This window comes from Nocardia asiatica NBRC 100129, from assembly GCF_000308415.1.
Taxonomy (GTDB): Bacteria; Actinomycetota; Actinomycetes; order Mycobacteriales; family Mycobacteriaceae; genus Nocardia; species Nocardia asiatica.
Genome location: NZ_BAFS01000235.1, coordinates 1 through 42118 on the forward strand (window position 1 = coordinate 1; position 42118 = coordinate 42118).

Consider the following 42118-nt stretch of genomic DNA (forward strand, 5'->3'; position numbering starts at 1 on the left):
AGCTCACCGGGCGTGGCACGACCTCGCTGAAGGACATCCTGCTGAACCTGGCGATTCCATTGGTGAACCGGTTCCCCACCATGATGCTCGCCACGGTCGCCGTGCTGCTGATCGGCGGCGTCCGGATCTACCTGCACCGTCGTGAAGAGGAGGCCGCCCGGCCGCCTTCGTCTCGCCGCGGCGCGAGCTGGGGCAAGAAGTCGCCTGCGAAGAAGAGCAGGCCCGCCCGCTCGTCCGGTGGCCTCGCGGACTCCGCGCGCCGGAAAGCTCGCAAGCCGAAGAAGGAGCCCGACGAGCCCGAGCTGGACGACTTGGACGAGCCCGCCCCGCGACCGGCCCGCCGGCCGGCGGCGCAGGTCGCCGACGCCGCGCCCCGCGTGGCGCCGTCTCGCCCGCGAGAAGGCCGGGCACCCGCCCGGGGCTCAGGCCGTCCGACCGGCGCCATGCCCCGTCCCGAAGGCGAGCCACCGCGCGGCGCGGGACGCCGCCGCGACATGCCGCCGCATCCCCAGCCGAACGTGCGCTATCGCGAACGCGATTCGAGCCGCACAGAGCGACGCAGGCCGGAGAACCTGTAGCCGGGTTCGCCTGACCACGTTACCGCGAATGCCGCGTGCCGGGGGGCGGCCGAGCGCGGGCACCCCGCCGCGCAGACACGCCGGGCTATCTCACCGCGACGCGCGTATCGAACACGGTGACAACCGCTGGCCCCGGCGGGGCGAAACCGTGAGCGCCGAGGAGCAGAGACCGCCGCGAGGCGCACCGCCCATAGACGCAAACTCGACTGCGCCCATCCTCGGGGCGGAATTGGCTACAGCACCCACCCGGCGCAAGCTCAGCGGCGCGCGTCGCGCAGTTCCCGGGGTAGGGCGAACACGAGGGTCTCGTTGGCCGTGGTGACCGGCTGCACGTCGCCGTAACCGTGCTCGGCCAGCATGTCCAGCACGCCGCGGACCAGGATGTCGGGGACCGACGCGCCGGAGGTGATGCCGATCGTGCGGACACCCTCGAGCCAGGCCGGGTCGACTTCGCGGGCGAAGTCCACCAGGTACGCGGCCTTGGCGCCCGCGCCGAGCGCGACCTCCACCAGACGCACCGAGTTCGACGAGTTGCGGGAGCCGACCACGATCACCAGGTCGCACTCCGGCGCCATCGCCTTCACCGCGACCTGGCGGTTCTGCGTGGCATAGCAGATGTCGTCGCTCGGCGGGTCCTGCAGGCCGGGGAAGCGCTGGCGCAGCCGCTGCACCGTCTCCATCGTCTCGTCCACGCTCAACGTGGTCTGCGAGAGCCAGATCACCTTCGACTCGTCGCGCACGCTGACCTTGTCCACCGCGTCCGGCCCGTCGACCAGCTGGACGTGCTCGGGCGCCTCGCCGGCGGTGCCCTCGACCTCCTCGTGGCCTTCGTGCCCGATCAGCAGGATGTCGTAGTCGTCGCGGGCGAACCGCTTGGCCTCCTGGTGCACCTTGGTCACCAGCGGACAGGTGGCGTCGATGGTGTGCAGACTGCGCGCGGCGGCCGACGCGTGCACCGCGGGCGACACGCCGTGCGCGGAGAACACGACGACCGCGCCCTCGGGCACCTCATCGGTCTCGTCGACGAAGACCACGCCGCGGTCGCGCAGCGTCTCCACGACATGCCGGTTGTGCACGATCTCCTTGCGCACGTAGATCGGCGCGCCGTGCTTCTCGAGCGCCTTCTCCACGGTTTCGACCGCGCGGTCCACGCCGGCGCAGTACCCGCGCGGCTCCGCGAGCAGCACGCGTTTTCCGCCGTCGGCGACGGCGTTTCCGGCGCCTGCCGAGCGGGCGATTCCGACGTTCAAGGGAATGGCCGAAGACATGCCCACAGGATACGTGCGGCCCGCGACCGTGCCACGTCCGGGAGTTGTCCGTCACATCCCCTGCCGGATCCGTGCGGCACGGGTCGCGAGCTGGGACGAAAGGCCGTCCCGGCGCGGTCGCGGGCCCGCCGCGGCGAATGTCGCGGACACTCCGCCGGGACCTGCGTTTATTCTCCGCTTTATGAGTACTACGCCGCACAATTCCGGCCGGTCGGCACCGCGCCGGAACGGGCGAATATCCGAACCGCGCCTGCCGCTCCTTTGCATAACACACCATTTCGGGCAGGCTAGGACCATGTTTCGACCACCCTTTCTGGCCCGGGTCGCAGCCGGCGCCGCCGTATACGCGCTCGAGGAATCCCGTCGGCTACCCACGGCGGCAATGAATTTCCCGATCACGGCCATCAGTCAGATGCTGCAGACGACCATGCACGTCCAGCAGTTCGTGACCAGCCTGGCGCTGAAGGGCGACGCGGTTTTCGATCGACTGTCCAACCGGCCGGTCGAGCAGCCGGAGTGGGCCACTTTCGACGAGGACCTCACCGACGACCCGAACCCCGCCCCGCTGCGCACCAGTCGATTCGATCTCTACACCACAGACGATCCCGATCCGTTCCGCGCGGGCGAGACCAACGGCCATGCCACCCCGGTGACGCCGATCGCCGACCAACCGGCCGAGCCGGATCGGGCTGACCCGGAATCGGATCCCGCCCCGGTTACGCAAGCGCCCGCGATCGCCGAACCGGAAGTCGCCATCCGCTACGACTACGCCACCATGACCCTGGCCCAGCTGCGCGCACGACTGCGCATGCTGAGCCTCGAAGATCTCACCGCGCTGCTGGAGTACGAGCAGCACACCCGCGCCAGGGCGCCGTTCGTGACCATGCTGACGAACCGGATCGCCACCGTGCAGGCCCAGTGACCGAACCCAGGACACCCTCGTCGGCGGCGACCGGCCGGGAGAACCCCGGCCAACCCGCCGCGCCGGCCAATTCCGCCGAGCACCCGTGGCCCGTGCGCTCGGTGTCCATCAAGGTCGCCCAGTGGATCGATCGGCTCGGCAGCATCTGGGTGGAGGGCCAGATCACCCAGATCAACCTTCGTCCCGGCACCCGCACCGCCTTCCTGGTGCTGCGCGACCCGTCGGCCGACATGTCGCTGTCGGTGACCTGTGATCCCGACCTCATTCGCGATTCCCCCGTCCCCCTGCAAGAGGGCAGCCGGGTGGTCGTCTACGGCAAGCTCTCGTTCTTCACCGGTCGCGGCACGATCTCCCTGCGCGTCCTGGAGATTCGGCCGGTCGGCATCGGTGAACTGCTCGCCCGCATCGAACGGCTGAAGGCGCTGCTGGCCGCCGAGGGCCTGTTCGATCCCCGGCTCAAGCGCCCGATCCCGTTTCTGCCCGGAACGATCGGCCTGATCACCGGCCGTGCCAGCGCCGCGGAGCGCGACGTGCTGAGCGTCGCCAGGAATCGTTGGCCCGCGGTCCGTTTCGAGATCCGCAACACCGCCGTGCAGGGGCCGACCGCGGTGTCGCAGATGCTCACGGCACTGGCCGAACTCGATCGCCACCCGGCCGTCGAGGTGATCGTGCTCGCCCGCGGCGGCGGCAGCGTGGAAGACCTGCTGCCGTTCTCCGACGAGGCGCTGTGCCGCGCCATCGTGGCCGCGACGACGCCGATCGTGAGCGCGATCGGCCACGAACCGGACAACCCGCTCAGCGACCTGGTCGCCGACCTGCGTGCCGCCACCCCGACCGATGCCGCCAAGCGGATCGTCCCGGACGCCGCCGCCGAACTGGCCTGCATCCGCGAGCTGCGCGAACGCACCGCCGCAGCGCTGCGCGGCTGGGTCGACCGGGAGACCAGGGCGCTCGCCCAGCTGCGGTCGCGGCCGGTGCTGGCCGACCCGCTGCGCGAGATCGATCGCCGCGCGGAAGAGGTCGAACGCCTGCGTACCGCCGCGCACCGCTGTGCCGAGCAACTCGTTCGCACCGAGTCCACGGCCACCCGTCATCTGCGCGAGAAACTCACCGCCGTCGGCCCGGCCGCCACGCTGGCCCGTGGCTACGCTGTCGTACAGCGCGTCACCGGCCGGGAACGGGAGGTAGTGCGCTCGATCGAGGACGCGCCCGCTGGCAGTCAACTGCGCATCCGGCTCGCCGACGGCGCCGTCACGGCCGCCGCGCTGGGCACCCAGGCGCTGGGCGCCAAGCACACCGACACAGGGAGGAACTGACCTTGGCCGAGTCCGGCAAGTCCGCGGGAGAGAACGGGGCGGGAGCCGACGAATCGGCCGAGATCGCCGGTTTCGGTTACGAACGCGCGCGCGACGAACTCGTCAACGTCGTCAAGATCCTCGAGCAAGGCGGCCTCGACCTGGACGAGTCCCTCGCGTTGTGGGAGCGCGGCGAGGCGCTGGCCAACCGCTGCGAAGAACACCTGGCCGGCGCGCGCAAACGCGTCGAGGACGCGCTGCACCGCACCGACCTGGAACAGTCGCGATGACCATCCGCCGCGCCACGCCCGATATCCGCACCGCCGACCTGGCCGCGAGTCGCGATTTCTATCGGCTGCTCGGCTTCCGGGAGGCGATGGACCTGGGCTGGGTGGTGACGATGGCCTCGCCGTCCAACCCGACCGCCCAGGTCCTGCTCGTCGGCCCGGAGGCCGACCGGCTCCAGCCGGACATGAGCGTGGAGGCCGACGACGTCGACGCGGTACACGCGGCGGTCGAAGCCGCGGGCGCCGACATCGTCTACCCCTTGCGCGACGAGCCGTGGGGCGTGCGCCGCTTCTTCGTCCGCGATCCGAGCGGGACCGTCGTCAACGTGGTGAGCCACCGCTGAGGACAGCGCCCGGAATCGCGCTCAGCGCGGGGCTGCCGCGGCGCGGAACCGCGCGACGCCGTCCACGCTGCTCACCCGCTCGAACCCGGCTTTCTCCAGCACGCGCACCGACGACGGGTTGGCCGGGTCCACGTCGGCGTGCACCACGCGCACGCCCGGCGCGGTGAACGCGTGCGCCGTCATGGCGACGGTGGCCTCGGTGGCGTAACCACGGCCGCGCCGCGAGGCGACGACGCCGTAGCCGATCTCCAGCGCGCCGTCGGCCGGCGGCCAGAACAGGCCGATCGATCCGACGACGAGCCCACTCGATCGCTCGACGATCAGCCGGTGCCCGAACGGCCCGAGCCAGTCCGGCCGCGCGGCGAGCAGCCCCGCGATCACACGATCACCCTCGGCCGGGAAATCCGGCGCCCACGTGGCGTGACGCCGGTCGTCGAGCACGGCGGCCAGGGCGGCCGCGGTCCACGACCGCAAGCGCAAGCGTTCGGTGAGCAGATCGGAAGGAATGGAAACAGACACGTGACACTCCTGGGTCATCTCTCGAGAGACCGGTCCGCGAAACGCGTCTGCCGAAGAATCAGGAGCGCGCGAACCGGCGAAGGACATGCGAAATACGGCTGACGGCAGCCATATTCATCAACCTCCGAGATCCGGTTCGGCACGTGTCTCGTACCGCGGCAAACCTAACGGTCGCGCGCGGACGAAAGCAAGCTCGGGTCAGGGCTTCAGCGGTTGCGCCGCGGTGATCGCCTGGGCGAGCGTGGCGAACGCCGCCTGATTGCCCGCGCCGGTGATCAGCACCCGGGACTGGCCGAGGTCGGTGATCCACGCCGTCTCCGAGCCCTGCTCGGCGTAGACGATCCACTTCTGCGCGCCGACCTGCTCGGTGCCGCTGGCGTACCGGGACCCGAGCACGAACCGGGCCAGCGCCTCCTCGGTGGCGTTGCTCTGGGTGAACCGCATGTAGGTGCCCTGCGGCGTGATGTAGCCGACTGTGCTGACCGGGCCGCCGCCGGTCCCGCCGATGGACTCGCGGCTGCCGGAATTCGGCGTCCAGTCCGCGGGCAACTCCGGGTTGCGGATCGGGAACGGCAGCGAGCGCGCGTCGGCGGTGAGCGCCGCCCGCGCGTCGAAGTGCGGGATCTGCCCCTGCGTCGGACCGTTGGCGGCGAAACTGCACTGGCTGGCCAGACCCGCGAAAACCAGCGCGATCAACACCAACGGGATCAGCGACCAGAACAGATCCCGGTAGTCGTTCAGGATGCGTGGCTTTTGGTACGACACCCTCCCAGTATCCACTCGAACGGCGAGGCTTCCCCGCGCACCCCGACACCGCCGAACAGGGGTGTACGCCCGTGCCACATCGAATGAGACAATTGACCGGTACGTACCGACGCACAGGAGGCACCCCGCAATGACGGCAACTTCCCCCACACCTAGCCGCCGCGAGGCGCCCGACCGCAACCTCGCACTCGAGCTGGTCCGCGTGACCGAGGCCGGGGCGATGGCCGCGGGCCGGTGGGTCGGGCGCGGCGACAAGGAGGGGGGCGACGGCGCCGCCGTCGACGCCATGCGGCAGCTGGTCAGCTCGGTGTCCATGCGCGGCATCGTCGTCATCGGCGAGGGCGAGAAGGACGAGGCGCCCATGCTGTACAACGGCGAGGCGGTCGGCGACGGCACCGGCCCCGAAGTGGACTTCGCGGTGGACCCGATCGACGGCACCACGCTGATGTCCAAGGGCGTGCCCGGCGCGATCTCGGTACTCGCGGTCGCCGAGCGCGGCGCGATGTTCGACCCGTCCGCTGTCTTCTACATGCACAAGATCGCCGTCGGCCCCGACGCCGCCGACGTGATCGATATCTCGGCCCCGATCGGCGAGAACATCAGCCGGGTCGCCAAAGCCAAGAACTCCGCGAAGTCCGACCTGACCGTCTGCATCCTGGACCGTCCCCGCCACGCCGAGCTGATCCAGCAGGTGCGCGACGCCGGGGCCCGCATCCGCCTGATCTCCGACGGCGACGTCGCCGGCGCGATCGCCGCGGCCCGCCCCGACTCCGGCACCGACATCCTCGTCGGCATCGGCGGCACCCCCGAGGGCATCATCGCCGCGGCCGCGATGCGCTGCATGGGCGGCGAGCTGCAGGGCATGCTCGCGCCGAAGGACGACGAGGAACGGCAGAAGGCCATCGACGCAGGTCACGACCTCGACCGCGTCCTGACCACCGAAGACCTCGTCTCCGGTGAGAACGTCTTCTTCTGCGCCACCGGCGTCACCGACGGCGACCTGCTGCGCGGCGTGCGCTACTACGGCGGCGGCGCCTCCACCCAGTCGATCGTCATGCGCTCGAAGTCCGGCACCGTCCGCATGATCGACGCCTACCACCGCCTCACCAAGCTGCGCGAATACTCCTCGGTCGACTTCATCGGCGACGAACACGCGGTCCCGCCGCTGCCGTGATTTTTGGCCGCGACCTTCGTCGCGGCGTGTTCGCGGCCCCTTTGTGGCTCGCGTTCGAGCGACCACCCCTGGCGACTTCGTCGCGGACGCGGCGGCCGCTCGAGCGCGAGCCGGGCCGCGGACGGCGCATGCTCGGTTTCACCGCCGGGCGCCGACGGATCGTTTCAGTGCTCGCGGCGATGACTGCTGCCGAGTAGTGCACAGTCCTGCACAGGGGGTTGCGCTTCCGCGCGACACGAACTCGAGTTGCGCCGGGTATGCGTTTTGTGTGGCCTCGGTGTTTGCCCCTCTTCGCCTGTATGGAGGGGGAAGGCGTCGGTTCCAGGGGGCGCGGAGGTCTTCGAGAGGGCGGTTTCGTATTCCCGGCGCGGGGCCGGTGGGGTGTGCGAATGACCTCAGGCGTGGCTGCCCCATGGGGGCGGTGACCGGAATAGGGTCGGAATCATGACCGAGGAGCAGCAGTACCGCATCGAACACGACACCATGGGTGAGGTTCGGGTTCCGGTGGACGCTTTGTGGCGAGCGCAGACCCAGCGGGCCGTGGAGAACTTCCCGATCAGCGGACGCGGCTTGGAGCGCGCGCAGATCCGCGCGCTCGGCTTGCTGAAGGCCGCGTGCGCCACGGTGAACCGCGACCTGGGTCTGCTCGATCCCGGTAAGGCCGACGCCATCATCGCGGCGGCGAACGAGATCGCCGAAGGCAAGCACGACGACCAGTTCCCCATCGACGTCTTCCAAACCGGTTCCGGCACCAGCTCGAACATGAACGCCAACGAGGTGATCGCCTCGCTGGCCAAGACGAAGGGGGTCACCGTCCACCCGAACGACGACGTGAACATGTCCCAGTCGTCCAACGACACCTTTCCGACGGCGACGCATCTGGCCGCCACCGAGGCGGTCATCACGGATCTGGTTCCCGCGCTGGAACATCTGCGGCTGGCGCTGCTGGACAAGGCGGCGGAATGGCGGACCGTGGTGAAGTCCGGGCGCACCCACCTGATGGACGCGGTGCCGGTCACCCTGGGGCAGGAGTTCGGCGGCTACACCCGCCAGGTCGCGGCGAGCATCGACCGCGTGATGGCGACGCTGCCTCGGCTGGGCGAGCTGCCGATCGGCGGAACAGCGGTCGGCACGGGGCTGAACGCGCCGGACGGCTTCGGCGCGAAGGTCGTCGCGGAACTGGTGCGCGCCACCGGCATCGACGCGTTGCGCGAGGCCGAGGACCACTTCGAGGCGCAGGCCGCGCGCGACGGTCTGGTCGAGGCGTCCGGCGCGCTCCGCACGATCGCGGTGAGCCTGACCAAGATCGCCAACGACATCCGCTGGATGGGCTCGGGCCCACTGACCGGTCTGGCCGAGATCCAGCTGCCGGATCTGCAGCCGGGCAGCTCGATCATGCCGGGCAAGGTGAATCCGGTGCTGCCCGAGGCGGTCACCCAGGTCGGCGCCCAAGTGATCGGTAACGACGCCGCGGTCGCCTTCGCGGGCGCCAACGGCGCTTTCGAACTGAACGTGTACATCCCGGTGATGGCCCGCAACCTGCTGGAGTCGATCCGCCTGCTGGCCAACGTGTCGCGCCTGTTCGCGGACAAGTGCGTGCGCGGCCTGGTCGCCAACGTCGAGCACCTGCGCAGGCTCGCCGAGTCCTCCCCCTCGATCGTCACCCCGCTGAACTCCGCGATCGGCTACGAGGAAGCGGCCGCGGTCGCGAAGGAAGCGCTGAAGGAGAAGAAGACGATTCGCCAGACCGTCATCGATCGCGGCCTGCTGGACGACAAACTGACCGAGGAGGAACTCGACCGCCGCCTCGACGTGCTGGCCATGGCGAAGGTCGACGACCAGGACTGACCAGACCGCGAACGAACGCCACCCCGGTAGCCGTGTGGCTGCCGGGGTGGCGTTCGACTGGAACGTCTCGATCTCGGATCGGGCGACCTACCCGCGACTCGCGGCTCCGATGACCGCAGGTCAGTCGCGCAGGCGCGAGAGTTCGTCGCGCGCCAGCGCACCGTCCGGGCCGAAATCGCTGCGGGTGAAGATGTTCCAGCGCCGCAGCAACGGCGCGAAGACCAGCTCGTCCTCCTTGGCCCGGTCGTAGATGCCCGCCTCGGCGAGCACCGCGTCGCTGCCGCGGCCGTCGGGCAGCGCCACCGTCGGGACCTCGAAACCGGCGACCCGGTCGGCGATGGCGCGCATGGTCTGGTCCGGCACCAGGTCGAGCGCGGCGGAGACCAGGTCGGCGAAGAAGACCGACTGCAGTTCGTCGTCCAGCGCGATGCGCTCGGCGATGGCGGTGACCTGAGGGTTTTCGCCCAGCGCCGCGATGTTGCGGTGCCGGACCGCGCTGGCGGCCTCCTCGAAGGCGCAGTTGGCCAGCACGTCGAGCAGGTGCATGGCCGGGCGGCGGAAGCCTTTGGTCATGTGCTCCATCCGCAACCGCTCCAGTTCCACCGGGTCGACGGACCTGGTGACCATGAGGTAGTTGCGGATCATGATCTCGTGACGGTTCTCCTCGGCCGTCCAGCGGCCGACCCAGCGCCACCACGCGCCGGTGCGCAGGTACTTGCCGATCTCGCGGTGATACGAGGGCAAGTTGTCGGCGATCAGCACGGAGACGGTCAACGCCAGTTTGGCGGTGTCGCTGAGCTGGGACTGCTCCGGCGCCCAGTCGGTACCGCCGAGGAAGGCGAAGTTGCGCCCGTCGTCCCACGGCACGAAGTCGTGCGGCTGCCACCCGTCGGCGACATCCACGTGCTTGCGCAGCAGCAGTTCGACGTCCACCGCGAGCGATTCGAGCAATTCGCGATCGGTCAGGAGAGTTTGCACCGAGATAACCTAGCGGCTTGGCCCGCGAAGCGGGGGCGGATGGATGGAAAGGGCGGGCAACCGAGACCGCGCGGCGGTCCCGGACGCCGAAATACCAGGGTTACTACTTCGGCGTGACGGTGATAGTACCGTCCACCCAGGTGATGGTCCCGCCGCTGAAATCGCTCTGCTTACCGCCGGGGATGTCCTTCTCGTCGCTGATCGGGTAGCCGAGTTGGCCCTGCGCGCCGCCGTTGTCTTCCCACGCCTTGCGGATCTCGCCCCAGACGACGTGCGGTTCGCCGTCCTTGGCCTCGTAGATCGTGCCGCCCGCGAAGTCCTGGTATTCGCCGTCGTCGGGACCCTTCTCCTCCGCTTCCAGCGGCAGGCCGAGGGTGCCGGTGGGGCCGCCGAGCTGCACGTACTTCTCGTAGATGTCGCCGTCCACGGAGATCTCACCGGCCGGGGTGGCGATCCTGGTCCCCTCCGCGGCCGGGGCCGTGGTGCCCGTGGCTCGGTTCTCGGTGGTGGTCGCGTCGTCGTCGGGCGCGGTGGTGGTGCCGGGCGCGAGCGTGGTCATCATGGTCGTCATCATGCCCGTCATCGTGGCGCCGACATCGGAGTCGTCGTCGTCACCACAGCCGGCCAAGGCCAGCCCTGCCGCGGCGAGCACTGCGGTGATTCCAGCCGTTCGTCGAGCGAAGTGGTGCATGTCCATCCTCTCGCTGTGGGCTACCGGCACACACCACGGGCTCCGTGACGCCGCGCGTAGCCTCGGCCGATTGTCAGGCGATGACCCGGTGACCGAGGAGGTCACCGGGTCATACCGAACAGCTATCGCGGCGGGGATTACCCGTCGGATGTGCCGTGAAACACACCTCCGACGGCGCCCCGGGATCAGGCGTTGGGGCCGTACTCCTCCAGCATCTCGGTGACCAGCGCCGCGATCGGCGAGCGCTCGCTACGGGTCAGCGTGATGTGCGCGAAAAGCGGATGGCCTTTGAGCTTCTCGACCACCGCCGCGACGCCGTCGTGCCTGCCGACGCGCAAGTTGTCGCGCTGGGCCACATCGTGGGTGAGCACCACCCGCGAGCCGGTCCCCAGCCGGCTGAGCACCGTGAGCAGCACATTCCGCTCCAGCGACTGGGCTTCGTCCACGATCACGAAGGAGTCGTGCAGCGACCGCCCGCGGATGTGGGTCAGCGGCAGCACCTCCAGCATGTCGCGGCTGAGCACCTCCTCCATCACCTCGCGGCTGGCCAGCCCGTCGAGCGTGTCGAAGACCGCCTGCGCCCAGGGGCCCATCTTCTCGCTCTCGGTGCCGGGCAGATAGCCCAGTTCCTGGCCGCCGACCGCGTACAGCGGGCGGAAGACCACCACTTTGCGCTGGGTACGCCGCTCCAGCACCGCCTCCAGACCCGCGGTCAACGCCAGCGCCGACTTGCCCGTGCCCGCGCGGCCGCCGAGGGAGACGATGCCGACGCTCTCGTCCAGCAGCAGGTCGAGCGCGATGCGCTGTTCGGCGGACCGGCCGTGCAGCCCGAACGCCTCGCGCTCGCGCACCAGCTGCACCCGCTTGTCCGGCGTGACCCGGCCGAGCGCACTGGAGCCGGGGCCGAGCAACCGGATGCCGGTGTGGCAGGGCAGCTCTCGCGCCTCGTCCAGATCGATCACCGACTCGGCGTAGAGCTGATCGATGCTCGCCGTGCTGACGTCGAGCTCCACCATGCCCGACCATCCGGAGGTGACCACGTCCTGGGCGTGGTACCCGTCGGCGTGCAAACCCACCGCGCCGGCCTTCACCCGCAACGGTATGTCCTTGGACACCAACACCACTTCGCGGCCCTCGGCCGCGAGGTTGAGCGCACAGGCCAGGATGCGGGCGTCGTTGGTGTCGGTGCGGAAGCCGACCGGGAGGACCGCGGGATCGGTGTGGTTCAGTTCCACCTGCAACGTTCCGCCCTCGTTGCCGATCGGCACCTGCTGATCCAGCCTGCCGTGCAGCAGGCGCAGATCGTCCAGGTTGCGCAGGGCTTCTCGCGCGAACCAGCCCAGCTCGTGATGGTGCCGTTTGGCTTCGAGTTCACTGATGACCACCAGTGGTAACACCACGTCGTGTTCGCCGAACCGCGTGAAGGACCAGGGATCCGACAGCAGGACGGAGGTGTCTACGACGAAGGTTTTGCCGAGTAATTGCGAGGGGCGGGCCCCCTTCGCGGCGGCTCCGCCTTTCGCGGAGCTGGAGTTCGCCGAGGGAGCGGAAACGGAGCGTGCAGCAGTCACGGTGGGCTCCTCTGTGTTCGCGCGGCAGTCGCACGAACGATCTCGCTGGACCGGTCCGTCCTGCTGGACCCGACGTTGCCGTCAGGCGCCACGAGGGCCGGGGACCGGCCCCCTCGTACTGAGTAGCTCAGTCACGGTCAGGACCTCCCGTACGAGCCACACCGCCGCGGCCCGCACACCCGACGCTACCGTCGATCCGGGCATCCGCGCTCGGAGACCGGGAGGCGTGTCCGTGAATTTGTCGTAAACCCGCACGTCGCGCTGGTTCAGCGCAGCACGTCGAGCAACACCGGAACATGGCTGTTCGCCGGATCCTGTACGGCGGTTAGCAATGTCACCGGACCTTCGGCGGCCAAAGCGCGCAATTCCCGCAAATCTTGCCGAACATCCGGCTCCGCCAGTTCGGCGCGGTAGCGGCGGGCGAATTCCGGGCCGCGCGCGTCCCGGTCGGCATGGAACCAGCGACGCAACTCGGTGGACGGAGTGAGCGTTCTGGGCCAGCGATCGACCCGCGCTTGCGCTTTGGTGATCCCCCTCGGCCAGAGCCGGTCGATCAGCACGCGCACGCCGTCGTCCGGGTCGGGAGCGTCGTAGACGCGCTTCACGCGGAAGCCACGCGAGGTTTGCGGTGTCATAGCAGTCATCGCAGCACGGCCTCCCCCGACAGTCGGGATTCACCACGCGGTCGCTGTCGCCCGTTTCGACGGTTAGAGTCGCTGGTATGGCCGGTAACGAGGATTTGGAGAAGCTGTCGTCGAAGGAACTGCACGACCGGGCGATGCGGCTGGCCGTGCGGCGTGGCGACGTGAAGTTCCTGTGGCGGCTGCTCACCTCGATCCCGGCCGCGGAAGCCGCGGCGGGCAACGTCGGCGAGAGCGAGGCGGACATCAAGTACGTGCTGCCCATGCTCGACGACTACATCCACGCGGGCGACGGAGCGGTCGCCGAGGTGCTGCGGCCGGTCTACCTGGAATACCTGGCCCAGCACTCCTGAGCCGGGTCAGCCCCGCCTCAGCGCCGCCCGCCAGAGGCCCGCTCCGGTGCCGCGCAGAACGTTCTCCCAGCTGAAGTGGTCGTGCCACAGGACGATTCGACCGTCGCGCAGTTCGAACGTGCCCGTCACCCAGAATCCGACGCGCACCGGCCCGAAGCGCAGGTAGTCGGTGCGGTCGGTGAGCACGATGTCGCCGTCGGCGGCGATGTGGTGCAGGTCGACGCCGAAGCCGAGCCAGTCGCGACGCAGGCCGCGCAGCACGCCCGCGACCCGATGCACGCCCCGCACGTCGGGCAGCGAGGTGTTCTTCCAGACGATGTCCGGGTGCAGCAAGTCGATCGCCTCTTCGGCGGCGCCCAGCTCCAGCGCGGCGAAGAACTCCCGCACGGTGGTGATCGAGTCCTGTCGCAGATCGGGTTCGTCGGTCATGGTCCGAGCGTAGGCCGCGCCGGTCATCCGCGGCGCGCGATGAGCACGGCCAATCCGTCGAGAATGCGCCCGATGCCGAAGCGCAGCGCGCCCTGCCCGCCCGCGACCGCGCCCTCCTCGGCGAACGCGGCGACCGTGGCCGGGTAGCGATCGGCCGCGGCGGCCACCATCTCGGCCAATTGCCCGGCGATCTGTCTCTCGAACTCGTCGGCCTCCCCCGCCCGCACCTGCTGCACCAGGCTGCGAGCGTGCCCGATCAGCAGGACGATGGTGTCCAGGCGCTCGGCGGTGGTGAGCCCGGTGCCGGCGAGCGCCGTCAGCGCGGACTCCATCCAGGCCATCTCGTTCGGCCCGACCGGCCGGGCCCCCACCGACACCTCCAGCGCCCAGGGATGGGCGCGCAGCCGCTCGTAGATCGTCTCGCACCACAGGCTCAGGCGCCCGCGCCAAGCCTCCTGCGCCTCGCCGTCGCCGCCGTCGCCCATCTCCGGGGGCGCGCCGAGCGCGGTGTCCAGCATCAGCGCTACCAGCTCGGCCTTGCCCGGCACGTAGCGGTACAGCGACATCTTGGTGAAACCGAGGCGCTCGGCCAGCCGCTGCATGGACAGGTTGGGCAGTCCTTCGGCGTCGGCCAGCGCGATCGCCTCCGCGACGATCCGCTCCACCGTCAACGCGGGTTTCGGACCACGCTTCGGGCGATGACCGGTGCCCCAGAGCAGTTCGAGCGTGGTGGGTGGAGGCATGCCCGGGATCCTTCCGGAGAACGTCTTGACGTGAAACTGTGTCTACCATACGCTAATTCGCGTCCACCATATACAGTTTCCGGCGGACGCAAATATTGAGGAGATCCCATGCGGAACACCACCGTCCTCGTCTCCGGCGCCGGTATCGCCGGACCCGCGCTGGCCTACTGGCTGCATCGGTACGGGTTCGCGGTCACCGTCGTCGAACGCGCTCCCGCGCCGCGTCCCGGCGGTCAGGCGATCGATTTCAAGGGCCGCACCCACCGCACCGTGCTGGAGCGGATGGGCATCCTGCGCGACGTCGAGCAGCGCAGGACGGGCACCACCGACACGGTCTTCGTGGACGAGCGCGGCTCGCGGCGGGCGCTGCTGTCGGGCGAGTTCACCGGCGGCGACGTCGAGATCCTGCGCGGCGACCTCACCGAAATCCTCTACCTGCGCACCGCCGACCGCTGCGAATACCTGTTCGGCGATTCGGTCACCGCGCTCACCGAGACGGCGGACGGCGTGCACGTCGAGTTCGAGCACGCGCCCGCACGCACCTTCGACCTCGTCTTCGGCGCGGACGGCATCCACTCGCGGATTCGCCGCCTGGCCTTCGGCCCCGAGCGCAACTTCGTGAAGCACCTCGGCTACTACTACGCCGTCGCGGGCGCGTCGAGCGGCAGCCCGGCCGAACCGCGCGAGCGGGCGACCGCGTACGCACACAACGCACCCGGACGACTGGCGATCAGCGGCGGGCCGAAGGGGCAGCAGATGTACATGTTCGCCTCCACCGAACTCGACTACGCCCGCGACGACAGCGCGGCCCAGCGGCGCATCCTCACCGCGACCTACGCCGAGGTCGGCTGGGAGGTGCCGCGCATGCTCGCCGAGCTGGCCGGATTCGACGACTTCTACATGGACTCGATCAGCCAGGTCCGTATGCCGGGCGGCTACACCAAGGGGCGGGTCGCCCTGGTCGGCGACTCCGCGTACGGCAACACGCTGGGCGGTTTCGGCACCGGACTCGCCGTGGTCGGCGCTTACGTCATCGCGGGCGAGCTGGCCTCGGCCGACGGCGACCACACGACGGCCTTCGCCCGCTACGACGAGCTCATGAAGCGCTACGCGAGGATCGCGGGCAACAGCAACGCCGGTCGCTTCCTCGCGCCGAAGACCGCGCGCGGCATCAGGATCCGCGACTGGTTCCTCGAATCCCGGCTGTTCACCCTGATGGTGAAATACGGCGACAACGCAGCCAACGACATCGATCTGAAGGACTACCCGGCCCTGGTCGGCACCACCGATGCGCGCTGATCATCCGCCACCCGCCTTGACAGCGATCGGACCCGTCGCCCCCGCCGCCGAACCGCGCGACATCCCAGTTCGCCAGGGCCGCAGCGCCGATCCCATGGGTGTGATCGGGCGCCCACGTGGGGTCGACTGTGTTTCGATGGAACCGGAGCGAGATGGGACGCGTCTATAAAGTCAGACGGCACTGACGGAAGGGGCCGCTATGGCGGACAGCCCGTTTCCCGGGTACATCGAGGCTGCGAAAACCGGGGCATTGCAGGTACGGATGGAGCCGCAAGGTTTCGTCGAGATCGACCAGGCGTGCCAGGAGTTGATCGATGCGCTCGTGGCGGCACAGACCGACGCGCGCGAACTCGGTGAACGTCAGCACTGGGGTCTGGGCGAGAACAATCCGAAGCTGACCTCCGCGGTGGAGTTGGTGCGGCTGTTCCGGGAGAAGGCTTTCGGCGGGCCGAACAACGCATTCGACACCCTGAACGACTACATCTCCGTGGCGCAGGAGATCCAGTCCATGTTCCAAGCCATCTGCGACACCTACATCCGCACCGACGCGGAATTCGCGGCGGCGATGCGGGAGCTCCGCGTATGAATGTCGGCACGACCGTCCGGCGGACGCGGCTGGTCGCCGGGGCGATCGGAATCATGCTGCTCACCGGGTGTGGTGATCAAACGCCGAGCGAGCCGAGCAGATCGACGGCGTCGCAGCCGACCGCTTCCGCTTCGAGCCCATCGCCCGGGGCTAGCCCACAGTCCGTGTTCGACCCATGTATCGCCCTCACGCCGCAGTTTCTCGCAGCGCACCGATGGGACTCGAAACTCCCGGAACCCAAGCAGGACAGCCAAGGCGGCGTCACCTGGAAGGGCTGCCGCTACGTCGCGCGGGCGGGCTATGGATTCGTGGTCGAGACGACCAACGGCACGCTCGATCAGGTTCGCGACAAATATCCTGCCGCCGTGAACATTGCGGCGGGTGACCGGAAAGCCCTGCGCTACGAGGCGCGTCCGGACATTCCCGGTGGCTGCACGGTCAACATCGAGATGGCGGCCGGATCCCTGTACATCCTCACCAACGTGCCGCAGACATCGGCGAACAAGCACCTCGTCGCATGCGACATCGCCGTAGATATCGCCCGCACAGTCGCACCACTGCTGCCCGCGGGCAGCTGAACACCGGGGGAAGCGATCATGAGACAGACCGACGGCCGCGCGATCACCAATCCGGAGAACGCGCACAGTTTCTCGCACGCGGAGATCAAACAGGCGGCCGACGCGATGAACCCGGCCGGGCTCGACAGTGCGCTCGCCGCGTGGTCGGCCATCGCCGCCGCGGTCACGAACGCGGGGCAGCAGTTCGAGTCCGCGATCAAGAAAGCCGTGGAACAGCGGTGGGAGGGCGCGGCGGCCGACAGCGCGGTCCGCGGCGTGCGGGACTACGCGGCGCGAATGGGCGAATTCGGCGAGGCGCTCGGCGCGCAGGCCGTGCCGCTGTCGGCGGCGGCGGACGCGGCCGCCAAGTTCAAGATGTCGGTGCCCGACCTGGTGGACACCTCGGGTGGCCCGGCTGAGCCCGAACAGCGCAACTCGCGGGAGGAGCAAGCCCGCGACGAGATGAACACTCAGTACATTCAGCCGTACGGAGCCACCGCGCCTGCCATTCCCACGCTGCCGCCCCCGATCGCCCCTGCCGCCGCGGCATCCACAGTTCTCGAGACCGGCACCGGTACGGCACCGGGCACGAATGCCGGTGCACAGCCGGTGAACGGCACTCCCCCAGACGACACGTCCGCTTCCACCGACGCGTCTTCTTCCGGCGCGGAGCCCGCTCCCCAGGACACCGCCTCCCCCAGCGGCACAGCGGAAGAAGACAACCCGGCCGACCAGCCACAGTCGACAAGCGAGAACACGTCGGCAGCGACGACGCCGCAAGCCGTCGCGCAGAGCCAGGACGCGACGCCCACCACGCCCGCGCCCACCACGAGAACGCAGACATCCACGGCGGTCGCACCGTTCCTGTCCGGCACCCCGATGCCGACCACACCCGCCACTGTCACCCCGATGTCGTTCGACGGCAGGCCGACGAGTACGCCGACCGGGCCGGGTACACCCGCCGCGGCGGGAACCCCGAACGCGGCGGGGAACGACGCGCGCTCGGGCACTTCGCGTCCGGCCCAGCCCACCGCCCCGGCCGCGTCCCATACGCCGTCCGCCCCGGCGGGACGCCCGGGAGCGCCGGGGGTTCCCGGCTACTCGGGCATGGTCCCGCCCGGGATGCGGGGCAGGCGCACGGACGACGACGAGCACCGGTCGCCGAAGTACCTGCGCACCGAGGAACACGCGAAGGAGCTGCTCGGCGAGGTGCAACCGACCGTGCCGCCCGCCCTCGGAGAGAAGTGATGGCGCAGTGGTCGCTGTCGGCCGAGCAGTTCGCGGCGGCATGGTTCGGGACCGGCCTGGACCGGATGCCCTTCCCGTTCCGGTTCACCAGCCGATTCCCCGGCCTGCACGAGTACCAGGAGTATCAGCGGCAGTTCCGCGCCGAGCTGGACCAGGCCGAGCGGCTGCCACTGCGCAATGCGATCACCACACTGGCCGGTCCCGACTGGCGCATCGAGTTGTTCGGCTACGACAACACGCGCGAGGGCGTCGAACTGCGCGCCGTCGCCTGCGCGACGCGCACCGGGTCGGGCGTGCTGGCCGTGCAATCGCCCGCACCGGACGGTGGCCGGGTCCGGTTACGCCGCTGCCGGGTCGACCAGCTCGCCACCGAAGTGGTGCGACTCCTGCCGGAAGCACCGGCCGGGACCGTCGGTGAGAAAAGCTTTTTGCTCGACGATCTCAACGACGATCGCCCCGATCCGTTCGGCAACGCGCCCGCCAGTCAGGCGAAGGAACGCTACCGGCGTTTCTGGCGGCAATCGTGCACCACGCGCGGCACCGCCGTCGTGCTGCTGGGCCCGCGCAACGACGCACCGCTGCGGACCGGCCGCCTGCGCTGGATCGACACGACCGACGGCCGTTACTGCGAGGTGCCCGCCAATCGCGCCCTGATGATCCGTCCCGGTACCAGCGCCGATATCGCCCGTTACCTCGACGAGTCGATTGTGCGGGCGAAAGCGCGCATGGATCGGTAGTTCCGGATCGCCGCGACGGCTCGTAAGTTGATGCCATGGCAACTCGGGACGAGATCGAGGCATTCCTGGTCGAGTATCAGCAGGCGTTGAGCTCATTCGACGCCGAGCGCTCGACCGCGTTGTGGGGCGCGCCGGGCACGATCGTCAGCGACGGATTCGTCGGCTCGCTGTCTTCCCGCGCGGACATGGCGGAGGGACTGCGCCAGTCCTATCCGTTGTATCGAGCGCTGGGACTCGCACGGGTCGACCACACCCTGCTGGGGCAGGTGGAACTCACCGAGCGCATCACCCGCCTGCATGTGCGATGGCACTTCTTCGACGCGGCGGGCGCGATACTCACCGACAGCGACTACGAATACCTGCTGCGGCGCGATGACGATGACGTGCTGCGCGTCTATGTCGCCGTCGCCATCGACGAAATGCGGAAGCTCACCGAACTGGCCGCCGCCAAAGGCATCGAGATACCGGGTACCTGAGCCCCGAGGGCGATCGTCGCTCCCGGCTTCGCACATCCGACGAGCGGCGGATGCGCGAAGCGGGTGCCAGGGTCAGCCCAGCAGGCGCCAGTCCTCCAGGCCGTCGTACAGCGGAACGTCCTGCGCCAACTTGCTCACCCGGGCGCGCAGCGAGTCCAGGTCGGCGGTGCCGGCCAGCGCGCCCGCGATGATGTCGGCGACCTCGGCGAACTCGGTGTCGCCGAAGCCACGGGTGGCCAGCGCGGCGGTGCCGATCCGCAGCCCGGAGGTGACCATCGGGGGACGCGGGTCGAACGGAACGGCGTTGCGATTCACCGTGATACCGATTTCGTGCAGCAGGTCCTCGCCCTGCTGACCGTCGAGTTCGGAGTTGCGCAGGTCGACCAGCACCAGGTGCACGTCGGTGCCGCCGGTGAGCACGCTGATGCCCTTGTCCTTGACGTCGGCCGCGGTGAGCCGCTCGGCCAGGATCTTCGCGCCCGACAGGGTGCGCTCCTGCCGGTTCTTGAACTCCGCGCCCGCGGCGATCTTGAACGCGACGGCCTTGGCCGCGATGGCGTGCATGAGCGGGCCGCCCTGCTGGCCCGGGAACACCGCGCTGTTGAGCTTCTTGGCGTACTCCTGCTTGGCCAGGATCAGGCCGGAGCGGGGGCCGCCGAGGGTCTTGTGCACGGTCGAGGACACCACATCGGCGTAGGGCACGGGCGAGGGGTGCAGGCCGGCGGCGACCAGACCGGCGAAGTGGGCCATGTCCACCCACAGGTACGCGCCGACCTCGTCGGCGATCGAGCGGAACGCCGCGAAGTCCTGGTGGCGCGGGTAGGCCGACCAACCCGCCACGATCACCTTCGGACGCGCCCGCAAGGCGATCTCGCGCACCTCGTCCATGTCGACGCGGTGGTCTTCCTTGCTCACCCCGTAGGAGTGCACCTCGTACAGCTTGCCGGAGAAGTTCAACCGCATGCCGTGGGTCAGGTGACCGCCGTGCGCGAGGTCCAGGCCGAGCAGCTTGTCGCCCGGATCCAGCAGGGACATCAGCACCGCGGCGTTCGCCTGCGCGCCGGAATGCGGCTGCACGTTGGCGAATTCCGCGCCGAACAGCTCCTTGGCGCGATCGCGCGCGAGGGTCTCCACCACGTCGACGTGTTCGCAGCCGCCGTAGTAGCGCCGGCCCGGGTAGCCCTCGGCGTACTTGTTGGTGAGCACGCTGCCCTGCGCCTGCAGCACCGCGCGCGGCACGAAGTTCTCCGAGGCGATCATCTCGAGCGTGTCGCGTTCGCGGGCGAGTTCGCCTGCCATCGCGGCAGCGAGCTCCGGATCGAGCTCACCGAGAGACTGGGAATTGACAGAGGCGGTCGTCTGCGTCACGGCCTCAGTCTATGGGCCGGGGGACGATCCTCCGAGCAGGGGGTTCATCCCTCGGGGCCATGCCGTCCCAGGCCGTGACTTGCGCCACCCTCGCACGCCCGCCGGACGTCAGCGGGACTCACCGTCCTCCGGCAGGTAGTTCGCCAATAGCACCGCCAGCTGCCGCTGCGCGTCCTCCAGCGGCCGGGTCGACTTCATCGCCCGCGCCTGGACGATGGCGCCCTCCATCGCGCTGAACGCGAAACTGCTGAAGGAGCGCGCCTCCTCGGCCGGCACGCCCGCGGCGACGAGCGCCGCGCCGAGGCGTTCGTGCCACGCGGCGAAGACCTCGCCCGCCGCGGCCTGCACCGCGGGTTCGGATTCGGCCAGTGCGGCCGCGACGACCGGGCACCCGGCGCGATAGCCGGTCTTCTCCAGTGCGGCGACCCACCAGCCGAGCAGCGAATCGAACCAGCGGCCCGGCGGCCCGGCGGTCACCTTGTCGATCACCGCGTCGACGCGCCCGCCCGCCACCCGGGTGGCGGTCTCGACCAGTTCGCTCTTGCCCGCGGGAAAGTGCTGGTAGAGCGAGTTGCGCGAGGCGTTGCCGCGTTCCAGCAGGGCGGCCAGCCCGGCGGCGTGCACACCCTGCTCGCGAACCAGTTCGATGGCGCTCTCGATCAGCCTGGTGCGCGGCCCTGCGGTCATCCGAGCTCCTTGGTCGAGGTTGCGTGAACCGATCGGTCCATGCTGCAATCATGGCACTTGTGGACCGATCGGTTCATCGAAAGGATGGGATTGATGTCCGAAGCCACGGTCGACCCGGCTCAACTGTCCGGTCTCGAACTCCTGCGCACCGCGATGACCAGGACGGATCGTCCGCCGTTCATCGGCGACCTGCTCGGCATGGAGGTCGATGAACTCGAACACGGCAAGGTCGTCTTCGCGCTGCGCACGCGGCCCGACTTCGCCAATCCGCTCGGCACCACGCACGGGGGAATCTGCGCCACCCTCCTCGACTCGGTGATGGGCTGCGCGGTGCACACCACGCTCGAAGCCGGCGTCGGGTACACGACGCTGGAGTTGAAGATCAATTACATCCGCGCCGTGCCCACCGACGGACAGCGCCTGACCGCCACCGGCACCACCATCCACGTCGGGCGCACCACCGCCACCGCCGAGGGACGGGTGGTCGACGAGCGGGGACGACTGGTCGCGCACGCCACCACCACCTGCGTCATCTTCCGCGCACCTTGAACCGAGGAGCACGCAGCGCGGCTACCGCTCCGCGTGGGCCCGCAACAGCGCCGCCGACCCGCACGTGCGGTTACGGCAGGGCAGCTACCCCAGCGCACCGGCACGGCCGCTTTCGTGCCGGAGGACGACGTAGCGGCCCGCTCTCGCACGTTCGTCCGAGGGCGCGTCGAGACCGCGGTCGCCGGACGCACCGTGAAGCGCTGGAAAGCGACCCCCGTCTCGGCGCGCACAATCTTCGCGGACGCCTGAACCGGCAACCGGAACCCCCAGCCGCCCGACCACGGACAGGCGGGGGGCGGATCGACGACACTCGACCACCTGACCGGGGCCTGAACCGGACGCGCCCCTATTTCATGGGGCGAGACGAGCCGTAACGAGTGAGGGTGCGCGGACCGGTTTCCCTGGTGACAGTTCACGATCACCTGACGAAGGAACGAACATGGTCGGCTTGGTCTCGGTACCCAACTCCCCCGTCGAGGCGCTGCTGCGCACCCTCTCGCTGCTGCTGTGCAGCATCTCCGCGGGCGGGCAGGGCTGCGCGGTGATCCAGTAGCGCTCAGGCCGCGGCGCGCACCGCACCGGGAGTGAGCGGCTCGTCGAGCAGTCTGCGGAAGCGATCGGCCCGGTCGTCGGCGTCGGCCGCGCGATCGAGCCATCCGCCCAGGAGCCGGTAACCCTCCACATAGGTGGAGATGTAGGCCCGCCACAGCGGCGAGGACAGGAACCGCAGGGACTGGCGCGCCCGCTCGGGCGTCGTCAGGTTCCAGGTCTGCAAGAACTCCGCGACCTCGTCGTGGGTGCGCCCCCGGTCGTGCAGCAGCAGCGCGGCGTCCTGGCGCACGCCCAGCAGCTCGGCCGAGGCGTTCGAAAGCCGTTCGGCTCGTTCGCCGTCGAAACGCAGCCCGAGATCCGCGTAGATCTCCTGCGCCCACTTGCCCCATCCCGGCCCGACGATCGAGCGCAGCGCCAGATCGGCGAGGCCCTCCGCCATCAGGCACTGCGGGGTGTTCACCAGGAACAGCGTCTGCTCGGCCTGGCCCGCGGCGACCAGCCCCGCCTCCTTGCGGCAGTGCTCGGTGTGATGCCCGGGATAGGACTCGTGCGCGATCAGCTGCGGCAGGTGTGCCATGTGCTGCTTGAGATCGGAGTTGATCGCGACCCGGGAGTGGTAGTTGCCCAGGTAGTAGTTGAACCCGGACCAGGGCTTGTCGCCGACCACCTCGTAGGTGACGTGCTCGTGGTCGGGCAGCGGGTAGCGGGCGCGGACCAGCTCGCGCAGCGCGCTGGAGAACGCCTCGACGCAGACCGGCAGGCGCTCCGGCGGGATTTCGTCGGCCTTGCGATGCGCGGCCACCCGTTCGGCCAGCGGCCCGTCCCCGGCGAGCACCTCGTCCATCTGCCGGTGCGCGTCGCGGTAGTCGTCCACGTCGCCTGGTTCGATGTCGACGTCGAAGTACGCGCGCACCTCGGCGACGAACCCGATGTCGTCTCCGGCGAATTTCCGTCCGGAACATTCCAGTGCGCGCAGGTGCACGTCGAGGAATTCGGCGCGCTCCGGCGCCAATCCGGCCTCCGGCACAGCGGCGCGCAACTCGGCGGCCCGCCGGGCCAGCTCCCGCGGCTGCGGCGCCGGCGCGTTCTGCACCTCGCGGCGCAGCGCGGGGTCGCCGGTGTAGGCGTCCACGAACCCTTCCTCCAACCGGTCGAAGGCGAGGCCGAGCCGCAGGTATTCGGTCACGAGCGGATGCGCTTCCATGCCAGCCGACATTAGCGGCTCGCACCTGGCTCATCGAGTCGGTTACCAACCGGTAGTGGCACCCCGCTCATCCCGCGATGTCGACGCGGAGCAGAATTCGGCTATGCGGCGACAGCTAGACCGAATCTCACCGGATCCGCACGGTAACTGTGCGTGTTTGCCGAAACGGAGTGTCGGGTAAGTGGCACGAATGAGCGAGCCGAGTCCCTACGTGGAATTCGACCGGAAACAGTGGCGAACCCTCCGTAAGTCGACTCCTCTGGTGCTCACCGAAGAAGAACTGATCGGCCTGCGCGGCCTCGGAGAACAGATCGATCTCGAGGAAGTCGCCGAGGTCTACCTCCCGCTCGCTCGTCTCATCCACCTGCAAGTGGCCGCACGTCAGCGGCTGTTCGCCGCGACCGCGACCTTCCTCGGCGAAACCCATCCCGACCAGCAGGTACCGTTCGTGATCGGCGTCGCGGGCAGCGTCGCGGTGGGCAAGTCGACCACCGCGCGCGTTCTCCAAGCGCTGCTGGCGCGCTGGGACCACCACCCGCGCGTCGACCTGGTCACCACCGACGGATTTCTCTATCCCACGGCGGAACTCACCCGGCGCGGCATCATGCATCGCAAGGGTTTCCCGGAGAGCTACGACCGCCGCAAGCTGCTGCGATTCGTCACCGAGGTGAAATCCGGCGCGGCCGAAGTATGCGCCCCGGTGTATTCGCACATCTCCTACGACATCGTGTCGGGCAAGCAGCACTGCGTGCGTCAGCCCGACATTCTGATCGTGGAGGGCTTGAACGTGCTGCAGACCGGTCCGCGCCTGATGGTCTCGGACCTGTTCGACTTCTCGATCTACGTGGACGCGCGTATCGAGGACATCGAGAAGTGGTACGTGCAACGTTTTCTCACCTTGCGCAACACTGCCTTCGCCGATCCGAACGCGCATTTCCACCACTACTCCGGATTCACCGACGACCAGGCGACCGCCGCCGCCCAGGAGATCTGGAACAACACCAACCGGCCGAATCTGGTGGAGAACATTCTGCCCACCCGCCCGCGCGCGACCCTGGTGCTGCGCAAGGACGCCGACCACAGCATCAATCGGCTGCGGCTGCGGAAATTGTGAATTCGCTTACAATTTCCACGCCTCGTCCAGGCGCCGGGCCACATCGATATCGCGGACCGCGGCGATGTGCGGCTTACGGATCTCGGCGGAGACGTAGCGGGCGACGAACCGCCTGATCTCGTGGTCGACGCTGGCGAGGATGCGCACCAGCTGGCCGCGCTTGGTGGCGGCGGCGACGTCGACGCGCACGTCGCCCGGGCGCGGCTCGGCGATATCGATCACCACCCGCAGCGGCGCGGCCGTGCGCACCGTCAGGTGCAGGTGCACCGTGCCCTCGGCGTGGAACCGATGGCGGTCGACCGCCAGGTCCAGCAGCAGGTCGAGGTCGAGGGGGATGATCAACTCGAAGGCGATCGTCTCGTCGCCGTGGCGGCGCAGCCGCGCCGCGCCCAGTTGGACCTCGGCGGTCACCTTGGCCAGCCGCGCCGGGCCGACTCCGATCGGCCCGAAATCGAATGCGGTGCCGGTCAACTGATCGAACGCGCCGGAGATACGCTCCTCGGAGGCGGCGTACTCCAGGAAACGCCGACCGAACTCCGCATAGCTGATCGAGGCGCCCGATCCGTGCCGCACGGCTCCGGCGGCGTCGGCGGACCGGTGGTCGAACGAGCTCATGAGACCGCACGGTACGCGAGAAGGACAACGGTCGAGCCGGATTCACCCCGCCAAGATCGAATCAGGCGCCGAAACGGCGATGGCGCGCGGCGAAGTCGCGCAGCGCCCGCAGGAAATCCACCCGGCGGAACTCCGGCCAGTACGCCTCGGTGAACCATATCTCCGAGTATGCGCTCTGCCACAGCAGGAAGCCGGATAACCGCTGCTCACCGGAGGTGCGAATGACCAGGTCGGGGTCGGGCTGACCGGAGGTGTAGAGGTGCTGGCCGATGGCGTTGACGGTGATCGACTGCACCAGGTCCTCGCCGGTCTCGCCCGCGGCGATCTCCTGGCGGACCAGCGAGCGCACCGCGTCGGTGATCTCCTGCCTGCCGCCGTAGCCGACCGCGACGTTGACGTGCACGCCATTGCGCCCCTCGGTGCGCTCGGCCGCGGTGCGCAGCCGCTTGGCGATCAGTTCGGGAAAGCCGTCGAGCGAGCCGACGATGCGCACGCTCCAGTTCTGCTCCGGGGCCGACAGCTCCTCCACCACGTCGGTGATCACCTCGAACAGCGTCTCCAGTTCGTCCGGATCGCGCTGGAGGTTCTCGGTGGACAGCAGGTAGACGGTCACCATCTCGATGCCCTCGGCCTCGCACCAGCCGACCAGCTCGGCGATCTTGAGCGCTCCGACCCGATGCCCGTGACTGACGTCGGTGAAACCGTTCTCCCGCGCCCACCGGCGATTCCCGTCACACATCACCGCGACGTGCCGGGGATGTTGTTTGCCGGCCAGCTGCCTGGACAGCCGGGCCTCGTAGATGCGATACGGCAGACCCCGCACCTGACTCGGAAGTTCCACGCGGGCAACCCTACGCCTCGACGACACGAATCCGGCATCGACCGCGATACGCCGGTACAGTGGCCAGGAGCCCACAAGTTACGGTTGCGTAGGTTACTGACGGGTCGGCCAGCGGCTCGTCCCGTCCCGACTCGGCCCCGCGCGGCTCCCCCGGCCGCGCCCACTAGGAGGTACTCGTGTCCGACGCGGCACCGGTCACGGCGGTCCCGGATTCGGCGTCAGAAGCGCTCGCCGAGGCGCTCGTCAAGCCGCGATTGCGGGGCTGGATCCACACCTGGGCGGTCGGCGTCGCCGCGATCGCGGCCGTGGTGCTGATCGCCGTCGCCACCACCGTCTCGGCGACCGCGGGATGGTCGACGCTGATCTACGGCCTCACCGTGTGCGGACTGTTCGGCGTCAGCGCGGTCTACCACCGGGTGACCTGGCCCACCCCGCGCGCCCGCATCCGGATGAAGCGAGCGGACCACTCGATGATCTTCCTGTTCATCGCGGGCAGCTACACGCCCTTCGCCCTGCTCGGGCTGCCCGGACGCACGGGGCAGACGCTGCTGGCGGTGGTCTGGGCGGGTGCGCTGGCCGGCGTGGCGCTCAAACTGCTGTGGCCGACCGCTCCCCGCTGGGTCGGTGTTCCGCTCTATCTGCTGCTCGGCTGGGCCATCGTGCCGGTGGCGGGGCAGTTGAACGGCCAGATCGGTATCGCGCCGCTGATCCTGCTGCTGATCGGCGGCCTGTTCTACAGCGGCGGCGCGATCCTCTACGCCACCAAGTGGCCGAACCCGTGGCCGACCGTCTTCGGCCATCACGAGTTCTTCCACGCGGCCACGGTGCTCGCGGCACTGACCCACTACGCGGCGGTCTGGCTGGTGGTCCTGCGGTGAACGCCTAGAGTCGACGGGGAGCAGCGCGAGAGGGGGCCAGATGACCGGGAAACCGCCTGTGCCGGTCGTCCTGGCTCTATGCTGCTCGTTCGTGTTCCTCGTCGCCGCCTCGCGCGGCATCGCCCCGCCGCTCGGCGCGCGCAGCGGCGGGCCTCGTCGCTCGGGGTCGCGCGTCCGATGATCGCGAAGCTCGTCGTCTGGGCGCTCAAAGCGCGGGGTGGCCTGGCCGCACTGGTCACCACGGCGAATCTCAGCGGTCTCGCGGTGATCGTCACCCAGCTGTGGCTGAACGGATTCCTCGGCCGGCTGGGCCCGGACTGGCTGCGGGCGCTCGTCTTCGTCGGCATCTACCCGGCGGTCGGGTTCCTGATCGGCATCGCGCTCGCGGTGCGCGACCGGAGGGTGTACTTCGGCTGGCTCGACGCCGGGCGCAAACCCACCGAGGTGGAAGCGCGCCGCCTACTGCTGCTGCCCATCGCGATCAGCATGCGCGCCCTGGCCCTGTGGATTCCAGGCGTGATCGTGGCGACCGCGACCTTCGCGCATCTGAGCCCGGACAACGACCCCGGCGTGACGGCGGCGCTGTTCACGATCGGCGCCTTCGAATCGGCGGCGGTCACCTTCCTGATCGTGGACCGGCTGATCCGGCCGACCATCCCGGTGGTGGCCGGGGTACTCGGCTGGACCATGCACTGGAGCGCCTCGGTCCTGGTGCGGGTCGTGCTGACCTGGGCGGTGGCGGCGGCGCTTCCGCTGCTCATGCTGATCGTCGTGCTGGCCGACCCGGCCGCGGCCGCACCCGACCGGGTCCGCACCGCCATCTACCTGTCCGCGGTCGGCATCGGCGTCGGCGCGCTGGCCACCGCGTTCCTCGCCCGCTCCGTGGCCGCGCCGATGCGCACGCTGCGCCGCGCGCTGGACCGGATCGCCCAGGGCGATCTCGGCGCCCGGGTGCCGATCGGCAGCACCAGCGAGATCGGCAGGTTGGAGCACTCGGTCAACGAACTGGCCGCGAACCTGCGCGAGCGGGAGCGGATGCGGGAGGTGTTCAGCAGACACGTCGGGACGGAGGTGGCCGAGCGCGCGCTCGCCCGCGGGGCCGACCTCACCGGTGACGTGCGCGAGGTGTCGGCGCTGTTCGTCGACGTGACCGGCTCGGTGGAACTGTCCACCGGGCTGCCGCCGCAGGAGTTCGTGGCCAAGCTCAACCGGCTGCTCGCGACCGTCGTCGCGGCGACCGAGGAGAACAACGGCCTGGTCAACAAGTTCGAGGGGGACGCGGCCCTGTGCGTCTTCGGGGCGCCGATCGCGCTGCGCGACAACGCGACCCCGGCCCTGCGGGCGGCGCGCCGCATCCGCGACGAGGTGATCGCCGCCGGGGAGCTCGACATCGGGATCGGCGTGGCGCACGGCCCGGTCTTCGCCGGTGACGTCGGGTCCGATACCCGGCTCGAGTTCACCGTGATCGGCGACGCCGTCAACGAGGCCGCTCGCCTCACCACGGCGGCAAAGGAGGTGCCGCGGCGAATCCTGGTGAGTCAGGCGGTGATCAATGCCGCCGCCGACCACGAAAGCGACAAGTGGACGCTCTACGACACCATCGTGCTGCGCGGTATGAAAGAGCCGACGGTCTGCTGGACCGATAGCGACACCTCAGGTTCCCACCCCGAGTCCACCGACACCCGCACCGATCTACCCGAGCTGCCGCCGGACACCAACCCGGTTCTCGAGATCCACACCGCCGCCCCCGCGCCCGACACCGCCGGGACGCCGGACACCGAACTCGACGCCCCGCCTCGGCGTTAGCCTCGGCCGTTCGGGTGCGCGCGCCCTCGCGTGGCCGACGCGGTGACTCCGGTGGCGGTCAGCGTCTCGCGGGTCCGCGTGGCGGTGGAAAAGCGCACGGCGTCGATGGCGGGCTGAGTGTCGCGCAACCAACCACCCGCGAGGCCGGTCTCGCGCCGCCCGCGCGGAGCCAGCGGTGTTCGTGATCGTCGACGCCCTCCGGGTACGCCAACCTGCCGTGCGGACCGCCGATCGCCGCTAGTTCCGTTGCAACGCCGTACGGAGCTGGTCCGGAGTGGAGACCGGGAGGTCGCAGACGGAGCCACGGCAGACGTAGGCCGCGGCGGCGTCGCGCACCAAAGGCCGGTCGGCCAGCAGTGGGACGGCGTCCGGGGCGGCGGCGAGGACGACCGAGCCGCCCGGGGCAGCCAGTCGGGCCGTGGCGAGCAATTCGGTGGAACGCTCGGCCGATTCGGTGGCGATGGCGACCTGCAGTGGACCGCGCAGGGCCGCCTCGGCAACTGTGAGCCACTGGCCCGCCGAACGGGGTGCGCGCGCCAGCACGATCGCGCCGCGCTCGAGGGTGCGATCGGCGAATTCGCGGTAGCGGGCGGCCCGTTCCGGGTCGCTGGTGGCCGCGGCGGTGAGCAGCGCTTCGGCCAGGGCCGACGCGCCCGCGGGCGTAGCGCCGTCGATCGGGTCGCGCGGCCGGGTGACGAGCGTCTCGGCGTCGTCGGCGGTGTCGAACCAGCTGCCCGGCTGATCGGGGTCGGCGAAATGCTCGATCGCGGAGTCCAGCAAGCGCTGGGCGTGTTCGAGCCAGTCCAGTTCGCCGGTGGCCTGGTGCAGCGCGAGCAGTCCGGTGACCAGCCAGGCGTAATCCTCCAGGATGCCGGGGCGCGGCACCGGCGACGCCGCCGAGCGAGGCGCGCCGCAACCGTCCGTCCACCACATGCTCGGCCAGCAGGAAGCGCGCGCATCGAACGGCGGCGTCGGCCCATTCCGGCTCGTCCAGCGCGGCCGCCGCCTCGGCGAGCGCGGTGATCGCCATGCCGTTCCACGCGGTCACCACCTTGTCGTCGCGGTCCGGCTGTGGACGGCGGTCGCGGGCGGCGATCAGCGCGGCTCGCACGCGTGCCAGCCGCGCGGCGTCTTCCGCCGTGGTCGGCTCGGTGTACCTGGTCAGCACCGAGGTGCCCTGTTCGAAGTTTCCGGCGGTGGTGACGCCGAAGAAACCGGCCGCCCAGGTCCCGTCGATCGAACCGAGAACACCGGCCAGCTCGGCGGGCGTCCACACATATGTCGCGCCTTCGACGCCGGGTTTGCCGGGCTCCAGGTGGGTGTCGGCGTCCAGCGCCGAGGCGAAGCCGCCCTGCGCGGTGCCCAGGTCGTCGAGTAGGAAACGTACGGTCTCCCGCGTGACTCGATGCGAGAGCGATTCCGGCAGCACCGAGGTGGTGCGCCGGGCCAGGTGCGCGTAGGCGCGCAACAGCTGCGCGTTGTCGTAGAGCATCTTCTCGAAATGCGGCACCACCCAGGCGGCGTCGACCGAGTACCGCGCGAATCCGCCGCGCAGCTGGTCGTAGATGCCGCCGCGCGCCATCGCCTCGGCGGTGCGGGCCACCACGTCGAACACCGCGCGGTCACCGGTGCGCTCCCAGTGCCGCAACAGCCCTTCCATCAGCGCCGACGGCGGGAATTTCGGCGCGCCGCCGAACCCGCCGTGCTCGGCGTCCTCGTCGCGCAGCACGGCGGCGACGGCGTGGGCGAGCAGTTCCGGCGTGATCGCCAGCTCCGCGTCGGGCAGGCCCGCCGCCTGGTCCCGCAGCGCCGCGGCCACCTGCGCGGACGCCTGGTTCACCTCGTCACGCCGGGTACGCCAGGTCTCCGTGATCGCGGTGAGCAACTGGGTGAACGACGGCATGCCGCCGCGTGGCAGCTTCGGGTAGTAGGTGCCGCAGTAGAACGGCTCGCCGTCCGGGGTCAGGAAGCAGGTCATCGGCCAGCCGCCCTGCCCTGTCATCGCGACGGTGGCGTTCATGTAGACCGCGTCCAGGTCGGGCCGCTCCTCCCGGTCGACCTTCACACAGACGAAGTGGGCGTTCATCTGGTCGGCGGTGGCCGCGTCCTCGAACGACTCGTGGGCCATCACATGGCACCAGTGACAGGACGCGTACCCCACCGAGAGCAGCACCGGCACGTCCCGCTCGCGCGCTTCGGCCAGTGCCTCGGCATCCCATTCCCGCCAGTGCACGGGGTTGTCCGCGTGCTGGCGCAGATACGGAGACGTCGCCATTCCGAGCCGGTTCATGGCTCCACCGTACGGCCCATCCCGCCCCCGCGTGGGCAGCACGGGCCGGTGGTCTTGACTCTCCGGTGGCCGGAGACCACAGGGTCGCGGCATGAAGATCGATCTGTCTCGCGCGGACGAGCACTACTACGGAGCGAGCGCACAGCCGGTGATCAAGGCATTCCCGCCATACGACTACATCACGGTCGAGGGGGCCGGAGACCCCGACGGCCCGGTCTTCGCCACCGCCGTGCAAACGCTCTACCGCGCCGCGTACGGGGCGAAGAAAGCGGCGAAGGCGGCCGGGCAGGACTTCGTCGTGCCGAAACTGGAGGGTCTGTGGTGGGTCGACTCCGACGCGCCGCCGCTGACGGTGCCACGCGAACAGTGGCGATGGAAGCTGCTGATCCGCATGCCGGAGGTGGTGACCGCCGACATGGTCACCGGGGCGACCTTCGAGCGGCTCACCGAGGGCGACGCGATCCAGGCGCTGCACCGGGGGCCGTACGCGACCGAACCGGAGACCTTGGCACGCATGGACGCCCTCATGGCGGCCGAGGGATGGCGGCACAGCGGGCGCCACCACGAGATCTATCTCTCCGATCCGCGCCGAACGCCGGACGAGAAGAAGAAGACCATCCTGCGTCAGCCGGTGCGCCGGATCGAGCGAAAATAATTCGCGCCTTTTCCATCCGGGCGGATACAGTCCTGTCCGCGCCCGGTGCGCAGGCAACGGCTACTTCCGTATTCAATGGATGGGTTGCGGGTTCGAGTCCCGTCCGGATCGCTGTGATCCGGTAGCTCAATCGGCAGAGCTATCCAAGGCAGGGTCTCCGTACCCGTCGGGCTCGATTCGCTCGAGCCGGTATTCCGTCGCCGCCCGGATCTCGGGCGCCGCACGCGCCTCGAGGGCGGCCGATCCATTCGGCCGCCCTCGAGGTCATTCCACACCGGCGATGTTCATTCTGACGAGGCGCGGTGCGGCATGAGGGAAATCCCGCAGTCGGCTGGATTTCGCAAACCGTCTTTCGCATCGTCGGTCATGGCGTGCGGGCCAGCACCTCGCGCCCCACATAAGCCAACAGCCGACGATGCGCGGGTTCGTCCTCGGCCACCGCTACCTCGGGCCCGAAAATGCCCGGCGCCCGGAAAGACTCGATACCGCCCATTGCCCGCATGGTGGCGAGCAGTTCGCCACAGAGTTCGTCGTCGGCCAGATCCGGCCGGTCGATGGCCACCGCGATATCGACGCCGTGCACGAGAACCTCGGTCAGATGCACCAGCGCCGCCGCTGGGCCGGGCAGATCCCCGAGCGAGATACCCACCGTGCCCTCCAGCGCGCCGGGCCGATGCCAGGCGGCGCGGTCCACCTCCGCCGCCGCGGCGTAGGCGCCCTGCGGATCGCCGCCGAGCCAATCCGATTCGTACTCGGCACCCGCATCGGTGCCGCTCAGCGCCGCCGCGAAGACGTGCATGCCGCCCACGGTGTGATTGAGGACCTCGCGCACGTCCCAGTCCCGGCACGGCGTCGGCGCGGCCAGACCCGCTCCCCCCACGGCGGCGACGATCGCTCCGGTCGCGTCCAGTGCGCGGTCGATCTGTCCGATCATGTTGTCCATGAGCTTCCTTCGGTCGAGCGGTTTGGCTGAATTGGTAACACAGGACACCGACGGACGCGCGGCAATGCGAACACCATCGTGCTTGGAAATAGTTGCCAGTGGTGTGCTTCCGATCGACCGCGAGAAATAAATGAGTCGCGCCGCACCGGCGCGCTCGCTACAGTCGACGGTGCGCCCGGTGCGCAGGCAACGGATACTTCCACTTCTAATGGACAGGTTGCGGGTTCGAGTCCCGCCCGGACCACGAGGTCCGGTAGCTCAATGGCAGAGCGGTACGTCCCGTCGCCGACTTCGATCTCGGGCGCGCTACAACGTTATTCGTGCACGCGGCCGATGGTCCGAGAGTCGTGTTCCGGTGGCCACCCCGGAATGCGATGCACGATACGCGTCCGGTGCGCAGGCAACGGTTACTTCGGGTTCGACTCCCGCCGATATGATTCGGCCGCTCGATATGGCGAGCAAGCCGTCGCCACATTTTCCTCGGACGCTCACATGACCAGGCCGCCGCGAAAAATGAGGTGCGGCAGATGATTGCTTCGGTTACCGTTTTCGTGCACCCGGAGGAAGTCCGGGTGCGCCACAATTCCATCGCACCTCCCGGTGCGAAGCAGGCGGCTACTTCTCGACCATGACCCTTTGGGAAATGCCGCACGCGAATATCGATCTCGGGGGGCATCGCGACGCACCGGCCCGGTGCGACCGACACGGCTACTTCCGCGAGCAGGCAGCACCACCCCTGCGTCGACCGGCCATTCGCCGCAACGGATTCCGATCTCGGGCCGGATCGACGCGGCTGTCCCCGGACGCACGACTGGGGGAAATCCTTGAGCAAGTTCAACCTCGCGCGCCCCGGCGCGATCGCGCCGATCATCAGCGAGACCCGCCCGACCGGCCGCACCTACGAGGGCGGCCCGGGATACGCCCGCACGCCACAGAGCGAGCTGTTCCTGCTGGCCGTCACGAACATGGTCGGCGAGCACACCTTCTACGAGTCCGCCGACCAGCGCGACGATCGCTATGCCGCGCTGGTGCGCGCGGCGACGATCGCCACTCCAGAGTGGACCGCCCGCTTCCTGCGCTGGCTGCGCACCGAGGCGAACCTGCGCAGCGCCGCGATCGTGGGCGCCGCCGAGTTCGCCGCGGCGCGGTCGGACGCGGGCGCGGCGGGCATGTCGCGGCAGGTGGTCGACTCGGTGCTGCAGCGCGCCGACGAGCCGGGGGAACTGCTCGCCTACTGGACCGCGGTGCACGGCCGCGCCCTTCCCCAGCCGGTCAAGCGCGGCGTCGCCGACGCGGTGCGCCGGTTGTACGACGAGCGCGCCCTGCTCAAGTGGGACAGCGCGGCGCGGGCCTTCCGGTTCGCCGACGTGCTGCAGCTGACCCACCCCACACCCGCGCCCGACCGGCCCTGGCAGGGCGCGTTGTTCGCCCACGCCCTGGACCGGCGGTACGGACGCGCGACCGAGCCGGACGCGGCGCTGACCGTGCTGACCGCCCGCGCCGAGCTGATGGCCCGCCCGGTCCAGCAGCGCCGCGCGCTGTTCGACGCCCCGGAGCGGGCCCGCGCCACCCTGCGCTCGGCGGGCATGACCTGGGAGGCGGTGGCGGGCTGGCTGCAGGGTCCGATGGACGCGGCGGTGTGGGAGGCGCTGATCCCGTCCATGGGCTACATGGCCAAGCTGCGCAACCTGCGCAACTTCGACCAGGCCGGGGTGAGCGACGCCGTGGCCGCGCAGGTGGCCGCCGAACTCGCCGATCCGGCCCAGGTGGCCCGCTCCCGTCAGCTGCCGATGCGGTTCCTGTCGGCATACCGGGCCGCGCCCTCGCTGCGCTGGGGCCATGCGCTCGAGCAGTCGCTCGGTCATTCGCTGGCCGCCGTGCCCGCGCTGCCCGGGCGGACGCTGGTGCTGGTGGACACCTCGGGCTCGATGCAGGCCGGGTTCGCCAAGGACGGCTCGCTGGCGCGCTGGGACGCCGCCGCGCTGTTCGGCCTCGCGCTCGCCCGGCGCTGCGCGCGGGCGGACGTGGTGTCGTACTCCAGCCCCGGCGGCACCTGGAAGGGCCGTGCTCGGCCCGCCAGCGTGGTGTTCCCGCAGCGGCGCGCCGAGCCGGTGCTCGGCGCGGTGCGGCGGTGGCGCGAGGAGGGCTACTTCCTCGGCTGGGGAACCGACACGGTGGGCGCGGTGCGCGAGCACTACGCCGGTCACGACCGGGTCGTCATCCTGACCGACGAGCAGGCGCACGACGGCGACGTCGGCCGGGCCGTGCCCGGCCGGGTGCCGCTCTACACCTGGAACCTCGCGGGATACCGCTATGGGCACGCCGTCGGCGGCACCCCGTACCGGCACACCTTCGGCGGACTGACCGACGCGGCGTTCCGGATGATCCCGCTGCTGGAGGCGGGCCGCGACGCCGACTGGCCCTTCTGACGGCCGCGGGGCCGAGACCATCGCCGGTCTCGGCCCCGCGGCCATCGGTCGTGCCCGGCGCCGGCTACCCGGATATCGGGTAGTTGGCCCGGATGACGCCGTGCGGATCCCGCGCTCGCTTGATCTCGCGCAGGCGGGTCAGCGTCGCGGAATCGAACGCGGCGGCGGCGGTCTCCTCCGGTGTGAGGAAGGTGTACGGCTTGCGACCGGTGATCTGCCCGCTCACCGCCCCGACGATCGCGGTGCGCCGGGCCCGGACCGCGTCGGCGAGATGCGGCAGCCCGAGCCCGAGGCAGTACAGCAGGTAGGGCTCGACGATCGGGCCGCGCGCGCCCGCGTCCGGCCGGGCTTCGGCCAGCGCGCCGCCCAGATGCCGGATCTGGACGTTGGCCAGCGGGGCGACCGGTTCCTCGACCAGCGTCTTGACCACGGCATCACCGAGTTCGGTCAGCTGCTCGGCACGCGACAGCGACGGACTCGGGTCGGTGGGTTCGCCGGTGACGCCGCCGATGTCGGCGGGACCGAAGACGCCTCGCTTGTCCAGGATCGGATTGCCGATGGCGTCCAGCGCCGCGAGCAGCGACCGGCCGCGATCCGGATCGCCCAGATACACCGCGTCCAACCCCACCATCGGCGGCGCGTCCGGGATCTGCAGACGCTGGAACCAGACCGTCAGCTCCTCCGGCGCCGCGGCGGTGATCTCCTGGAAGACGTCGAACACCTCGCGAACGCGGGCTTGCGGCCACAGCACGCGGCCGCCGAACAGTTCCCTGGCCGGGAACAGCGTGAACTCGAGCCCGGTGACCACGGCGAAATCGCCACCGCCGCCGCGCAGCGCCCAGAACAGGTCCGGGTCGTCCTCGGCCGAGACCCGGCGGCGCACGCCCTCGGCGTCCACGATCTCGAACGCGCGCACGGCGTCACTGGCCCAGCCGTGCTTGCGGCCGAACCAGCTCATGCCGCCGCCGAGGGTGTATCCGGTCACGCCGACCACCGGGTTGCTCCCCGCCAGGCCGGTCAGCCCGTGCCTGGCGGCGGCAGCTTGCACCCGGCCCCACGGCACGCCCGCCCCCACGCGCGCCACGCGCCGCTGGGCGTCGATCTCGATGCCGTCCAGCTGCCCGGTGCGCAGCAGGATCGCCTCCGGCACTCCGCCCGCCGCGCCGTGGCCGGTCGGCTGGGTGACCACCGGCACGCCCGCCCGGCCCGCGTACCGGACCACGGTCGCGACGTCGTCGGTGTCCCCGGCCCGCACCACCGCGGCCACCGGCTGGGTGACCGTCGTCGTCCACGGCCGTGCCGCGCTCTCGAAGCCTTCGTCACCGGCCACCAGCACGCGACCGGGCAGCACGGTCCGCAGTTCGTCGAATGTCATTGCTCGTCCTGACTCTCAGCCTTCGGGAAGCAGACGCGAGCGACGAATTCGGATACCGGCCGCCCGGGGACGGGCCGTGCTTCGCGCCGCGACTACCTCATTGACGAAAGAGAGTGCGGAAAGGTAACAATCAGCAGGTCAGAGGGGCGAAGCTCCCGCTCAGCCCGACTCGGCGCGCCCTTCGGAGTCGCCGCCCTTCGACTCCTCCGCCCGCCGGGTGATGCCGTGCTCGGTTCCCTCGTCGGCCTCCTGGTCCGGCTCGGGATGCTCGGGCTCGAAGGTCGCGGGCAGGCCCTTGATGTGCCGGTTCATCGACCGGATCAGCAGGAACGTGCCCGCGAGCAGCAGCAGCACGATGGCCAGGCCCAGCGGCGACGCCTTGCCGAACTCGGGGCCGGTCGGCGTGCCGGGCGTCTGGGCGAGCAGGACCAGCGTCACGACCGCTCGTCCTCGATGCCCGCGAACAGGTCGGTCTCCGGCAGTTCGGTGCGCACCCTGGTCTTGGCCAGCTCGAACTCCTCGGTCGGCCACAACCGCTGCTGCATCTCCAGCGGAACGGCGAAGAACGCGCCGTTGGGGTCGATCTGCGTCGCGTGGGCGCGCAGGGCGTCGTCGCGCTGCGGGAAGTACTTGGCGCATTCGATCTGGGTGGTGATCCGGGAGATCATGTCACCGCGCTCGGCGGCGTACTTGCGCATCCGGTCCAGCCATTCCTGCATCGGGAACGGTTCGCCGAGACGCTCGTACTCCGCGGCGAACATCTCCATCCGCCGCATGCTGAAGCCGTGGTCGTAGTACAGCTTGAGCGGCGTCCACGGCTCGCCCGCGCCGGGGAAGCGCTCGGGATCGCCCGCCGCGTCGAACGCCGCCATCGACACCTCGTGGCAGCGGATGTGGTCGGGATGCGGGTAGCCGCCGGTCTCGTCGTAGGTGGTCATCACGTGCGGCTTGAACTCGCGCACCACGCGCACCAGGGCCTCGGTCGCCTCCTCCAGCGGAACCAGCGCGAAGCAGCCCTCGGGCAGCGGCGGCAGCGGGTCGCCCTCGGGCAGGCCCGAGTCGACGAACCCGAGCCAGTGCTGGCGCACGCCGAGCGCGCGGGCCGCCGCGGCCATCTCCTCGCGGCGGATCTCGTGGATCCGCTCCAGAACGCCGGGGGTGTCCATCGCCGGGTTGAGGATGCTTCCGCGTTCTCCGCCGGTCAGCGTCACCACCAGGACGTCGTGTCCTTCGTCGGCGTAGCGGGCGGTCGTCGCGGCACCCTTGCTGGATTCGTCGTCTGGGTGGGCGTGCACCGCCATGAGGCGAAGGCCACTCACGTCTCGTTCTCCGTCGCTCTCGGTCGCGGGTGTCGGGGCTTCGTTACCTATAGTTCCATTCGACCCACATTTGTTCCGACGTACCCCCCGGGAGCGACCAGCATGAGCCAGCCCGCGCCGGAAGCCGGCGGTGACGCGAAGGCCGCGGCGGCGTCCCAGAGCGGCCCCCTGGCCGACCGCTACGGCACCCGGCCGCGCAAACGGCGCCGGTGGGTGGCGCCCGCGCTGAGCGTGGTCGTGGTGCTCGCCGGGCTCGGCGTCGCCTATCTCGGCTACCAGAAGTACGGGCCGGACGACATCGAGGCCGAGCAACTCGGGTATGTCGTCGTGGACGACTCGACCATGACCATCCGCCTCAAGGTCACCCGGGCCGACCCGCAGCGGCCGGTGGTGTGTTTCGTCCGCGCGATGGCCCGCGACGGCGCCGAACTCGGCCGCCGGGAGGTGCTGGTCGAACCGTCGGACAGCGGGACGGTGGAGCTGAGCACCGTCGTGCGCTCCTCCGCCCGGCCCGCCTCGGGCAGTGTCTACGCGTGCAGCGATCGGGTACCCGGCTATCTACGAGCTGGCTGATTTCCGCGCATCCACCGGCGACCTGCCCACGAAATCAACTCCGACCTGCACATTTGTGAATCATGCTAAAATGGCGTGATACACGGTTCCGGGGCTCGGAGCCGTGTTTGCTGCATTGGCGGCCAGCGCTGACGGTTCGGGCTTGCGAGCTTGCCCGCGACCAAGGGCCTGTCGGGGTTCGTTGAACTTCCCAGGATCGCTCTAGCCGTCGACTGGTGCGTGCCCGCTCCCGGGTGGGCGCATGCCGGTGCTCAGGGAATCCCGGCCCGCCGGGAACAACTACTAGGGAGTGATCGAGATGACTGAGACGCAAGTGACCTGGCTGACCCCGGAGTCGCACGACAGGCTCAAGAGCGAACTCGACGCGCTCATCGCCAACCGTCCGGTCATCGCCGCCGAGATCAACGAACGCCGGGAAGAGGGCGACCTCAAGGAGAACGGCGGGTACCACGCCGCCCGCGAGGAGCAGGGCCAGCAGGAGGCGCGCATTCGCCAGCTGCAGGAGCTGCTGAACAACGCCAAGGTCGGGGTCGCGCCCACCAAGTCCGGCGTCGCGCTTCCCGGATCGGTCGTCAAGGTTTACTACGACGGCGACGAGACGGACACCGAGACCTTCCTGATCGCCACGCGCGAGGAGGGCCTCAACGATTCCAAGCTGGAGACCTACTCGCCGAACTCCCCGCTCGGTGGCGCGCTCATCGACGCCAAGGTGGGCGAGACCAGGGAGTACACGCTGCCCAACGGCAATACGATGAAGGTCACGCTGATCAGCGCCGAGCCCTACCACAGCTGATGCTTCCGGCCGCGGCAGCGCGCCCGGCCGAGACCCCCGCGGACACGAGCGGCCGCGCCCGATCATCGGGTGCGGCCGCTTCCTCATGTCCGTGAACCTAGCTCAATGCCTGCTCGAGGTCCCCGAGCAGGTCGCTGACATCCTCGATGCCGACCGAAAGCCGCACCAGATCCGCGGGCACCTCCAGCTCCGAGCCCTCCGTGGAGGCGTGCGTCATCGCGGCCGGATGCTCGATCAGCGACTCGATGCCGCCCAGGGACTCGGCGAGGGTGAACACCTCGGTCCGCGAGCAGAACTTGCGAGCCGCCTCGACGTCGCCGTGCAGGCGCACCGAGATCATCCCGCCGAACCGCCGCATCTGCTTGCCCGCGACGGCATGGCCCGGATGCTCCGGCAGGCCGGGGTAGATCACCTGCGAGATCGCCGGGTGCCCGGACAGGAACTCGGCCAGTGTCTCGGCGTTGTCGCAGTGCCGGTCCATCCGCAGCGCCAGGGTCTTGACGCCGCGCAGCGTGAGGAAGGCGTCGAACGGGCCGGGCACCGCGCCCGCGCCGTTCTGCAGGAACGCGAACGCCGCGTCGAGTTCCGGATCGTCGGTGATCAGCGCGCCGCCGATGACGTCGGAGTGCCCGCCCAGGTACTTGGTGGTGGAATGCACCACGATGTCGGCGCCCAGCAGGAGGGGCTGCTGAAGATAAGGGGTCGCGAAGGTGTTGTCCACCACCAATTTCGCGCCGGCGGCGTGCGCGACCTCGGCCAGCGCGGGGATGTCGCCGATGCTCAGCAGCGGGTTGGTCGGCGTCTCGATCCACACCAGCTTCGTATTCGGCCGGATCGCGGCGCGCATCTCGTCCACGTTGAACACGTGCGCGGGGGAATGCTCGATGCCCCACTGACTGAACACCTTGTCGATCAGCCGGAAGGTGCCGCCGTAGGCGTCGTCGGGGATCACGATGTGATCACCCGGACGCAGCGTGGCGCGCAGCGCGCAGTCGGTCGCGGCCATGCCGGACGCGAACGCCCGGCCGTAGCGGCCCGATTCCAGCGCGGCGAGGTTCGCCTCCAGCACCGACCGCGTCGGGTTGCCGGTGCGGGCGTATTCGAAACCGCCGCGCAACCCGCCCACGCCGTCCTGGGCGAACGTCGAACTCGCGTAGATGGGCACATTCACCGCGCCGGTCTGCGGATCGGGTTCGTACCCGGCGTGCACGGCCCGTGTGGAGAATCCCAGCTCGCTCATGAGGGCCAGCCTAATCGCGGCGATTCCCAGGCAACTTCCCGGTCGTGCATATCGTGGCTCATCGCGCAGGCGAACCGGACAAAACGCCGCAAGATCGGTGCCCGCGCGCGATCTGCCCCCTGGGTGCGATCGAATTGCTCACAGGCCCCGCCTGAGCCGAAAATCTTGCAGCTGCACAGAAGACTCGAGCGCCGTCTCCTCGAATCTGCGCCCCTTTAGGCTGAGGCCATGGTCACTGTGGAAGAACTGTTCGCCACCGACGCACTGCTGTCCGAGGACGAGCGCGAGATCCGCGACGCCGTCACGAGCTTCGCGGCACGGCGGCTGCGTCCGCACATCGCGGAGTGGTTCGAGGCGGGCACTTTCCCGGCCCGCGAGATCGCTCCCGAACTCGGCGAACTCGGCCTGCTCGGCATGCATCTGGAGGGATACGGCTGCGCGGGCATGTCGGCGACCGCCTACGGCCTGGCCTGCCAGGAACTGGAGGCGGTCGACTCCGGCGTGCGCAGCATGGTCTCGGTCCAGGGCTCGCTGGCGATGACCGCGATCCACAAATACGGCTCGGAGGAGCAGAAGCGGCACTGGTTGCCCGAGCTGGCCGCGGGCCGCGCGCTCGGCTGCTTCGGGTTGACCGAGCCCGACTTCGGTTCGAACCCGGGCGGCATGCGCACCCGCGCCCAGCGTGACGGCGCCGACTGGGTGCTCAACGGCGCCAAGATGTGGATCACCAACGGGTCGGTGAGCGATGTCGCGGTGGTCTGGGCGCAGACCGAGGACGAGGGCAAGCGGGTGATCCGCGGATTCCTGGTGCCCGCGGGAACGCCCGGGTTCACGGCACGGGAAATGCGCCGCAAACTGTCGCTGCGCGCGTCCATCACCGCCGAGCTGGATTTCGACGACGTCCGCCTGCCCGCCGACGCGGTGCTGCCCGGATCGCACGGACTTGCCGCGCCGCTGGCCTGCCTGAGCGAGGCGCGCTTCGGCATCGTCTTCGGCGCGCTGGGCGCGGCGCGCGAGTGCCTGGCGGCCACCATCGACTACGCCAGGACCCGCGAGGTGTTCGACAAACCGTTGGCCGCCTACCAGCTCACCCAGGCCAAATTGGCCGACATGGCGCTGGAGTTCGGCAAAGGTCAGCTGCTCGCGCTGCACATCGCGCGGTTGAAGGACCGCGGCGAGGTCACCGCCGAACAAGTGAGCGCGGGCAAGCTGAACAGCACGCGCGAGGCCATCGCCATCGCCCGCGAATGCCGCACCATCCTCGGAGCCAACGGCATCACGCTCGACTACCCGGTGCTTCGTCATGCGAACAATCTGGAGTCGGTGCTCACCTACGAGGGCACCGCCGAGGTGCACCAGCTGGTGCTCGGCCGCGCACTGACGGATGCGAACGCATTCCGCTGAAAGCGGTTACCCGCGCGCTTCGGTCGGTCGATCACAGCACGAACCAGCTCAGTGAATACATCGGAAACTGAACGATTGCCTTTCCGGACAAACGGCACGGTCGCAATCCTCCGCGTGGGGTCTAGCGAAAATCGTTCTCGTCGAAGTAGTCCGAGTACTCGCCCGAGTGCGGAT

At 69.7% G+C, this 42118-nt stretch carries 42 protein-coding genes, 1 tRNA gene and 2 pseudogenes; 24 read left to right on the forward strand and 21 right to left on the reverse strand.

Features of this window, described 5'->3' with window-relative positions:
* The coding region (locus tag ON27_RS22935) for a DUF6542 domain-containing protein (protein ID WP_043731591.1) at nucleotides 1–578 on the forward strand (578 nt) is incomplete at its 5' end.
* A 257-nt stretch (nucleotides 579–835) separates the two neighbouring features.
* Here the strand turns inward: ON27_RS22935 and ON27_RS22940 are convergent.
* A complete protein-coding gene (locus ON27_RS22940; protein WP_043731594.1) occupies nucleotides 836–1846 on the reverse strand; it encodes a 4-hydroxy-3-methylbut-2-enyl diphosphate reductase in 1011 nt (336 codons plus the stop codon).
* A 295-nt stretch (nucleotides 1847–2141) separates the two neighbouring features.
* On the opposite strand from ON27_RS22940, the gene ON27_RS22945 reads away from it, so the two are divergent.
* The 4 genes from ON27_RS22945 (at nucleotide 2142) to ON27_RS22960 (ending at nucleotide 4694) form a co-directional block, all read left to right on the forward strand.
* Nucleotides 2142–2768: a lipid droplet-associated protein gene (locus ON27_RS22945; protein WP_043731597.1), complete on the forward strand. Its 627-nt coding sequence runs from the start codon at nucleotides 2142–2144 to the stop codon at nucleotides 2766–2768.
* Nucleotides 2769–2860: 92 nt separating this feature from the next.
* Complete coding sequence (gene xseA / locus ON27_RS22950) at nucleotides 2861–4084, forward strand: exodeoxyribonuclease VII large subunit (RefSeq protein WP_051046919.1); 1224 nt, start codon at nucleotides 2861–2863, stop codon at nucleotides 4082–4084.
* 2 nt (nucleotides 4085–4086) lie between these two features.
* Entirely contained in the window at nucleotides 4087–4353 is a 267-nt protein-coding gene (locus tag ON27_RS22955) for an exodeoxyribonuclease VII small subunit (protein ID WP_051046913.1), read from the forward strand.
* Nucleotides 4350–4694, forward strand: coding sequence for a VOC family protein (locus ON27_RS22960; protein ID WP_043731600.1), 345 nt, complete (start codon nucleotides 4350–4352; stop codon nucleotides 4692–4694). The genes ON27_RS22955 and ON27_RS22960 overlap by 4 nt, the downstream gene beginning before the upstream one ends.
* A gap of 21 nt (nucleotides 4695–4715) precedes the next feature.
* On the opposite strand, the gene ON27_RS22965 is transcribed toward ON27_RS22960, so the two are convergent.
* The gene (locus tag ON27_RS22965) at nucleotides 4716–5213 is read right to left on the reverse strand and encodes a GNAT family N-acetyltransferase (protein ID WP_218003033.1); all 498 of its coding nucleotides are present in this window, start codon (nucleotides 5211–5213) and stop codon (nucleotides 4716–4718) included.
* Between the two features lie 198 nt (nucleotides 5214–5411).
* Nucleotides 5412–5978 carry a DUF4245 domain-containing protein gene (locus tag ON27_RS22970; protein ID WP_043731605.1) on the reverse strand — a complete coding sequence of 189 codons (567 nt, stop codon included), beginning with the start codon at nucleotides 5976–5978 and terminating at the stop codon, nucleotides 5412–5414.
* 130 nt (nucleotides 5979–6108) lie between these two features.
* On the opposite strand from ON27_RS22970, the gene glpX reads away from it, so the two are divergent.
* Nucleotides 6109–7152: a class II fructose-bisphosphatase gene (gene glpX / locus ON27_RS22975; RefSeq protein ID WP_043731608.1), complete on the forward strand. Its 1044-nt coding sequence runs from the start codon at nucleotides 6109–6111 to the stop codon at nucleotides 7150–7152.
* A gap of 444 nt (nucleotides 7153–7596) precedes the next feature.
* A complete protein-coding gene (locus ON27_RS22980; protein WP_043731610.1) occupies nucleotides 7597–9000 on the forward strand; it encodes a class II fumarate hydratase in 1404 nt (467 codons plus the stop codon).
* 120 nt (nucleotides 9001–9120) lie between these two features.
* Here ON27_RS22980 and ON27_RS22985 read toward each other — a convergent pair whose 3' ends face one another.
* The 4 genes from ON27_RS22985 to ON27_RS23000 form a co-directional block, all read right to left on the reverse strand.
* A complete protein-coding gene (locus ON27_RS22985; RefSeq protein WP_043731613.1) occupies nucleotides 9121–9978 on the reverse strand; it encodes an acyl-ACP desaturase in 858 nt (285 codons plus the stop codon).
* A 103-nt stretch (nucleotides 9979–10081) separates the two neighbouring features.
* On the reverse strand, nucleotides 10082–10669 hold the full coding sequence (locus tag ON27_RS22990; RefSeq protein WP_043731674.1) for an LGFP repeat-containing protein: 588 nt from the start codon (nucleotides 10667–10669) through the stop codon (nucleotides 10082–10084).
* Between the two features lie 185 nt (nucleotides 10670–10854).
* On the reverse strand, nucleotides 10855–12240 hold the full coding sequence (phoH2, locus tag ON27_RS22995) for an RNA 5'-3' helicase PhoH2 (RefSeq protein WP_043731615.1): 1386 nt from the start codon (nucleotides 12238–12240) through the stop codon (nucleotides 10855–10857).
* A gap of 266 nt (nucleotides 12241–12506) precedes the next feature.
* Nucleotides 12507–12884 (reverse strand): DUF488 domain-containing protein, encoded by a 378-nt coding sequence (locus ON27_RS23000; protein WP_245560062.1) that lies wholly within the window; start codon nucleotides 12882–12884, stop codon nucleotides 12507–12509.
* A gap of 77 nt (nucleotides 12885–12961) precedes the next feature.
* On the opposite strand from ON27_RS23000, the gene ON27_RS23005 reads away from it, so the two are divergent.
* Nucleotides 12962–13234, forward strand: coding sequence for a hypothetical protein (locus tag ON27_RS23005; RefSeq protein ID WP_043731622.1), 273 nt, complete (start codon nucleotides 12962–12964; stop codon nucleotides 13232–13234).
* A gap of 6 nt (nucleotides 13235–13240) precedes the next feature.
* On the opposite strand, the gene ON27_RS23010 is transcribed toward ON27_RS23005, so the two are convergent.
* Together ON27_RS23010 and ON27_RS23015 are read right to left on the reverse strand one after the other, a co-directional pair.
* Nucleotides 13241–13663, reverse strand: a complete 423-nt coding sequence (locus ON27_RS23010) for a limonene-1,2-epoxide hydrolase family protein (protein WP_043731675.1) — start codon at nucleotides 13661–13663, stop codon at nucleotides 13241–13243.
* A gap of 23 nt (nucleotides 13664–13686) precedes the next feature.
* Nucleotides 13687–14406, reverse strand: a complete 720-nt coding sequence (locus ON27_RS23015; RefSeq protein ID WP_043731625.1) for a TetR/AcrR family transcriptional regulator — start codon at nucleotides 14404–14406, stop codon at nucleotides 13687–13689.
* Nucleotides 14407–14514: 108 nt separating this feature from the next.
* Here ON27_RS23015 and ON27_RS23020 point away from each other — a divergent pair, with 108 nt between their 5' ends.
* From ON27_RS23020 to ON27_RS23045, 6 genes are all read left to right on the forward strand, one after another.
* Entirely contained in the window at nucleotides 14515–15705 is a 1191-nt protein-coding gene (locus ON27_RS23020; protein WP_043731629.1) for an FAD-dependent monooxygenase, read from the forward strand.
* Nucleotides 15706–15904: 199 nt separating this feature from the next.
* Nucleotides 15905–16291: a hypothetical protein gene (locus ON27_RS23025; protein ID WP_157227287.1), complete on the forward strand. Its 387-nt coding sequence runs from the start codon at nucleotides 15905–15907 to the stop codon at nucleotides 16289–16291.
* A 53-nt stretch (nucleotides 16292–16344) separates the two neighbouring features.
* Entirely contained in the window at nucleotides 16345–16869 is a 525-nt protein-coding gene (locus ON27_RS23030; RefSeq protein ID WP_083887751.1) for a DUF3558 domain-containing protein, read from the forward strand.
* Between the two features lie 18 nt (nucleotides 16870–16887).
* The gene (locus tag ON27_RS23035; RefSeq protein WP_043731635.1) at nucleotides 16888–18096 is read left to right on the forward strand and encodes a hypothetical protein; all 1209 of its coding nucleotides are present in this window, start codon (nucleotides 16888–16890) and stop codon (nucleotides 18094–18096) included.
* On the forward strand, nucleotides 18096–18833 hold the full coding sequence (locus tag ON27_RS40035; protein WP_051046915.1) for an ESX secretion-associated protein EspG: 738 nt from the start codon (nucleotides 18096–18098) through the stop codon (nucleotides 18831–18833). The genes ON27_RS23035 and ON27_RS40035 overlap by 1 nt, the downstream gene beginning before the upstream one ends.
* Nucleotides 18834–18868: 35 nt before the next feature.
* Nucleotides 18869–19309 carry a DUF6841 family protein gene (locus ON27_RS23045; protein WP_043731636.1) on the forward strand — a complete coding sequence of 147 codons (441 nt, stop codon included), beginning with the start codon at nucleotides 18869–18871 and terminating at the stop codon, nucleotides 19307–19309.
* Between the two features lie 72 nt (nucleotides 19310–19381).
* On the opposite strand, the gene glyA is transcribed toward ON27_RS23045, so the two are convergent.
* A complete protein-coding gene (gene glyA / locus ON27_RS23050) occupies nucleotides 19382–20677 on the reverse strand; it encodes a serine hydroxymethyltransferase (RefSeq protein WP_043731637.1) in 1296 nt (431 codons plus the stop codon).
* A gap of 108 nt (nucleotides 20678–20785) precedes the next feature.
* Entirely contained in the window at nucleotides 20786–21364 is a 579-nt protein-coding gene (locus ON27_RS23055; protein WP_051046916.1) for a TetR/AcrR family transcriptional regulator, read from the reverse strand.
* A 93-nt stretch (nucleotides 21365–21457) separates the two neighbouring features.
* Between ON27_RS23055 and ON27_RS23060 the strand changes: the two genes are divergently transcribed.
* A complete protein-coding gene (locus ON27_RS23060) occupies nucleotides 21458–21913 on the forward strand; it encodes a PaaI family thioesterase (protein WP_373282778.1) in 456 nt (151 codons plus the stop codon).
* A gap of 556 nt (nucleotides 21914–22469) precedes the next feature.
* On the opposite strand, the gene ON27_RS23065 is transcribed toward ON27_RS23060, so the two are convergent.
* A complete protein-coding gene (locus ON27_RS23065; protein ID WP_043731639.1) occupies nucleotides 22470–23669 on the reverse strand; it encodes a hypothetical protein in 1200 nt (399 codons plus the stop codon).
* A 181-nt stretch (nucleotides 23670–23850) separates the two neighbouring features.
* Between ON27_RS23065 and coaA the strand changes: the two genes are divergently transcribed.
* Nucleotides 23851–24783, forward strand: coding sequence for a type I pantothenate kinase (gene coaA, locus ON27_RS23070; protein ID WP_043731643.1), 933 nt, complete (start codon nucleotides 23851–23853; stop codon nucleotides 24781–24783).
* 6 nt (nucleotides 24784–24789) lie between these two features.
* Here coaA and ON27_RS23075 read toward each other — a convergent pair whose 3' ends face one another.
* Both ON27_RS23075 and ON27_RS23080 read right to left on the reverse strand, forming a co-directional pair.
* Nucleotides 24790–25398 (reverse strand): hypothetical protein, encoded by a 609-nt coding sequence (locus tag ON27_RS23075; RefSeq protein WP_051046917.1) that lies wholly within the window; start codon nucleotides 25396–25398, stop codon nucleotides 24790–24792.
* Nucleotides 25399–25459: 61 nt separating this feature from the next.
* Complete coding sequence (locus ON27_RS23080; RefSeq protein WP_043731645.1) at nucleotides 25460–26239, reverse strand: isoprenyl transferase; 780 nt, start codon at nucleotides 26237–26239, stop codon at nucleotides 25460–25462.
* A 176-nt stretch (nucleotides 26240–26415) separates the two neighbouring features.
* Between ON27_RS23080 and trhA the strand changes: the two genes are divergently transcribed.
* Together trhA and ON27_RS23090 are read left to right on the forward strand one after the other, a co-directional pair.
* Nucleotides 26416–27117 (forward strand): PAQR family membrane homeostasis protein TrhA, encoded by a 702-nt coding sequence (trhA, locus tag ON27_RS23085; protein ID WP_043731647.1) that lies wholly within the window; start codon nucleotides 26416–26418, stop codon nucleotides 27115–27117.
* 177 nt (nucleotides 27118–27294) lie between these two features.
* Nucleotides 27295–28923: an adenylate/guanylate cyclase domain-containing protein gene (locus tag ON27_RS23090; RefSeq protein WP_083887750.1), complete on the forward strand. Its 1629-nt coding sequence runs from the start codon at nucleotides 27295–27297 to the stop codon at nucleotides 28921–28923.
* Nucleotides 28924–28955: 32 nt separating this feature from the next.
* Here the strand turns inward: ON27_RS23090 and ON27_RS41455 are convergent.
* Nucleotides 28956–29155, reverse strand: a pseudogene (locus ON27_RS41455) (histidine phosphatase family protein); the annotation flags it as partial.
* A 5-nt stretch (nucleotides 29156–29160) separates the two neighbouring features.
* Nucleotides 29161–31213 (reverse strand): annotated as a pseudogene (locus tag ON27_RS23095) (thioredoxin domain-containing protein).
* 91 nt (nucleotides 31214–31304) lie between these two features.
* Between ON27_RS23095 and ON27_RS23100 the strand changes: the two are divergent.
* Nucleotides 31305–31868: a GyrI-like domain-containing protein gene (locus ON27_RS23100; RefSeq protein ID WP_043731649.1), complete on the forward strand. Its 564-nt coding sequence runs from the start codon at nucleotides 31305–31307 to the stop codon at nucleotides 31866–31868.
* Nucleotides 31869–32232: 364 nt separating this feature from the next.
* On the opposite strand, the gene ON27_RS23105 is transcribed toward ON27_RS23100, so the two are convergent.
* The gene (locus ON27_RS23105; protein WP_043731650.1) at nucleotides 32233–32811 is read right to left on the reverse strand and encodes a TIGR03086 family metal-binding protein; all 579 of its coding nucleotides are present in this window, start codon (nucleotides 32809–32811) and stop codon (nucleotides 32233–32235) included.
* 175 nt (nucleotides 32812–32986) lie between these two features.
* Between ON27_RS23105 and ON27_RS23110 the strand changes: the two genes are divergently transcribed.
* Together ON27_RS23110 and ON27_RS23115 are read left to right on the forward strand one after the other, a co-directional pair.
* A tRNA-OTHER gene (locus tag ON27_RS23110) sits at nucleotides 32987–33055 on the forward strand.
* Nucleotides 33056–33635: 580 nt separating this feature from the next.
* On the forward strand, nucleotides 33636–35240 hold the full coding sequence (locus ON27_RS23115; RefSeq protein ID WP_043731652.1) for a TROVE domain-containing protein: 1605 nt from the start codon (nucleotides 33636–33638) through the stop codon (nucleotides 35238–35240).
* 64 nt (nucleotides 35241–35304) lie between these two features.
* Here the strand turns inward: ON27_RS23115 and ON27_RS23120 are convergent, their stop codons facing one another.
* From ON27_RS23120 to mca, 3 genes are all read right to left on the reverse strand, one after another.
* Entirely contained in the window at nucleotides 35305–36615 is a 1311-nt protein-coding gene (locus ON27_RS23120) for an FAD-binding oxidoreductase (protein ID WP_043731654.1), read from the reverse strand.
* Nucleotides 36616–36774: 159 nt separating this feature from the next.
* A complete protein-coding gene (locus ON27_RS23125; protein WP_043731657.1) occupies nucleotides 36775–37053 on the reverse strand; it encodes a hypothetical protein in 279 nt (92 codons plus the stop codon).
* Complete coding sequence (gene mca, locus ON27_RS23130; protein WP_245560063.1) at nucleotides 37050–37934, reverse strand: mycothiol conjugate amidase Mca; 885 nt, start codon at nucleotides 37932–37934, stop codon at nucleotides 37050–37052. The genes ON27_RS23125 and mca overlap by 4 nt, the downstream gene beginning before the upstream one ends.
* A gap of 102 nt (nucleotides 37935–38036) precedes the next feature.
* Here mca and ON27_RS23135 point away from each other — a divergent pair, with 102 nt between their 5' ends.
* On the forward strand, nucleotides 38037–38507 hold the full coding sequence (locus tag ON27_RS23135) for a DUF4307 domain-containing protein (protein WP_051046918.1): 471 nt from the start codon (nucleotides 38037–38039) through the stop codon (nucleotides 38505–38507).
* A gap of 298 nt (nucleotides 38508–38805) precedes the next feature.
* Nucleotides 38806–39300, forward strand: coding sequence for a transcription elongation factor GreA (gene greA, locus ON27_RS23140; protein ID WP_043731660.1), 495 nt, complete (start codon nucleotides 38806–38808; stop codon nucleotides 39298–39300).
* 97 nt (nucleotides 39301–39397) lie between these two features.
* On the opposite strand, the gene ON27_RS23145 is transcribed toward greA, so the two are convergent.
* Nucleotides 39398–40540: a cystathionine gamma-synthase gene (locus tag ON27_RS23145; RefSeq protein WP_043731663.1), complete on the reverse strand. Its 1143-nt coding sequence runs from the start codon at nucleotides 40538–40540 to the stop codon at nucleotides 39398–39400.
* 228 nt (nucleotides 40541–40768) lie between these two features.
* Here ON27_RS23145 and ON27_RS23150 point away from each other — a divergent pair, with 228 nt between their 5' ends.
* Nucleotides 40769–41944: an acyl-CoA dehydrogenase family protein gene (locus tag ON27_RS23150; protein ID WP_043731665.1), complete on the forward strand. Its 1176-nt coding sequence runs from the start codon at nucleotides 40769–40771 to the stop codon at nucleotides 41942–41944.
* The last annotated feature ends 174 nt before the right edge of the window (nucleotides 41945–42118 follow it).

Coding starts and splice junctions, on each gene's coding strand:
- ON27_RS22990 (WP_043731674.1), bottom strand. CDS start 10,669: ATGCACCACTTCGCTCGACGAACGGCTGGAATCACCGCAGTGCTCGCC.
- ON27_RS23120 (WP_043731654.1), bottom strand. CDS start 36,615: ATGACATTCGACGAACTGCGGACCGTGCTGCCCGGTCGCGTGCTGGTG.
- ON27_RS23145 (WP_043731663.1), bottom strand. CDS start 40,540: ATGAGCGAGCTGGGATTCTCCACACGGGCCGTGCACGCCGGGTACGAA.
- ON27_RS23025 (WP_157227287.1), top strand. CDS start 15,905: ATGGCGGACAGCCCGTTTCCCGGGTACATCGAGGCTGCGAAAACCGGG.
- glpX (WP_043731608.1), top strand. CDS start 6,109: ATGACGGCAACTTCCCCCACACCTAGCCGCCGCGAGGCGCCCGACCGC.
- ON27_RS23020 (WP_043731629.1), top strand. CDS start 14,515: ATGCGGAACACCACCGTCCTCGTCTCCGGCGCCGGTATCGCCGGACCC.
- ON27_RS22980 (WP_043731610.1), top strand. CDS start 7,597: ATGACCGAGGAGCAGCAGTACCGCATCGAACACGACACCATGGGTGAG.
- ON27_RS23090 (WP_083887750.1), top strand. CDS start 27,295: ATGATCGCGAAGCTCGTCGTCTGGGCGCTCAAAGCGCGGGGTGGCCTG.
- ON27_RS23075 (WP_051046917.1), bottom strand. CDS start 25,398: ATGAGCTCGTTCGACCACCGGTCCGCCGACGCCGCCGGAGCCGTGCGG.
- ON27_RS23065 (WP_043731639.1), bottom strand. CDS start 23,669: ATGGAAGCGCATCCGCTCGTGACCGAATACCTGCGGCTCGGCCTCGCC.
- ON27_RS23105 (WP_043731650.1), bottom strand. CDS start 32,811: ATGGACAACATGATCGGACAGATCGACCGCGCACTGGACGCGACCGGA.
- ON27_RS23015 (WP_043731625.1), bottom strand. CDS start 14,406: ATGCCTCCACCCACCACGCTCGAACTGCTCTGGGGCACCGGTCATCGC.
- ON27_RS23000 (WP_245560062.1), bottom strand. CDS start 12,884: ATGACTGCTATGACACCGCAAACCTCGCGTGGCTTCCGCGTGAAGCGC.
- greA (WP_043731660.1), top strand. CDS start 38,806: ATGACTGAGACGCAAGTGACCTGGCTGACCCCGGAGTCGCACGACAGG.
- ON27_RS23100 (WP_043731649.1), top strand. CDS start 31,305: ATGAAGATCGATCTGTCTCGCGCGGACGAGCACTACTACGGAGCGAGC.
- ON27_RS23135 (WP_051046918.1), top strand. CDS start 38,037: ATGAGCCAGCCCGCGCCGGAAGCCGGCGGTGACGCGAAGGCCGCGGCG.
- ON27_RS23035 (WP_043731635.1), top strand. CDS start 16,888: ATGAGACAGACCGACGGCCGCGCGATCACCAATCCGGAGAACGCGCAC.
- ON27_RS22945 (WP_043731597.1), top strand. CDS start 2,142: ATGTTTCGACCACCCTTTCTGGCCCGGGTCGCAGCCGGCGCCGCCGTA.
- ON27_RS40035 (WP_051046915.1), top strand. CDS start 18,096: ATGGCGCAGTGGTCGCTGTCGGCCGAGCAGTTCGCGGCGGCATGGTTC.
- ON27_RS23045 (WP_043731636.1), top strand. CDS start 18,869: ATGGCAACTCGGGACGAGATCGAGGCATTCCTGGTCGAGTATCAGCAG.
- ON27_RS23030 (WP_083887751.1), top strand. CDS start 16,345: ATGCTGCTCACCGGGTGTGGTGATCAAACGCCGAGCGAGCCGAGCAGA.
- ON27_RS23055 (WP_051046916.1), bottom strand. CDS start 21,364: ATGACCGCAGGGCCGCGCACCAGGCTGATCGAGAGCGCCATCGAACTG.
- ON27_RS23060 (WP_373282778.1), top strand. CDS start 21,458: ATGTCCGAAGCCACGGTCGACCCGGCTCAACTGTCCGGTCTCGAACTC.
- ON27_RS23010 (WP_043731675.1), bottom strand. CDS start 13,663: ATGACCGACGAACCCGATCTGCGACAGGACTCGATCACCACCGTGCGG.
- ON27_RS23005 (WP_043731622.1), top strand. CDS start 12,962: ATGGCCGGTAACGAGGATTTGGAGAAGCTGTCGTCGAAGGAACTGCAC.
- ON27_RS22940 (WP_043731594.1), bottom strand. CDS start 1,846: ATGTCTTCGGCCATTCCCTTGAACGTCGGAATCGCCCGCTCGGCAGGC.
- ON27_RS22960 (WP_043731600.1), top strand. CDS start 4,350: ATGACCATCCGCCGCGCCACGCCCGATATCCGCACCGCCGACCTGGCC.
- ON27_RS23150 (WP_043731665.1), top strand. CDS start 40,769: ATGGTCACTGTGGAAGAACTGTTCGCCACCGACGCACTGCTGTCCGAG.